The 57,671-nt window shown below is 45.1% G+C and carries 41 protein-coding genes; 24 read left to right on the top strand and 17 right to left on the bottom strand.

Annotated features, from left to right (window positions below):
* Positions 1–395 precede the first annotated feature (395 nt).
* The gene (gene crtR / locus QUA34_RS17820; protein ID WP_333388729.1) at positions 396–1,286 is read left to right on the top strand and encodes a beta-carotene hydroxylase; all 891 of its coding nucleotides are present in this window, start codon (positions 396–398) and stop codon (positions 1,284–1,286) included.
* Between the two features lie 160 nt (positions 1,287–1,446).
* Here crtR and aroH read toward each other — a convergent pair whose 3' ends face one another.
* Entirely contained in the window at positions 1,447–1,872 is a 426-nt protein-coding gene (aroH, locus tag QUA34_RS17815) for a chorismate mutase (RefSeq protein WP_333321715.1), read from the bottom strand.
* Positions 1,873–1,994: 122 nt separating this feature from the next.
* A complete protein-coding gene (gene sppA / locus QUA34_RS17810) occupies positions 1,995–2,813 on the bottom strand; it encodes a signal peptide peptidase SppA (protein WP_333321714.1) in 819 nt (272 codons plus the stop codon).
* 278 nt (positions 2,814–3,091) lie between these two features.
* Between sppA and QUA34_RS17805 the strand changes: the two genes are divergently transcribed.
* Positions 3,092–4,165, top strand: a complete 1,074-nt coding sequence (locus QUA34_RS17805) for a DMT family transporter (RefSeq protein ID WP_333388725.1) — start codon at positions 3,092–3,094, stop codon at positions 4,163–4,165.
* 30 nt (positions 4,166–4,195) lie between these two features.
* Here the strand turns inward: QUA34_RS17805 and QUA34_RS17800 are convergent, their stop codons facing one another.
* Positions 4,196–4,867, bottom strand: coding sequence for a phage tail protein (locus tag QUA34_RS17800; protein ID WP_333321712.1), 672 nt, complete (start codon positions 4,865–4,867; stop codon positions 4,196–4,198).
* Position 4,868: 1 nt separating this feature from the next.
* Entirely contained in the window at positions 4,869–5,975 is a 1,107-nt protein-coding gene (locus tag QUA34_RS17795; protein WP_333388722.1) for an AAA family ATPase, read from the bottom strand.
* Between the two features lie 47 nt (positions 5,976–6,022).
* On the opposite strand from QUA34_RS17795, the gene QUA34_RS17790 reads away from it, so the two are divergent.
* Positions 6,023–6,871: a M28 family peptidase gene (locus QUA34_RS17790; RefSeq protein ID WP_333388720.1), complete on the top strand. Its 849-nt coding sequence runs from the start codon at positions 6,023–6,025 to the stop codon at positions 6,869–6,871.
* A gap of 144 nt (positions 6,872–7,015) precedes the next feature.
* The gene (locus QUA34_RS17785; protein WP_333388717.1) at positions 7,016–10,741 is read left to right on the top strand and encodes a hydantoinase B/oxoprolinase family protein; all 3,726 of its coding nucleotides are present in this window, start codon (positions 7,016–7,018) and stop codon (positions 10,739–10,741) included.
* Here the strand turns inward: QUA34_RS17785 and QUA34_RS17780 are convergent.
* Entirely contained in the window at positions 10,732–11,202 is a 471-nt protein-coding gene (locus QUA34_RS17780) for an RNase H family protein (protein ID WP_333348055.1), read from the bottom strand. The two genes, QUA34_RS17785 and QUA34_RS17780, sit on opposite strands and share 10 nt — an antisense overlap.
* Positions 11,203–11,360: 158 nt before the next feature.
* Here QUA34_RS17780 and QUA34_RS17775 point away from each other — a divergent pair, with 158 nt between their 5' ends.
* Both QUA34_RS17775 and QUA34_RS17770 read left to right on the top strand, forming a co-directional pair.
* Positions 11,361–12,008, top strand: coding sequence for an RNA polymerase sigma factor (locus QUA34_RS17775; protein ID WP_006634336.1), 648 nt, complete (start codon positions 11,361–11,363; stop codon positions 12,006–12,008).
* A gap of 174 nt (positions 12,009–12,182) precedes the next feature.
* The gene (locus QUA34_RS17770; protein ID WP_333046751.1) at positions 12,183–12,503 is read left to right on the top strand and encodes a 2Fe-2S iron-sulfur cluster-binding protein; all 321 of its coding nucleotides are present in this window, start codon (positions 12,183–12,185) and stop codon (positions 12,501–12,503) included.
* A gap of 199 nt (positions 12,504–12,702) precedes the next feature.
* On the opposite strand, the gene treS is transcribed toward QUA34_RS17770, so the two are convergent.
* Positions 12,703–16,086 carry a maltose alpha-D-glucosyltransferase gene (treS, locus tag QUA34_RS17765; RefSeq protein ID WP_333388714.1) on the bottom strand — a complete coding sequence of 1,128 codons (3,384 nt, stop codon included), beginning with the start codon at positions 16,084–16,086 and terminating at the stop codon, positions 12,703–12,705.
* A 564-nt stretch (positions 16,087–16,650) separates the two neighbouring features.
* On the opposite strand from treS, the gene QUA34_RS17760 reads away from it, so the two are divergent.
* On the top strand, positions 16,651–16,881 hold the full coding sequence (locus QUA34_RS17760) for a photosystem II protein, Psb35-related (RefSeq protein WP_190735008.1): 231 nt from the start codon (positions 16,651–16,653) through the stop codon (positions 16,879–16,881).
* 192 nt (positions 16,882–17,073) lie between these two features.
* Here the strand turns inward: QUA34_RS17760 and QUA34_RS17755 are convergent, their stop codons facing one another.
* On the bottom strand, positions 17,074–19,995 hold the full coding sequence (locus tag QUA34_RS17755) for an AAA family ATPase (RefSeq protein WP_333388711.1): 2,922 nt from the start codon (positions 19,993–19,995) through the stop codon (positions 17,074–17,076).
* 275 nt (positions 19,996–20,270) lie between these two features.
* Between QUA34_RS17755 and QUA34_RS17750 the strand changes: the two genes are divergently transcribed.
* The 3 genes from QUA34_RS17750 (at position 20,271) to QUA34_RS17740 (ending at position 24,715) form a co-directional block, all read left to right on the top strand.
* Positions 20,271–21,686, top strand: coding sequence for an MBOAT family O-acyltransferase (locus QUA34_RS17750; RefSeq protein ID WP_333388708.1), 1,416 nt, complete (start codon positions 20,271–20,273; stop codon positions 21,684–21,686).
* Between the two features lie 5 nt (positions 21,687–21,691).
* Positions 21,692–22,663, top strand: a complete 972-nt coding sequence (locus QUA34_RS17745; RefSeq protein WP_333388706.1) for a DUF459 domain-containing protein — start codon at positions 21,692–21,694, stop codon at positions 22,661–22,663.
* 276 nt (positions 22,664–22,939) lie between these two features.
* Complete coding sequence (locus QUA34_RS17740; RefSeq protein ID WP_333388704.1) at positions 22,940–24,715, top strand: hypothetical protein; 1,776 nt, start codon at positions 22,940–22,942, stop codon at positions 24,713–24,715.
* Between the two features lie 93 nt (positions 24,716–24,808).
* Here QUA34_RS17740 and gloA read toward each other — a convergent pair whose 3' ends face one another.
* From gloA to QUA34_RS17720, 4 genes are all read right to left on the bottom strand, one after another.
* Positions 24,809–25,237 (bottom strand): lactoylglutathione lyase, encoded by a 429-nt coding sequence (gene gloA / locus QUA34_RS17735; protein ID WP_333388702.1) that lies wholly within the window; start codon positions 25,235–25,237, stop codon positions 24,809–24,811.
* 110 nt (positions 25,238–25,347) lie between these two features.
* Positions 25,348–25,860, bottom strand: a complete 513-nt coding sequence (locus QUA34_RS17730) for a cupredoxin domain-containing protein (protein WP_333216263.1) — start codon at positions 25,858–25,860, stop codon at positions 25,348–25,350.
* Between the two features lie 19 nt (positions 25,861–25,879).
* Positions 25,880–28,135 carry a heavy metal translocating P-type ATPase gene (locus QUA34_RS17725; protein WP_333388699.1) on the bottom strand — a complete coding sequence of 752 codons (2,256 nt, stop codon included), beginning with the start codon at positions 28,133–28,135 and terminating at the stop codon, positions 25,880–25,882.
* A 36-nt stretch (positions 28,136–28,171) separates the two neighbouring features.
* Positions 28,172–28,366, bottom strand: a complete 195-nt coding sequence (locus tag QUA34_RS17720; RefSeq protein WP_333072949.1) for a heavy-metal-associated domain-containing protein — start codon at positions 28,364–28,366, stop codon at positions 28,172–28,174.
* Positions 28,367–28,688: 322 nt separating this feature from the next.
* Between QUA34_RS17720 and QUA34_RS17715 the strand changes: the two genes are divergently transcribed.
* From QUA34_RS17715 to QUA34_RS17695, 5 genes are all read left to right on the top strand, one after another.
* A complete protein-coding gene (locus QUA34_RS17715) occupies positions 28,689–29,420 on the top strand; it encodes a DUF305 domain-containing protein (protein WP_333388696.1) in 732 nt (243 codons plus the stop codon).
* Between the two features lie 348 nt (positions 29,421–29,768).
* Positions 29,769–29,966 carry a hypothetical protein gene (locus QUA34_RS17710; protein WP_333080886.1) on the top strand — a complete coding sequence of 66 codons (198 nt, stop codon included), beginning with the start codon at positions 29,769–29,771 and terminating at the stop codon, positions 29,964–29,966.
* A 202-nt stretch (positions 29,967–30,168) separates the two neighbouring features.
* Positions 30,169–32,115 (top strand): efflux RND transporter periplasmic adaptor subunit, encoded by a 1,947-nt coding sequence (locus tag QUA34_RS17705; protein ID WP_333388693.1) that lies wholly within the window; start codon positions 30,169–30,171, stop codon positions 32,113–32,115.
* A 90-nt stretch (positions 32,116–32,205) separates the two neighbouring features.
* The gene (locus QUA34_RS17700; RefSeq protein WP_333388690.1) at positions 32,206–35,319 is read left to right on the top strand and encodes an efflux RND transporter permease subunit; all 3,114 of its coding nucleotides are present in this window, start codon (positions 32,206–32,208) and stop codon (positions 35,317–35,319) included.
* A gap of 39 nt (positions 35,320–35,358) precedes the next feature.
* Positions 35,359–35,838, top strand: coding sequence for a hypothetical protein (locus QUA34_RS17695; RefSeq protein ID WP_333321665.1), 480 nt, complete (start codon positions 35,359–35,361; stop codon positions 35,836–35,838).
* 113 nt (positions 35,839–35,951) lie between these two features.
* Here the strand turns inward: QUA34_RS17695 and QUA34_RS17690 are convergent, their stop codons facing one another.
* The 3 genes from QUA34_RS17690 to QUA34_RS17680 all read right to left on the bottom strand — a co-directional run bounded on the left by QUA34_RS17690 (position 35,952) and on the right by QUA34_RS17680 (position 39,166).
* Positions 35,952–36,896, bottom strand: a complete 945-nt coding sequence (locus QUA34_RS17690) for an FTR1 family protein (RefSeq protein ID WP_333321663.1) — start codon at positions 36,894–36,896, stop codon at positions 35,952–35,954.
* Between the two features lie 73 nt (positions 36,897–36,969).
* The gene (locus tag QUA34_RS17685; protein ID WP_333321660.1) at positions 36,970–38,001 is read right to left on the bottom strand and encodes a helix-hairpin-helix domain-containing protein; all 1,032 of its coding nucleotides are present in this window, start codon (positions 37,999–38,001) and stop codon (positions 36,970–36,972) included.
* Between the two features lie 160 nt (positions 38,002–38,161).
* The gene (locus QUA34_RS17680) at positions 38,162–39,166 is read right to left on the bottom strand and encodes a multicopper oxidase domain-containing protein (protein ID WP_333321658.1); all 1,005 of its coding nucleotides are present in this window, start codon (positions 39,164–39,166) and stop codon (positions 38,162–38,164) included.
* 301 nt (positions 39,167–39,467) lie between these two features.
* On the opposite strand from QUA34_RS17680, the gene rppA reads away from it, so the two are divergent.
* From rppA to rpmB, 5 genes are all read left to right on the top strand, one after another.
* On the top strand, positions 39,468–40,157 hold the full coding sequence (rppA, locus tag QUA34_RS17675) for a two-component system response regulator RppA (RefSeq protein WP_333321656.1): 690 nt from the start codon (positions 39,468–39,470) through the stop codon (positions 40,155–40,157).
* Between the two features lie 86 nt (positions 40,158–40,243).
* Positions 40,244–40,474, top strand: coding sequence for a hypothetical protein (locus QUA34_RS17670; protein WP_333234509.1), 231 nt, complete (start codon positions 40,244–40,246; stop codon positions 40,472–40,474).
* Between the two features lie 188 nt (positions 40,475–40,662).
* Positions 40,663–41,994: a two-component system sensor histidine kinase RppB gene (gene rppB, locus QUA34_RS17665; RefSeq protein ID WP_333321654.1), complete on the top strand. Its 1,332-nt coding sequence runs from the start codon at positions 40,663–40,665 to the stop codon at positions 41,992–41,994.
* A 253-nt stretch (positions 41,995–42,247) separates the two neighbouring features.
* Entirely contained in the window at positions 42,248–44,236 is a 1,989-nt protein-coding gene (gene htpG, locus QUA34_RS17660) for a molecular chaperone HtpG (protein WP_333388686.1), read from the top strand.
* Between the two features lie 155 nt (positions 44,237–44,391).
* Positions 44,392–44,628 carry a 50S ribosomal protein L28 gene (gene rpmB, locus QUA34_RS17655; protein WP_006634309.1) on the top strand — a complete coding sequence of 79 codons (237 nt, stop codon included), beginning with the start codon at positions 44,392–44,394 and terminating at the stop codon, positions 44,626–44,628.
* A gap of 84 nt (positions 44,629–44,712) precedes the next feature.
* On the opposite strand, the gene QUA34_RS17650 is transcribed toward rpmB, so the two are convergent.
* From QUA34_RS17650 to proS, 3 genes are all read right to left on the bottom strand, one after another.
* A complete protein-coding gene (locus QUA34_RS17650) occupies positions 44,713–46,773 on the bottom strand; it encodes an adenylate/guanylate cyclase domain-containing protein (RefSeq protein WP_333388684.1) in 2,061 nt (686 codons plus the stop codon).
* Between the two features lie 113 nt (positions 46,774–46,886).
* Positions 46,887–49,859 (bottom strand): adenylate/guanylate cyclase domain-containing protein, encoded by a 2,973-nt coding sequence (locus QUA34_RS17645; protein ID WP_333321649.1) that lies wholly within the window; start codon positions 49,857–49,859, stop codon positions 46,887–46,889.
* Between the two features lie 419 nt (positions 49,860–50,278).
* Positions 50,279–52,084: a proline--tRNA ligase gene (proS, locus tag QUA34_RS17640; protein ID WP_333321647.1), complete on the bottom strand. Its 1,806-nt coding sequence runs from the start codon at positions 52,082–52,084 to the stop codon at positions 50,279–50,281.
* Between proS and QUA34_RS17635 the strand changes: the two genes are divergently transcribed.
* From QUA34_RS17635 to QUA34_RS17620, 4 genes are all read left to right on the top strand, one after another.
* Positions 52,083–52,484: a hypothetical protein gene (locus QUA34_RS17635; protein WP_333321645.1), complete on the top strand. Its 402-nt coding sequence runs from the start codon at positions 52,083–52,085 to the stop codon at positions 52,482–52,484. The genes proS and QUA34_RS17635 overlap by 2 nt on opposite strands.
* Before the next feature lie 45 nt (positions 52,485–52,529).
* Positions 52,530–53,546: a hypothetical protein gene (locus QUA34_RS17630; protein ID WP_333388680.1), complete on the top strand. Its 1,017-nt coding sequence runs from the start codon at positions 52,530–52,532 to the stop codon at positions 53,544–53,546.
* An 84-nt stretch (positions 53,547–53,630) separates the two neighbouring features.
* Positions 53,631–53,825 carry a hypothetical protein gene (locus QUA34_RS17625; RefSeq protein WP_445242829.1) on the top strand — a complete coding sequence of 65 codons (195 nt, stop codon included), beginning with the start codon at positions 53,631–53,633 and terminating at the stop codon, positions 53,823–53,825.
* Positions 53,826–54,279: 454 nt separating this feature from the next.
* The gene (locus QUA34_RS17620) at positions 54,280–57,411 is read left to right on the top strand and encodes an MFS transporter (protein ID WP_333321641.1); all 3,132 of its coding nucleotides are present in this window, start codon (positions 54,280–54,282) and stop codon (positions 57,409–57,411) included.
* The last annotated feature ends 260 nt before the right edge of the window (positions 57,412–57,671 follow it).

The raw sequence follows: 57,671 nt of genomic DNA, 5'->3' as shown, positions 1-57,671 counted from the left end.
TAAATTTCGGCTAACGTTTCATCTTTGCACTACAAGCAATGACGCTAGTCTCAACTCTTAAAAATTTTGATAGTCGTCAAAAAAGTAGGTATTGAACAATATATAGAATATCTGACTTTTTACCGATCGGTAATCTTTTCTTGGGGAGCGCTCTTTTTTGCAAATTTTTCGCTCTCAGGCTTGACATAAATACAGACATACCCATTTATTTTATTTGGTCTGCTGAGCTCTTGTGGCTACTCTAGCACTGGTATCCTTGTACAACAGCAATACTTTTTTGCTTGTGCAGACGTTTGTGTCTGGCGATCGAACTCTGTTCTTTCATAAAACTTTACTATTGTCCGGCTTGTATCTTATACTACGCAAGTGTGAAATATTAAGGAGTCTTAACAAAGATGTCGGAGGCAGGACGGCCGCTGACAGTGCCGAAAGAGTTTCTGAGTCCTCCCGGTGACTTTAATCCGACACTGCTGCTGTTTTTGAGTGCAGTAGCGATTATCGTGATTTCTTACTTGGGTTTCTGGTATTGGGAATGGCCCCAATGGTGCTGTTTTTTATTGAACGTGTTGGCTTTGCACATGGCTGGAACTGTGATTCACGATGCGTCTCACAATGCGGCCCATCGCGATCGCACGATCAATGCTATTTTGGGACACGGTAGCGCGCTGATGTTGGGTTTTGCTTTTCCGGTGTTTACACGGGTACATATGCAGCATCACGCCCATGTCAATGACCCAGATAACGATCCAGACCATTATGTTTCTACGGGCGGGCCTTTGTGGTTGATTGCTGCGAGGTTTTTTTACCACGAGATTTTCTTTTTTAAGCGCAAACTGTGGCGGAAATACGAATTATTGGAATGGTTTCTCAGCCGTTTGTTTGTGATCGCGATCGTGTATATCTCGATTCAATACGGCCATTTAGATTACGTCCTGAATTTTTGGTTTTCTCCGGCTTTGGTGGTGGGGTTGGCCTTGGGGTTATTTTTTGATTATTTGCCGCACCGTCCGTTTCACGAGCGCGATCGCTGGAAAAATGCCAGAGTATATCCGAGTCCGATTCTGAATATCTTAATTTTGGGGCAGAATTATCATCTGATCCATCACTTGTGGCCTTCGATTCCTTGGTACAATTACAAGCCTGCTTATGAGGCTGTCAAGCCGCTGTTAGATGAAAAGGGTTCTCCTCAAACTTTGGGAATATTGGAAGGGAAAAAGGACTTTTGGAGTTTTATATATGACATTTTTTTAGGGATTAGGCTGCATCACAAGAAAGCGTCTGATTGACAAAAAACCCGGCTTCTCAAAGAAACCGGGTTTTTTTCTAATAAAAGCTTTTAAGCATATATCCCCAGGGCAGGTTTTGTCCTGTATCAAGTCCCGTCGTAAAAAATAAACCCACCTGTAATGGTGAGTTAACTTTTAAATCAAGCCCAAAGTGAATCTATTATTTTTCCCCAGCCACCGCCACCGCTAAATTCCTATCGGGACGCAAATTTTGAGCTCCCCGCAAATAAGGATGATAAATTTCAGTATGTGCCGGCCAATTGACGTGAATTAAAAACCGAATGCAGCGTTCCAAAGCACCTTCAACGTGCATTTGCTGTACGTCCAACAAAGGAACATTGCACCAGTGAGAACGTTCGCGGGCGATCGCGGCCGGAAACACAGCATCTAAATCGCGAGTAGCAGAAAACGTAGCACTAATAATTAAATCTGGATTTATATCATTTTTTGCTTCTAATTCATCTAACAATTCTCTCACCGCTTCTCGAATTGCTGCCACCGAATTCTCGCTAGCAGTTGTTGCCCCACGAATCCCCCGCACTTGCCACTCCACGCAAATTTCCTCCATATTTTTGTTATTAGTCATTAGTCAGTTGTCAGTTGCTAGTTGTCAGTTGCTAGTTGTCAGTTGCTAGTTACAATTACCCATTACTAATTACCAATTACCACTGTCAACTGACTACTGCCAACTGCCAACTGACTATTTAATCACGGGCGATACATCCACAGCGGCAAACCGCTAGTAGAAAGCTCGAATTCCAGCAAATTATTGTAAGCTGAAAGCCCGGATATATCCAGACTACTCCCCAAGACACGATTTAGGAAAGGTTTTTGTTTTTCTAGCGTGCAAGACTCGGTTTTTTCCGGGTCGAGGCCTGCGAGTTCGGCGGCAAGGCGGCGAGCGTCCTCTTCTGTTCCCAGTCGATCGACCAAACCCAATTCTAAGGCTTGCTGACCGGTAAAAACCCGACCATCGGCAAAACTTTTCACGTTTTCAACGGTCAATTTCCGGGCTTCAGCAACGGTTCCCACGAATTGCTGGTAGCTGGTGTCGATCAAGTCTTGCAGAATTTGCTGTTCAGGATCTGTCAATTCTCGATCGAATGCCAAGATATCTTTATACGGCCCCGATTTAATCACCTGAAAAGAAACGCCTACTTTTTCTAACAGCCGTTCTAGATTGTTGCCCCGGATAATCACACCAATGCTGCCAGTAATTGTACCGGGATTGGCAACGATATGCTCGGCTCCCATGCCGATGTAAACTCCGCCAGAAGCTGAAATATTGCCGAAACTGGCGACAATTTTGACTTTTTCGCGCAAACGCTTGAGTGCGCTGTAAATTTCCTGGGAATCGCCGACAGTGCCGCCGGGGCTGTCTATCCGCAGCAGCAAGGCGGGAAATTTGCGTTCTTCAACGGTTTTGAGAGCTTCTAGGACTCGTTTACGGGTTTCTCCGGCAATGGCGCCGGTGATTTCGATACGGGCGATTTGTTTGCGGTAGCGAGGCTTGAATGGCCAAATCATGGGCAGTGTACAGGCAATGTTACGGATTTTTGTAGCTAACTTCTTATAGTGTGCCTTATTCATCGGGGTAGATGTTGTGCCTGTGTTCGCAACAGGCTTTCCGGCCTGTTCCACAAGAAAATTCTCGATTGTGGAACAGGCCGGAAAGCCTGTTCATAATTGCCGAGATTTGTGCGATCGCACTTAACCCAACACCAATATATAATTGTAAAAATTGCTTAACAAATCTACATCATTTTCCTGAGAGCCACTTTCATCAATTATTTGGAGTCTCCGCCATGCAGCTAAAGCTTACCGATTCAAAACTGCCTTTTGCCCCGCTGTTGCTGATTGCACCGTTTTTCCTGTGGGGAACCGCGATGGTAGCCATGAAGGGCGTGATGCCGCACACAACGCCGCTGTTTGTGGCATTCGTGCGTTTAGTACCTGCGGGCGTGTTGGTGCTGCTGGCGGCGGCATTCATGGGCAAACCGCAGCCGCAGGGTTGGAAAGCTTGGCTGTGGATTTCGCTGTTTGCTTTGGTTGACGCTACTTTGTTTCAAGGCTTTTTAGCCGAAGGTTTGGCGAGAACCGGTGCGGGCTTGGGTTCGGTGATGATTGATTCTCAGCCGCTAGCTGTGGCGATTTTATGTTTGTGGCTATTTCAAGAAAAAATTGGTTTTTGGGGCTGGTTGGGATTAGTGATTGGCGTAGTCGGCATCAGTTTAATTGGGTTGCCGGATGGCTGGATTTTGGGGCTGTTTCATCCTGAAAACGCGCAGGTTTCTGCGGGTATCGAACAGTTGTTTCAGGGTGGAGAATGGTTGATGCTGTTGGCTGCTTTGTCGATGGCTGTGGGTACGGTTTTGGTGCGCTGGGTTTGCCGCTATGTTGACCCGGTGGTGGCGACTGGTTGGCACATGATTTTGGGCGGTTTGCCGCTGTTGGCAATTTCGGCGGCAACGGAGTCTGAGCAGTTTGTGAATATCGATTTTTCCGGCTGGATGGCGTTAGGTTATTCTACTGTGTTCGGAAGTGCGATCGCCTACGGTTTATTCTTTTATTTTGCTTCGAGTGGCAGTCTAACAAGTTTAAGTTCTCTTACCTTTCTTACGCCTGTATTTGCTTTGCTGTTCGGCAATTTGTTTTTGGGCGAAGTTCTCAATCCGCTGCAATCGATGGGGGTGGGGCTGACTTTGGTTAGTATTTATTTGATTAATCAGCGGGATACTTTGGGTGAGAAATTGCGAAAAGTGCGGCACGGTGAAGCGAGTGCTGAAGTTGAAGCAACAGGATTGTTAGAGTCTTCTGAGTTGAATTCTGTAGAATTGCCGGTGCAGGTGCGGGTAGGCGAAATGGAATCGGAAGTTTAGCAGGTGGAGTTTATGGAGAATTGGGAAACTTTACCACTCGTCTTCTAAAGGAATAACAATTTTTTTGCTTTCAATCTCTACTACAAAATTTGTCAAACTGGGATTGTGTTGGTAACAAGCCATCAAATCCTTATGCTTGCGATATTGTTTGGAAATGTCCCGATAATATTCAGGCTTTTTGGCGTCAATTGTAAAATCATGTTTCTTTACAAGCTCCTTATTTAACGTTTCTAAACACTTTTTGAATTTAGACTTTTTGTTGTCTTTATAATACAGTGGCAGCAACCAACACTCAATAGAGTGTACTGAGATAGCCCAAATGATTCGCTGTTGACATTGACTGTAGAAATCTTCGCCAATTTCTTGTTTGAACTTTTCAATAACTTTGCCAATCAACTCTTGAGGAGTAAATTCACCATTTTCGTCTTGCTGTGGGATACCATAATCTTGTGAAACATCCGTGTCTATTTGGATAATGATATAGTCATTAAATTGAAACGACTCTTTAAAATCTCTTAAACGGCAATAAGCAAAGACTTGACTCCAACTACCATAACCTTTAAATTTATTTTCATCATCTTTATCTCTTTCTGGTTGTAGTGGGTTAATCGTTAGATCGGGATTCTTGAAATATCCTGCTAAAATATTTTCAATCACAATCTGGTCAGTCAATCCCTCAGTAATTAATCCAAAACTAATCATATTAAAAATTCTTAGGAAGCCCTCCGATATAGCCTCTCAAAAAAGCCTCGGATAATTTTACAGGTTCCTGTCCTTCGAGAGGTTCAGGTTTGAGAATGCGTCTAGCTTTAGTATGCCCTAATTGGTTGCGGTAGATCACAAACAGCCGCTGTTCATCATCATCTAAATCCAAACCGTCCAAAACAGCCGGGTTGTGAGTTGTAAATATAACTTGTTTGTCGTGTTTTTTTGCGAGTTGTTCTAATTCTTGGATTAAGCGACGACATAATCTGGGGTTGAGGGAAGCGTCAATGTTATCAATTGCAAAAAATTTAGGTGTGATATCGCTAATGAACAAGGCAAAGTAAAAGAGTAAAAATAAAAAGCCTTCATTAGAGCTTTTTTGGTCTAAGTAAGTTAAATTTTTATCTAAATATCTATCTTTAATTTGGAGAGAGTTTTGAATATTTGATAAATTTGGAGGAGCTTCAAAATCTTGAAACCAATCTATCAGTTGCAGCTTTTTTTTAATTTCATTAAGCTGCTGCTGGTTATCTGAACTCAAAAATTTTAAAAGTTTAAACAAACCTTCTCCATTAATGCCTAATGGTTGAATTTGACCTTCTTTTTCAAAAGTTCGTAAGGCTTGGTTTTTCGGAGAGTAAATTATAAATTTTTTTAAAAAAAGTATTTGGTAAGCCTGATGTTTAAAAATTTTATTTTTTTCTATATGGGTGTCAGTATAATAACTGGCAAAATCGTAGACTGGAGTATAAGAACTATAATAATTGCTGTCATTAAGCCACTGAGAATAGGGAGAGTTATCATTTTGTAAACGAAACTTAAATTCTTGTCCATCATTCCATCTTAAGTCAATTTTGATATCTTTAACCAAATTTTCCATTTCAAAGGCCGATCGCATTAATTGAGGTTCTGTCACTCTGATGCCCCGAGAAGCTAAAAACTCGTTATCCAGCTTGTCATCAGCCGCCGCAGAAGCCAGGGCGATCGCCTCTAGGATATTACTCTTACCGCAACCATTTTCACCGATCAATACAGTTACTCGTCCTAATTCTAGCTTCAGCTTTTGAATGGACTTATAATTTTCGATTCTGACTTCTCCAATCATAATTTAATCCAATATAATCTTAGTGTACTCATTGTATCTCCGATCGCATGAATCTCAAAGAACGCTTGCACAGCCATCTGATTCAAATTGTACGCGATCGCAATCCATACCTCGCATCCGAAGGGCATTTTTATGCCCAGCAATACATCCGCGAACAGTTGGCACAGTGGGGAACTGTAGAAATTGACGATTTTGCGGTGCGCGGCCGAATTCATCACAATTTGATTTTGGATTTACCCCCCTCCGATCCGGCGGTTAAGAAGCGGTTGCCGCCGATCGTAATTGGTGCTCATTACGATACTGTACCCGGAACACCTGGGGCCGATGATAATGCTACTGGTGTTGCTGTTTTGCTGGAACTCGCAAGGGATCTCGCATCTGGGCCGCTCAAATATCCAGTGCAATTAGTCGCCTTCGATATGGAAGAATACGGTTATTTGGGAAGCAGTCATCATGCAGCTAAATACAAGCAACAGCAAAAGTCAATCCGGTTAATGATTTCTTTGGAAATGTTGGGTTATTGCAACCACAATCCTAATTCTCAAAGCTATCCCCATGGCTTGAAATATTTTTATCCAAATAGTGGCAATTTTATTGCTTTAATTGGCACTTTGCGGACGGTTCCCGATTTGATTAATTTGAGTGGCAAAATTCGCAAATCTGGTCAGCCCTGCGAGTGGCTGCCGGTGCCGAATCGAGGTTTAATTGTGCCGGATACTCGCCGCAGCGATCATGTTCCTTTTTGGGATAATGGTTATCCGGCTATTATGGTGACTGATACTGCTAATATGCGAAATCCGCATTATCATCGAGAAAGCGATAGGATTGAGACTTTGGATTTGGATTTTCTGGCTGGTGTTTGTCAGGGGTTGGTCAAGGGCATTCGACATCTATAATTAACACGAGCGAGCGCCTGTTAGTTTGATTGACCAGAAATTATGAATTTTATGACCAGAAATTATGAATTTTATGAATTGACTCGAACAGAAGTTTGTTGAATACTTGTAAATTAATCAAGCAAAAATTTCAAAAAAAGAGATATGAATCCTACTTCTCCCGATCGCACTCGCTGGCAATTCTGGATCGATCGCGGTGGCACTTTTACCGATATTGTCGCCAAGAACCCCGACGGTAAATTAGTCATTCACAAGCTGCTGTCGGAAAACCCAGAACGCTACACCGACGCCGCAGTTCAAGGAATTCGCGATATTTTGAGAATTCCCGCCGACGCAGCTATACCCGCCGCCGAAATTGAAGCGATAAAAATGGGGACGACGGTAGCCACAAATGCTTTACTGGAACGAAAGGGCGATCGCACAATTCTGTTAATTACTAAAGGTTTCGGCGATGCGCTGAGAATTGGCTATCAAAACCGCCCGAATATTTTCGCGCGTCACATTGTTTTGCCCCAGATGCTGTACGATCGAGTTATTGAAGTTGCCGAACGCTACAGCGCTCAAGGTGAGGAGTTAACTGCTGTCAATCCCGAGTTTATCCCGTCTTTGCAGCAAGCATACGATGAGGGAATTCGCAGTTGTGCGATCGTATTCATGCACGGCTACCGCTACTCGGAACACGAAAAACAAGTTGCTAAAATAGCGAAAGAAATTGGCTTTACTCAAATTTCAGTATCTCACGAAGTTAGCCCGCTGATGAAATTAGTTTCGCGGGGAGATACTGCGGTTGTTGATGCTTATTTATCTCCGATCTTACGGCGTTATGTCGAACAAGTAACCAGTCAGTTAATCGAGGCAGATTCCGGGAACGAGGGATTATTAATGCCCAATGCCCAATTCCCAATGCCCAATGCCCAATTCCCCAAATTAATGTTTATGCAATCGAATGGCGGCTTAGTGGACGCCGCACAATTTCAAGGAAAAAACAGTATTTTATCCGGGCCTGCTGGGGGAATTGTCGGTGCAGTTCAAACGAGCAAAAAGGCAGGTTTTGATAAAATTATTACCTTTGATATGGGCGGAACTTCGACAGATGTTGCCCATTTTAACGGCGAATACGAACGCGAATTTGAGACGGAAATTGCAGGGGTGAGATTGCGATCGCCCGTGATGGCAATTCACACTGTAGCAGCCGGCGGCGGTTCAATTGTCTTTTTTGACGGGGCTCGCTACCGCGTCGGACCGGAGTCTGCAGGGGCAAATCCAGGGCCCGCTTGCTATCGCAAAGGCGGCCCCTTGACGGTGACTGATTGCAATGTGATGTTGGGGAAAATTCAACCGGATTTTTTCCCGAAAGTATTTGGATTGAATGGAGATTTGCCGATCGCCCCTGACGTAGTAAAGCAAAAATTTGGGCAATTAGCCGCGGAAATTGGGGGCGAGAAGACGGCCGAAGAGGTGGCGGAGGGTTTTTTGGCGATCGCTGTGGAAAAGATGGCAAATGCTGTCAAAAAAATCTCGCTTCAGCGCGGTTACGATGTTTCGGAGTATACATTGTGCTGTTTCGGCGGTGCGGGCGGCCAACACGCTTGTGCGATCGCCGATGCTTTGGGGATGAAACGGGTATTTATTCACCCTTATGCGGGCGTGCTGTCGGCTTACGGTATGGGTTTGGCTGATGTGCGGGCTATTCGCGAAAGGGCGATCGAGCAACAATTAAATGCAGAATTATTAGCTGATTTGCATCATATTTTAACCGAATTGGAGGCTGAGGGAAAGAGGGAATTGAACCGCAGAGGCGCAGAGAACACAGAGAATCAGTCAGAGGTTTTAGTTGTTAGCAAGTTGCGCTTAAAATATCAGGGAAGTGACTCGGTTTTGGCGGTCAATTTTGCTGACAATATTGAGGCGATGCAGGCTGAATTTGAAGCAGCACACCGACAGCGTTACAGTTTTATTATGCCAGAAAAACCGCTGATTGTGGAAGCGGTTTCGGTGGAAGTTGTAGAAAGAATGGATGTGCCGGAAGCATCCACAATTTCCCCCTCTGGTGGGACGGGCATCTTGCCTGTGCAAGCAATTTCAACGGTGCAAATGTATGTTGCTGGCGGGTGGCGGGAAACGCCTGTTTATCAGAGAGACGATTTGCGATCGGGCGACTGCATAGAAGGCCCTGCTATGATTGTTGAAGCAACGGGAACTAATATCATAGAACCGGGCTGGGAAGGGGAAATCACCGAAAATAATGATTTAATTTTGAACCGCAGATGCACGCAGATGGACGCAGATAATATCCGCGTTCCTTCGGGTTTATCTGCTGTTAAATCCGATCCGGTTTTGCTGGAAATTTTTAATAATTTGTTTCGGGCGATCGCCGAACAAATGGGCGTCACATTGCAAAACACAAGTTCCTCAGTCAACATCAAGGAACGCCTCGACTTTTCCTGTGCAATTTTCGACAAAAACGGGCAATTAGTTGCCAACGCGCCGCACATTCCCGTACATCTGGGATCGATGAGCGAAAGCGTTGAAGCTTTAATTTTAGCACATGGCAATGCGATTCTACCCGGCGATGTTTATGTTTCTAACAATCCCTACAACGGCGGCACGCATTTACCAGACATCACCGTTATTACTCCAGTATTCGATCGTGATTCCTCCCTTCCTTTGTTTTATGTTGCCTCGCGGGGGCATCACGCCGATATCGGCGGCATTACTCCCGGTTCCATGCCTCCTAACAGTACAACAGTAACCGAAGAAGGCGTATTGCTTGACAATTTGCTGTTAGTAAGCAAGGGCAACTTTCGAGAAAAAGAATTACTAGAACTTCTGACAGCGGGGAATTTTCATGTTCGCAATTCCGCTCAAAATATAGCAGATTTACAAGCACAAATTGCTGCTAACAAGCGCGGCGCAGAAGAGCTGCTCAAGATGGTAGAACATTATGGATTAGAGACTGTGCAAGCTTATATGGGCTTCGTACAAGACAATGCGGAAGAGTCGGTACGCAGGGTAATTGATGTGTTGCAAGATGGCGAATTTACTTATCCGATGGATAGTGGCGGACAAATTAAGGTAGCGATTACGATTGACAAATCTGCCCGCAGTGCAAAAATAGATTTTACTGGCACTTCTGCTCAACAAACCAACAATTTTAATGCTCCTGCAGCCGTGTGCAAAGCCGCTGTTTTGTATGTTTTCCGCACGTTGGTAGATGACGATATTCCTCTAAATGCGGGTTGTTTGAAACCTCTCGAAATCATCAATCCCGAAGGCTGTATGCTGAATCCTCGCTATCCAGCGGCGGTAGTTGCCGGAAATGTGGAAACATCGCAGAATATTACCGATGCTTTGTATTGTGCTTTGGGAGTGATGGCGGCTTCTCAGGGAACTATGAATAATTTTACCTTTGGAAATCAGCGCTATCAATATTATGAAACTATTTGCGGCGGTTCGGGTGCTGGTGCAGATTTTGACGGTACTGATGCGGTGCAAACTCACATGACTAATTCGCGTTTAACCGATCCTGAAGTATTAGAATGGCGCTTCCCGGTGTTGTTAGAAAATTTTGAAATTCTGGCTAATAGTGGGGGGAATGGATCTCATCGCGGCGGTAATGGAGTTGTGCGGCGAGTGCGGTTTCGGGAGGCGATGACGGCGGGAATTTTATCGGGGAGGCGGGTGATTTCTCCTTGCGGTTTGAATGGGGGTGCAGCGGGGAAAGTTGGGCGGAATTATGTTGAAACGGTTGATGGAAAAGTTGAAGAATTGGGGAGTACGGCGACTGTGGAAATGCAGCCGGGGGATGTGTTTGTAATTGAAACTCCCGGAGGCGGAGGATATGGTTTTCCTAGCGGGGTTCACCGTTGATAGCCTTCATCTGCTGGTAAGTTTTGTTGATTGGCTGCTTGTCTGGAAATATAATTGCAGCGTTGATATTCTTGGTTGCCCGCACATTCCTTAATTCTAATAAACTCAACGTCGTGTTGGGAACATAATTGGAGTAATTCCTCCCACAAATCTACGTTAGCAGTAGGTTTCTGTTCGCTATTTTTCCAGTTATTAGCTTGCCAGCGCAGCGCCCAATTGTTGGCAATAGCATCTACAAGGTAGCCGTTGTTATTGTATAGCGTCACTTTACATCTTGTTTTGAGTGCTTTCAGACCTTCAATTGCAGCAAGAATATCCATACGATTATTTGTAGTTAACTGAAATCCGCCTGATAGTTCCTTGCGATGATTTTCATACAGCAAGATTGCCCCATATCCGCCAGCACTGCTCGCCGTAGTTATACCACGAGTATAGATGCTAACTTGTTTCAAGTTGTTCATGCTTGTGGACTTCTTCATGGAATACAAACATTTGGCGATATTATATAATTAATTAACTTAAATATCAACATAATTTTCCAGCACTTGCATCAAATGTATATCGTGTTGTAGAATCGGGCTGCACCCGCATTTATTCTCCAAGCTATTCCGGAACAATTGTGCAAACACCTAATTTTTCAGAACTCAACCATCCTGTGGTCAAATCCCTGTTCCATCACAGCGACCAGGAATTATTGACTCTGTTTCAAAACCATCCCGATCAGGGTCGCTTCTTCACGGCGATTTTTTGCCGCTACGCTCAAATTGTACACTCCCTGATTCGCCATTCCGTACGATCGCCCGTACAAGGCGATTACCTATTTGCCCACACTTGGCTGCACATCTATCACGAACTGCGAGGCCTCGATTTGCGCCGCGAAATCCAAGAGTCTGATGGCGGAAATCTCAGTCTCCAAAACTGGCTGATTAATGTCACCGCAGTCTGCATAAATCAAGCTGAATTGCCCCCTGTTGAGTCGATTCACTACTCTTTGCAATCGGCTCCGCCTCCCCTGTGGTGTTACGTCAAACAAGCCTTAGAATTGTTAGCGCCGCTGCCGCGTTTAGTGGTACTGATGGCTCAGACTTTCCGCTGGAGCGAAACTCGAATTGCCGCTTATTTGCAAGCAGAAGGCGAAGCTATTTCCCCCGCTCAGGTAAAGGCTTTGCTGCAAAAAGGATATCAAAGTTTAGAATCCAACTTGCCGGAGGATATTCGGGCTATTTATCTAGATGAAAATCTCGATTATCAAGAAGCACTTGTCTAGTATAGCGATCGAGGTTGTGGTTTCTCAAAAACCCGGTGTTTTGAAAATACTGGGTTTTTTAGGTATCATGTATAGTGGCATATCCTCCGTCGGCACCCTACATTTTGATTTTTTCTGTAAGTTGTAATCATCTATTTTAGTTGAATACAAGCAATCCAAATATAAGAGGTGGAAATGGCTGTTTATCAAGTTCGGTTGGTGAATGAGGCTCTCGCGCTCGATCGCACGATCGCAGTCCCAGACGACCAGTATATCTTAGATATGGCAGAAGATGCCGGCATCCGCTTGCCGAATGGATGCAAGCAAGGCGAGTGTTCTGCTTGCGTTGTCAAACTGCTGAGCGGTGAAATCGACCAAAGCGAACAAAAGTTTTTGAAGCCGTCAGAATTGCAAGCTGGCTACGCTGTTACTTGTGTGGCTTACCCGCTTTCTGACTGCACTTTGTTAACTCATCAAGAACAAGTTTTATATCAAGCCGCTCTTTATTTTAAGTAATAGGAAATCAGTTTTTTACCATTTTTTCTTCTCGCCTCGCTGGGCGCGGAATTTGTTTGTAGAAGAGCGAATTATATTCGCCGAAAATCGTTATCAAAGCAGATTGGGTCTCATGTAAGGTGCGCGACTCTCCAGCATCTCGCTGTTAATTGAGTAACTAAAAAGCCACGCACCCTAATGAGTATAGATAAACCCGCCCTTATATATTCAGCAATTCTACAATCCGCTTCAGCGGAATGTGCGCCCAATCCAAGCGGTAATTAAGTTCGTAGGCTAGCTCGCCAACCGCTTTTTCCAAAATGTAAGCATCCAGCAAAACTTGTAGTTCCGGTATAGATTTGGGCAAGAAATCTGCATCGGCTGCTGTTGCCAAATAGCTCTTAACAAAAGTGAGGCTGACCCAGCGGTGCCAAACGTTTGCCCACTGCTGCATCTCCGGGAGATTTTCCGGGCGAATCATCCCACTTTCTACTTCATTGCGGAGTGCCAAAGTAACAGCATAACTTATAGATTGCAGCATTCCTGCAACATCTCGCAGAGGCGACCTCTTCATCCGCCGCTCGCTTAACGGTCGATTCCGTTCTCCTCCGAAATCAATAATTACGAAGTCTTTGCCTGTATAAAGAACTTGCCCGAAATGAAAGTCCCCGTGACAGCGAATTCTATCGGCCGTGATTCTCAAGTTCAAAATAGACTTGAAACGTTCCATGAGCAAGTCTTCGCGGTTGAGGACCTTTTGAGCCGATTTTTGTATTTCTGGCGGCAGTTTGGACATCCGTTTTTTCAGCTCCAGCAAAGTTCTTCCGGCCACATTTCTCATGTATTGATAGATGGAACGCTGGTAAAAGGAGGTGAAGCTTTCTGGGGCAAAAGCGGGATTTTCTGTGTCAGCAGCTAAAGCGAGGTGAAGTTCGGCTGTCCGCTGACCTAAAAGTTCGGCTGATGCTAAGTAAGAGCCGATGAGTTCGCGAGCTAATGCCGGAATTTCTAGGGATAAATCGGCTACTAGCGAGTTTTGCTGCCGCTGGGTTTGTCCGGTCAAAGCGTTCGGCAAATAATTTTCGGGGGCAGTAGATAAATTCTCGCCGGAATGCTTTGCTTCTACTGTCATTACTTGCTCGAAATAGTCGCGCAGCGTGTCTAATGTATAAGACCAAGCATCTACGCTGTCGGGGATTAAATTTTGTAGTATTCCGACTGTAAGGACTTGTTTTGCTGGTGTGTGATATTCCAATGCTCCGGCAATTGGAGCGTAGTGTTGGATCGAATTGCGCTCTGTTAAAAAGCGCCCGATTTCTAATTCGGGGTTGATTCCTTCCTCGACTTTTCTCAATATTTTCAGGACGAAGCGGTCGCCGTAACCTGCGGATGTATTGCTTTGTTCTTTTTTGAACAGGTGAGGGTCGAGGTGCGATAAATCTTGTTCTGAGCTGAATGCACGGTCGGCAATTCCTACGAGTTGACCTGCAACACCTCTGTAACTGCGAGAATTGCCGATCGCCTCCAGCAGCGCGCTCAGAAAACCTTTGTCACCAGCAGCATCAAATAGTACCCCGACTTCCTTGTTGGTTTCTGGGAAGTGCAGGCGCGCGATCGCCCGATCGTCCACATCGCCTTTCATCTCTTCCCACCCTAAAGGCAAAACGTAAGTTTCCGGCATACCTTCAGTATAATTCAACTGCAAAAACAGAATGTAAACTTGAGATTGCTCCCCCGCACTATCTTTACATTCAATCGGTACAATCTCACTTATTTCTAATGATTGAATTGTCCTATCTGTACCGCTAAACCAGCGATTGCGCCGCAGGTATCCCGGCAAAATATTAAGCAGCATATCGCTTAACTGACTGGTAGAAAAAGCAGTTTTCCAATTGCCTATCACCGCCAAAGTAGGCAAGTTTGTGGGAACACCGTGCAGCGAAAAATCTTCGTGTTTAACAGTAAGAGTAAACCAGTAAAAAGTGTGAGGACTCAAGCACAAAAAGTAAGGATTCTCGCCAACGGGAGGAAACTCCGTGCGGCCGAAAATCTCCACCGGAACAGCACCTTTAAAGGCCGCAAGGTCTAATTCTGCGGTCTGGACGAAGCGCGACAAATTAGCCACTACGAGGATGTGTTCGTCTTGATAAGTGCGTACAAAAGCTAAAACTTTGCGGTTTTCCGGGTACAGAAACTCGCAAGTTCCACGGCCGAATGCTTGGAAGCGCTGCCTAATTGCAATCAGGCGTTTCATCCACCACCAAAGAGAACTCGGATTCGCCCGCTGCGCGTCCACGTTAACAGATTCGTAGTGATATTCAGGGTCAACAATTGGCGGTGCGTACAGCCGCTGCGGGTTAGCACGGCTGAAACCGGCATTGCGATCGCCGCTCCACTGCATCGGAGTTCTCACCCCGTTGCGATCGCCCAAATAGATATTGTCTCCCATGCCAATTTCATCGCCGTAGTAAAGCACCGGCGTACCCGGAAGAGACAGCAGCAAAGCATTCATCAACTCGATGCGGCGGCGGTTATTTCCCATCAAAGGAGCCAAGCGGCGGCGGATGCCCAAATTAATTCTCGCCTGAGTGTCTTGAGCGTACACCCGATACATATAATCTCGGTCTTCATCGCTCACCATTTCCAGCGTCAATTCATCGTGATTCCGCAAAAATAATGCCCACTGACAGTTATTGGGAATCTGCGGAGTTTGCTGGAGAATGTCGCTAATGGGGAAGCTATCTTCCATATACAAAGCCATAAATAAACGCGGCATCAGCGGAAAATGAAAGTTCATGTGACATTCATCGCCAGCAGCGTAATATTCAACCGCATCCTCCGGCCACTGATTCGCCTCAGCAAGCAGCATCCGGTTCGGGAATTTCTCATCTACGTGCTTCCGCAAGTGCTTGAGGAATACGTGAGTTTCTGGCAGGTTTTCGCAGTTAGTACCTTCGCGCTCGTACAGGTAAGGCACCGCATCCATTCGCAGTCCGTCTACTCCAAGTGCCAACCAGAAATCTACCACATCTAAGATAGCTTGGCGCACGGCCGGATTGTCGTAATTCAAATCGGGTTGGTGGGAATAAAAACGGTGCCAGTAATAAGCTTTTGCTACGGCATCCCAAGCCCAATTAGAGGTTTCAAAATCTTTGAAAATAATCCGAGCATCTTGATATTTTTCCGGGGTGTCGCTCCACACATAAAAATCTCTTTCGTTACTGCCTTTCGGGGCGCGGCGCGCTCGCTGAAACCAAGCGTGCTGGTCGGAAGTGTGGTTAACAATTAACTCAATAATGACTCGAATTCCCCGCTGGTGCGCTGCTTCTAAAAGGTCTTTAAAGTCCTCTAATGTGCCGTAAATCGGGTTGACGGTAGTATAGTGAGATGTATCGTAGCCGTCGTCTCGGAGCGGCGAGGGAAAAAATGGCAGTACCCAAATTGCTGTTACTCCCAAGTTTTGCAGGTAATCCAGTTTTTCAGTCAGTCCTCTAAAGTCGCCAATGCCGTCTGCATTGCTGTCGGCAAAAGCCCGAACAGGTACTTCGTAAATAATCGCATCTTTGAACCACAACGGGTCGTTATTTAAGATTGAGTTTGGCATGATTTGTAGCGATGATTGGTAATTGAGAATTTGTACTTAAAATTTGGTAATTGGGATTTGTTAGTTCCAATCCAAACTGATAAATCATAACTTATAATTTGACCGCGATCGTCATGCCAGCGGCAGACTTTTAATCGTAATTTATTAACGCAAAACTTATAACTTCTTAACTATAAAATCTCAACAATCTGTTTTGCTATTTCGGATACAGTTCACAATCCGGGTACTGTGCTAGCTAGCGATGCGCGGTAGTGCCCACCCTACCAAGGCGTGTCAACTTAAGCCTGAAACCCCTCTGTATCTCTCGCTGGTAGCCCAGTCTAGATGCCTCTAAATCCCCCTTGATAAGGGGGACTTTGAGAACACTCTTGTCCCCCCTTATTAAGGGGGGCTAGGGGGGATCGAGCCCTTGTTGACACTAAGCACACCCTACAGACTCAGGATTAGGTGCGGTATTTACTACCTGCCGGACGGTTGCCACGACAGTACACTACCTTGACGTTAATTGCTGAGTTTTGTTACATTTATTTACATAAAGCAACAAAACTTAAGGAAAAAGCAAAAATGACTATTGTAATCGCTCTTTTAATCGTCGGTTGGGTCGCGGCCTCAGTAATTGGCACTCAAGCATATTTCCTCGGGGAACAGTCAAAGCCCATCCACGAGCGCAATTGGAATGATGAATCTTTTGAACAACTGGCAAAATCAGTGACGGGAACAGAAGTTGATTACCGCGTTCGCGTTCCCGCCTACAGCCTCGATGCTTACGGCAGCCGCACCATCTCGAATTCTTGATATCAAGTAACAGGTTTCACCATTTTCAATAACAGGCAAGATGCCTGTTCCACAAGAAGACTTATTATTTGTGGAACAAGCATATTGCGTAACAGGTTGCACCATTTTTAATAACAAGCAGGATGCCTGCTCCCCAAGAACAATTGATTGTTTGTGGAACAGGCATCTTGCCTGTTCCTAGCTGTTCGGCAACTACAAACTCTTACCTGTCAGCGCTGGGCGAGAATCTTTTTTGCGAAATTGCAAAGTGTTATTTTCACAGTCGATCGCAATTGTATCTCCCTCCACAAACGCATTTTCCAGAATCTTGTTTGCCAGCGGGTTTTCCAGCTCCCGCTGGATGGCGCGTTTCAAGGGACGAGCGCCGTAAACCGGGTCGTAACCGACATCTGTGATATGGTTTTTCGCCGCATCCGACAGTTCCAAAGTAATTTTTTGCTCGGCCAACAACCGCTCGATCCGCTTCACTTGGATACTGACGATTTGCCGCAGTTCCACCTTGCTCAAAGTGTGGAACAAAATTATCTCGTCCACCCGATTGAGAAATTCGGGCCGGAAGTGCGATCGCAGGGCTGTCATCACCCGTTTTAACATCTGTTCGTACTCTTGGTCTGTCTCCCGTTCTTGAGTCAATAAATTTTCATTTTCACTCTTCTCGGCAGTATCGACTCGCTCTGCCGACACCTCAACAGTACCGTCGGCAGCCACTTTATAATCTGTCTTTTGACTTGACAAATCTTTCGTTTCCTGCTTCCGACTAGCAGGTTTTTTGACGGTTTTTTCCTTCTTAGTAAACACGTCTAAAATGTGGTCGCTGCCGATATTGCTAGTCATCACAATTACGGTATTTCTAAAGTCAACCACTCGACCTTGAGAATCGGTAATTCTGCCGTCATCCAACACTTGCAGCAAAATGTTAAATACGTCCGGGTGCGCTTTTTCCACTTCGTCAAACAGCACTACCGAATAAGGATGTCTCCGCACTGCTTCGGAAAGTTGTCCCCCTTCATCGTAACCGACATATCCGGGAGGAGCTCCTACCAACCGAGAAACGCTGTGCTTCTCCATGTATTCCGACATATCGATGCGGACGATCGCATCATCGCTGTCAAACAAAAACTCCGCCAACGCCCGCGCTAACTCAGTTTTCCCGACGCCTGTGGGGCCCATAAACAAGAAAGAGCCGATCGGCCTCCCGGGGTCTTTCATGCCCGCCCTAGCGCGTCGAATTGCCGCTGCCACGGCTGTTACAGCTTCCTCTTGACCGATGACTTTTTGGTGCAAGTGTTTTTCCAATTGCAGCAATTTTTGGCGTTCGGATTCTAACAACCGATTAACCGGAATGCCCGTCCATTTGGCGACAATTTCTGCAATATCGCCCTCAGTAACTTTTTCGCGCAGCAGGGAAGAACCTTGAGCTTGCTGTTTCAAAAGTTCCGCTTCTTTCGCTTCGCGATCGCGCACCGCAGTTTCCAACTTGCCGTACTTTAACTGTGCGGCTTTATTCAAATCGTAAGCCCTTTCTGCTTGTTCGATTTGCACTCGCAGTTGGTCTTCTTCTGCTTTCAATTTATTGATTGCATCCAACAACTGCTTTTCGCCCAACCACTGAGAGGACAATTTTTCCTGCTTGACTTTTAAGATATCAATCTCCGATGTGATGCGTTCGACGCGGAAGCCGAGCCCAGGGGCTAGAGCACCTTTTCCTTCGCCTTCGATCGACAATTTTTCCATTTCCAACTGCATCACGCGGCGGTCAATGCCTTCCAATTCCACAGGTTTAGAGGTAATCTCCATTTTCAAGTGGGCGGCCGCTTCATCTACGAGGTCGATCGCCTTGTCCGGCAAAAAGCGATCGGAAATATAGCGAAAAGACAGAGTTGCAGCAGCTACCAGGGCCGAATCAGTAATTTTTACCCCGTGGTGGCGTTCGTAACGGTCTTTCAATCCGCGCAAAATCGAAACAGTATCTTCAACGCTGGGTTCGCCGACAAATACTTGTTGAAATCTGCGTTCTAGTGCAGGATCTTTTTCAATATTCTTGCGGAATTCGTCGAGAGTTGTAGCGCCGATGCAGCGCAATTCGCCTCTCGCCAACATTGGTTTTAACAAATTTCCCGCATCCATTCCCGAACCGGAACTGCCACCGCCACCAGTCCCGACAACGGTGTGTAATTCGTCAATAAATAGGACAATTTGCCCGTCGGAATCGATAACTTCCCGCAGAACAGATCGCAATCGTTCTTCAAATTCGCCCCGGAATTTTGCCCCAGCAATTAAACTGCCCATGTCGAGGCTAAATAGCTGGCGATTTTTCAAAGATTCGGGTACGTCACCGTTGACAATTCGCTGGGCTAAACCTTCGGCGATCGCAGTTTTTCCGACTCCGGGATCGCCAATTAACACTGGATTGTTTTTTTGGCGGCGGGAAAGAACTTGTACCACGCGGCGGATTTCCTCGTCGCGGCCGATTACTGGGTCGAGTTTGCCGGCTTTGGCGGCTTCTGTCAAATCGCGGCCGTACTTGCTGAGGGCGTCGGAGTTAGCTTCGCCATCTTGATCTTGGGCTTTAGCGTTGCTGCGGCTGCCTTTCCCGGTTTCGGAATTTTTTTCTTGGGCTTTAGCAGTGGCGCGGAAAGATTTGATGGCTTCTTCGAGTTTTGGTCGATCGAGTGTACCGGCTGGGGGTTTGCGATCGTAACCGGGGCGGCCCGGCGGCCCATCGCCTTTTGTCAGCAACCTGCGACCGACTCGTTCGTCTTCTACTAAGCCAATTAATAAATGTTCAACGGCGATAAAATTATCTTGCCAAGTCGCCCTGGTGGCCTCGGCAACATCTAACATCACTTCTAAGCCGCGACCGAGGTATAGTTGGTCAGCGTTGGCAACTCTGGGCTGTCGTTTGGCAAAAGCATCTAACTGCTGGGCCAAGCGAGGGGCATCGACTCCAGCTTTGCTGAGAATGCTGTTGGCCTGGCCTTGCTGTTCGAGAAGGGCGATGGCTAAATGTTCAACCTCTAGCTGCTGATTGGCAAAGCGGCGGGCTACATCCTGGGATTTGACAATGGCTTCCCAGGCTTGATCTGTAAATTTGCTAGGGTCTGTTGGCTGCACGTTGGTTCCTCGCAATCAAGGGGATTCCTGTTGTTATCCGTTAATACATCGTCTCACAACCATCATAATCTTTAAACAGGATTATGAATTTATGAGTGCGGTTAACTAAGGCGGAAGTTGTGGCCTAATTGACCTGTTGCAAAAGCTTACACTCCGCAATCCACCCCGAAATTTGGTGCGTTCAGACCGACTCTGGCGATACCCTTGGGGATAGGTTCGCTAGCCGTACTTATAAAAATATTGCCAGAAACAAGATTTTTTATCGGCTGAGACTTATGCTATTTCCCACTTACCAATTTCTAGTTTTTTTCCTAATTATTTTTAGCCTGATCGTCTCTGTGAAACCCCAAGTCGATTTGTATAAAATTGTCTTGTTAGTTGCGAGTTTATTATTTTATTCGTTTTGGAGTTTTGACTGTCTCTTGCTCCTCATTTTCTCTACAGTCTACAATTATATCATTCTCCGGGTTCTCTGCAAGAGTAAGTATAAAAAATTTGCTTTAATCTCCGGTCTAATTTTCAACATTGGCTATCTAGGCATCTTTAAATATTGCAACTTCTTTGTAACTTCCTTATTTGAGGTACTGAATCAGCTACAAATTCCAGCCAACTTTCCAGTTTTGCAAATAATTGCCCCCGTCGGCGTGTCTTTCTATACTTTTAGAATGATTTCTCATTTAATCGACTGCTACCAGCAAAAAATCCCTTGTCCGAAATTTGTAGACTATGCCGCCTACATTACCTATTTTCCGCAAATTGCCTCCGGGCCAATCTCGCGAGCTCGCGAATTTTACTTGCAGCTAAATTCACAGGAAAAATACGACTATAAAATTGAAGAAGTTATAGTTTTGATTTTGTCTGGACTATTCAAAAAATATACTTTAGCCAGCTTTTTGTTTAACTTCACTGACTTGCCCTTCAAAGTCCCCCAGCAGTACAGCAGCATCGATTTAATCCTCGCGGCAATTTCCTATTCCTGTTTGATTTACGTAGATTTCAGCGGCTACTCGGATTTAGCCAACGGCATCTCCTGTTTGCTGGGTTTTAAACCCATTGCTAACTTTAATATGCCATACCGATCGCTCAGTCTGCAAGAATTTTGGAAAAGGTGGCACATCAGTCTTTCCGAGTGGCTGAGGGATTACGTTTACTTTCCCTTTGGCGGCAACAAATACGGCAAGTTGAGAAAGTACCTAAATCTATTTTTAACAATGGCGATCGGCGGATTGTGGCACGGCGCCGGTTTAAACTTTATTTTCTGGGGAGCAATTCACGGTTTAGGATTAATTGTCAACCATTTATGTAAAGATATCCCCCAAGCTATCCACTTTAAATTAGACTATGCCTTTCCCCGATTTGCTAAATTTTGCAGTTGGTTGTTAACATTTAGTTTTGTTACTTGTAGTTGGGTATTTTTCGGCACTCCCAACTGGGAAACTGCGGTGAGTTTTTTTGAAGGAATTGTCAATCCTGCTGTAGCAACTTTTCAATTTAACTTTTGGCAATTGTATTTAGTAATTGCAGTCATTGGCGCGATCAACTTGTGGGGCGATCGCATCTCCCAACGATTGCAAACCCTATTGTCATTAAAAAACATTTTCTTTCGGGTTGTCTTAGTTTCGCTGCTCGTGTATACTATCTTGATGTTGGGGCCAAGTACCGTTCCGCCTTTTATTTACTTTAATTTTTAAGAAATATGAAAGACCGGGAATTTTTGCTAATTGTTACTTCTGTCATTCTCACTTTAATATTTTCCAATTTATCATTATTTCTGAAAAGCTTCGCTTCCACTCCTTTCGCCAGTCCAGAAATTAAACAAGCCGCGCGCCAGATTGAAATAGACGGTTTCCGAAAATCCGAACAAGATTTTTGGAGCAAAATTAAAGATATTAACTTCGATACCATCCCCAAAGAATCAGAACTTCCTCCTGTCAAAACCGAAACAAAAACTGCCGTTCAACCCCCAAAGCCTGCTACTGCTAAAAAACCAACTCCAGCTAAACCCAAACTGACCATACCTTATCGCAAATTTTTATTTATTGGAGATTCCGTAATGTTCGACTTAGGAATTCAACTCCAGTACACTCTTAAGAAAAAATACAATATCGCCGATACCAAAATAGACTATAAGGTCTCGACTGGATTAAATCGGATAGATTATTATGATTGGTATGCCAGAACTAGCCAAATTTTTAATAATTACCAGCCGGATGTAGTGATAGTTTTGTTCGGAGCAAATGACCGTCAAAATATTATTGATTCTCAAGGAAAAGGCCGCGCTGTCCTGACCAAGGAATGGCAAAAAGCTTATCAAGAAAGAGTTGAAAGATATGCCAACTTACTGGATTCGTCATCCGTCAGAAAAGTGTATTGGGTCGGTCAATCGATCCCTAACAAATCTTCGTATCTAAAAGCTTTTCCCATCATGAACGATATTTATAAAAATGCCAGCAAATCTTCATCCAAAATCGAATTTATTTCTACTTGGGAGACATTTGCACAAGCAGGAAAATTTGTTCCAGTAGTTGCTAATAAATCGGGTAAGCGAGGCTATGTTAAAAATAATGACGGCTTGCACTTTACCTCCCACGGAGCTCAAATTATCAGCGACTTAATCGTTGATCAAATGGTAAGCGACAAAATATTAAAAGCCCCAACCAAAAAATAACTATATTAGGTTGGGTTTCGTGCCCCAACCTATACTTTGGACATTTGACCAATTATTGCTAAATAATATATTTAGTTCGGGGTTCATATTGGCTTTTATTAACTAGCTTTATAGGGAAAATCTAGGCTTGAGTTATAATAAATTTCCTCGTGAAACCGGGTTTCAAATTGCCTATGCGTCCAGGACGAATATTGACAAAAAGCAGCAGTAGATGTAAAATTGAACTGAGCATCAAACAACAGCGTCAAGATATAGTAATTGTCATCGCGACAAATTATGACGAGCAATGTGTGGAAACTCGATCGCACTAACATCCCTGAGTCAAGGGGGTGCAGCGGCACAGCACTAATCTTCCTTCTCACTAAATATACTCAACCTTGGCAAAGAATAAACCTAGTTGAAAAATTCCTGCAACAGTGCGGCATCGAGCCTTTTGCTGAAGTTTTGGGCGTACCCAACAGCGGAATATTCAGAGAAAATATACCGCAAGCCGTCAGAAAACCGCATCCGAATTTGCTGTTTCGGGCTTTGGCAATTCAGGCATTGGGGAAGGTGCGAGAGGGGCTGATATCAAGTGAGAGAGAAGCTAGAGCAAGTGATTTTAGCAAAAATCTGCTGGCGGCGTTAGAACAGGAAGCGCTAGGGGGAGCAACTCCTTTAATTCGGTGGTCTGCGGCTGTTAGTATTAAGTCAATTTGGTTGGATGAAGCAGGGCAAGGGCAAGGCAAGGAAGGTGCTGTCAATGCCACAATCAATGCAGAGGAAATTGAGCGACGGGTGGTAGAAGAGCAAATTCAACTATTAGCAAGCAACAAATTTGCTTTAGGTGACAGCAGCAGACATGACAGCCACAAGGAATATGAGAATTGTCTCGATTTTTGGGTGTACGGCCCTAGCTGGCTGCTGCCCAGTCTGCCAATGGATTGCGAAGAATATCTGTTTTGGATCGATCGAGTATTTGCTGCGATCGCACTTACGGGTCCCTACAAATTGAATGCCGAAAACGATGCAGCGGTAACAAACTTTTTGGAAGTTGCAGAAAATAATTTTAATGACTGGGAATTCTCTAAAATACTTGCCAAAATTTTTGAGTTCCTGCACCACCCGGAAGCGAAAGTCAAAAATCTAGCTACAATTATTTTAGAACCTTACAAAGATAAGCTAGACCGAAAATCGGCGCAGATTATGACAGCGCTTGTATATAAATTTAATGTAAAATATCAGCCATTAGAATGTCTGACTCTTCCCCAAATAGAAGAGTACAAAGCGTCACTGTATTTCGGTCAAATGGAAATTGACGACTTGTATTGTGAGGCTTTGGCGCTGTGTGGCGATCGGGATGTCGAACTCGCAAGTTTATTGTCAGCTAAACAAAGGGAATCCCAAAATACTCTAGAGGAGCATATCAACAATCTCAGCAAGTTAGTTAAGTCAATCATAAATTGCCAGAGCTTGTTAGATGCTAATAGAGAACTTTTGTATTTGACTGTAGATCGACTGGAAAAATGGGATTACACTCTAGACAATAAACTGGCGGCGCACCGTAAAAAAATCCAAAACCTGAGCTTGGATAAAAGTACATCCGAGCAGTGCATAAACCTCGACAATGAACTCAATTATATCAGAGATGCTTTGCAGTATACTGTGTATGAAATCACCTCAAATATTAATAGCCAAATTAGAGAGTTAGAACTTTCTGCGTCCAAAAATAGCAAGACTGCAACAGATATGTTTAAGTGGACGTGGCTATTATTCAGGGTGGGGTTTTCAGTAGGGCTGTTTTTGTATTTATCGGATTTAGTGATTAACTGGATATTCGGGGTCAGCTACACAAGCGAATTTCTAGTTTATTGGACTATTTTATTTAGTGTAATAGTAGTATTTTTGTTAGTATTATCTGTATTTTTTTCGGGGATCGCTGCTTTAGACAAGCGCCGAGAATCTAAATTAATTCCTAAATTTGATAGCTTAAGCCAAATAGGCAGCAGTTTTTCTATATTGTGGCAAAAAATTTATTTGCAACAGTTTGTCCCGTCGGTGCGATCGAATTAAAAGTTTCAGTTGACAGTTGACAGTTGACAGTTGTCCAAAGGAAAACGGAAGAGGGAAGATAGTTTTCCCTTCCCCTTCCCCCTCTTAAGAAAGTTAGGATGCGGTTGTTGCTGCTACTTTCTGGGTGTTGCTACCTTGATTTTCCAGTTGAATTAATTCAACTTTATATCCATCTGGATCTTGCACAAAAGCGATGACAGTTGAACCGTGCTTCATCGGGCCGGGTTCCCGAATAACTTTACCGCTGCGGGCTTTAATTTCTTCGCAAGTACCGTAAATGTCGTCAACGCCGATCGCAATATGACCGTAAGCATCACCCAAATTGTACTCTGTGACGCCCCAGTTGTATGTTAATTCCAAAACTGTAGTGTCTGATTCCTCGCCGTAGCCAACAAAAGCCAGAGTAAATTTACCGTCTGGATAGTCCTTTTTTCGCAGCAATTTCATACCCAGAACCTCGGTGTAAAATTTGAGAGACTCTTCCAGGTTGCCGACTCGGAGCATCGTGTGTAGTAGTTGCATTTAGCTCACTCCAAATTTTTTAAGCTTTCATCTATTTTAGCGATTTCTTGCTGAAAAAACTCGCGCCTCAACCGTCGCCATTGCCGCAGGTTGATAACTGTCTATTTGATTTAGCTTTGTACTTCCACCACACCCCTAAACATATTCATGCCGCAAGTAAATAGGTATCGTCCAGGTTTTTGAGGGGTGAATTCAACGGCAGTTACCTGATTTAGAGGTAATTCTCGCACAATGTGGAAATCTGGTAACAACACTTTTTCAAGACAACTATTGGGGTCGCGCCTCAAGAAATTGAGCCGGACTAATTGACCTGCTTTCACAACTACAGTGGCCGGCTCATAACCCCCGTCTACAGTAATAGTCAACTCTTGTATCCCCTGAATATATTCAGCTTTCTGCCCTTTAGCTTTACTGAACAAAAACCACCACAATTCCAAACCTATTAATGTCAAACCACCTATTGTTACGCCAACTTTTAAACCTAGTGGCTGTTCAATGCTGCGGAATTGAGTCGTTGAAGTAGAATGCTGGACGGACATTTCGGAAGCTTGAACTCCCGATGCCATTCCCATCACAAGTCCTAAACTCGCGAGACTTCCCCAAATTTGACGATGGTGTAACATTTTTCTCATTCCTCCAAATTTATGCACTAGATTTGGCTTGAAAATTCCGCAAGCGCAAAGCATTAGTAAGTACAGAGACTGAACTGAAAGCCATTGCTGCACCGGCGATAATTGGATTGAGCAGCCAGCCAAAAATTGGGTACAAAATTCCCGCCGCGATCGGTATTCCAGCGATGTTGTAAATAAACGCAAAAAACAGATTTTCGCGGATGTTCCGCATGGTGGCGCGGGAAAGTTTAATTGCTGTAACTATACCTTGCAAATCTCCTGAAATTAAGGTAATGTCGCTGGCGGCGATCGCCACATCTGTGCCGGTGCCGATCGCAATTCCCACGTCTGCTAAGGCCAAAGCCGGTGCGTCGTTAATCCCGTCTCCCACCATCGCGACAATTTTTCCTTGCCCTTGCAGGGCTTGGATTTGAGCTGCTTTTTGGTCTGGTCTAACTTCGGCAAAAACACGAGTAATGCCCACGGATTGGGCGATCGACTCTGCAGTCGCGCGATTATCTCCAGTCAGCATCGCCACCTCCAAACCAAGTTTTTGAAGTGCTTTCACGGCCTGCGCTGACGACGGTTTGAGAGCATCCGCAATGCCCAGAATAGCCTCTATTTTGCCTTCTACAGCCATCCAAACAACCGTTTTGCTCGCAGTTTCCAAAGCTCTCGCGCGCAGTTCCAGATATTCAGTATCGCAGCCTAGTTCCTGCATCCACCTCAGCGTTCCCAGGGCGATCGACTTTCCACCTACAACTCCGCGCACGCCACTCCCCGCGATCGCCTCAAAATCCTTAACATCCGTCAAATTCACCTCTTGAGATTGAGCATATCTAACAACAGCTTCCCCCAAAGGATGCTCCGAATTCCGCTCTACAGACGCCGCCAATTGCAGCAACTTTAATTCATTGCTGTTCGCCGTTCCTTTAATTGTCACAAAATCAGTTACAGTCGGCTTACCTTCTGTGAGAGTTCCAGTTTTATCTAACACGATAATTTGGATTTTGTGAGCCAATTCTAAACTCTCGGCTCCTTTAATTAAAATCCCGTTTTCTGCACCTTTCCCAGTTCCCACCATCACAGCAGTCGGAGTCGCCAAACCCAAAGCGCAGGGACAGGCAATAATCAGCACTTCCACCATCGTCACTGTGGCGAGAGTGAAGTTTCCCGTCGCGTTAAACCAGATAATGAAAGTAGCTAAAGCGACGGCAATTACTATGGGAACAAACCAACCAGTAACTTGGTCTGCTAACTTTTGAATCGGTGCTTTTGAACCCTGTGCGTCCTGCACCATCTTGACAATTTGAGCTAAAAATGTATCTTTTCCAACTCTTGTCGCCCGAAACTTGAAGCTGCCAGTTTTGTTAATTGTGGCTCCGATAACTTCGTCGCCAAGCTGCTTTTTGACAGGCAAACTTTCTCCCGTAACCATTGCTTCGTCTACCGTCGAAGCACCCTCAATTACCTCTCCATCTACGGGGATTTGCTCGCCCGGCCGCACCTGCACGATGTCGCCAATCTCCACTTGGGCGATCGGCACTTCCAACTCTTCCCCGTTGCGAATTATCCGAGCAGTTTTTGCTTGCAAACCCATGAGTTTGCGAATGGCTTCGGAAGTCTCTCCCTTCGCCCGATTTTCTAGGGTTTTTCCCAACAAAATTAAGGCGATAACGCTGGCTGCAACTTCGTAGTAAACGCCAGAATTTAAACCTTTGGCTGTGAATAAACCTGGGAAAAATGTCACAAATACAGAATAAAAGTAAGCAGCACTGGTACCCAAGGCAATCAAGGTATCCATTGTCGCCACCCGCCGTTTTAGGGATTTCCAAGCTCCCACATAAAACGATTTCCCGCACCAGAATTGTACGGGGGATGTCAGGGCTAATTGCAGCCAATAATTGTGCAGCCACGCGGGAATAAATGGCAGGTGCAAGCCGGTCATGGCTGGAATAGCGCCCACAACTAGCAGGATGCTGATGATACCTGCTGTCCAGAGTTTCCGCTGCAAGGTTTGAGATTCCGATTTGCGATCGGCTTGTTCGGAATCATCCTCTACAGCCGCCATTTCTTGAAGCGGCAAAGCTTGGTATCCCGCATCATCAACAGCAGATTGAATTGTTTCTAAGTTGGTTTGCTTGGAGTCGTATTGGATGGTTGCTTGTTCCATCCCAAAATTGACACGACACTCAATTACGCCGGGAACAGATTGAATTGCTTGTTCGATAGATGAAGCACAAGAAGCACAACTCATGCCCCGCAATTTAAGAGTGAGATTGTCCATAGATGCCATCCTCAATGAGACATTTACCCTTTGTCTTTAAATAGTTGGATAGCCTGCAGATGCGATCGCTTTCCTCACTTCACTTTCGGACTTAGCGGTTTGAATCGTGACCAATTTTGTCTTGAGATCCGCCTCAACGGTTGAGGCTGAGTCAATGGCTTGGACTGCTTTTGTGATTGTAGTCGCACAAGCAGAACAAGCCATCTTAGGCACTTTTAGCTGTAAAGTCATAATTTGAACCTCAGCAGAAACTACTCTGCTCAATCAATGAATTAACTCCATTGTAAAGTCTCCAGTCCGCAGGAGAGTCAAGGGGAATTGCAAAATAAATCAGGAATTATCAAAAAAGTGGTTTGACACCCTACCCATAGGGGTAAGGCGCGGACTGTGTACCCTACATAATTAGGTTCAAGTGAGTTCTGTAAATCTTAACTTTGAGTGCGATCGACGGCACAGAAATAATTCTTTACAAGTTTGCCAGAAAAATTTCATCCTAATTTCATTTATATATGAAAAACTGAAAATAAATGGCAGTTTTAAGGATATAAGCTCTATGAAACCAATTTCATTGAAAACAGGCTTTGCAGCGCTGATGTTGACCGCCACAGCCGCTTTTACCAGTGGAGTGCTTGCAGCTTGTTCAAAAGCCCCTTCCAGCGAAACTCAAGCCCCAAATGTTACGGCTGCAACTGAAGCAAACAACAAGCAAGACGTGGTACAAGGCGGTGGCATGGGTGGCATGAATCATGGCATGAATCATGGCATGAATCACGATATGTCAATGGATTTAGGCCCTGCTGATGCCGACTACGATTTGCGATTTATTGATGGCATGACAGTACACCATCAAGGTGCTGTAAACATGGCTCAAGATGTGCTTAAACAATCCAAACGCCCAGAAATGAAGAAACTTGCCACTGATATAATTGCTGCTCAAAAACGCGAAATAAATCAAATGAAAGAGTGGCGAAAAACTTGGTATCCCAAAGCCAGCAGTACGCCGATGGCTTATCACGGTCCCATGGGTCACATGATGGCAATGACTCCCGAACAAATGCAAAGCATGATGATGAGCATGGATTTAGGGGCCGCTGACGACCAATTTGACTTGCGATTTATCAATGCGATGATTCCTCACCACGAAGGAGCTTTAGTGATGGCTGAAGATGCTTTGAAGAAGTCAAAACGCCCGGAAATGAAGAAATTGTCTCAAGAAATTCTGACTTCGCAAAAGCAAGAAATTGAGCAAATGAAACAGTGGCGACAAGCTTGGTACAAACAGTAATTTAGCTACCCTAAACAAAAGGTGACACAAATCCCCAAAATGAGTGACATTAATCACAGTAGCTCAAGAGTTCTGAAAATACTTGCTTCACAAAAGCAAGTAATTGAGCAAAGGAAAAAGTGGCGACAAACGTGGTAGACAAAGTAATGTAGCTCGACTGTGGCTGTCAGCATTTGTCTGACTCCACCTCAGTTTCCTGAGAGTACCTACACATACTGTAGATAATTGAACCGTCCTACCTCTAAAGTAGTAGAAAATTACGTAAGAATACTGTAGACACTGGATTGACTCTACCTCTAAAGTAGTAGATAGGTCAGCAAAAAGCTATATAGATAGAGAGGGTAGTGTATGATATTGAATAGCTTGGAATTAAACACGACTTATAAATCAAATACAGCCGTAGATGATCTAGTCAGCGCATTGACAAACGAAATTGAAGCGCGAGCAGAGATTAAAAAACCGGAAAAAAATATACAGCCCAATCGCTTGTCATTAGGCGAAACTTATCTTCGTATTTTAGAATCTGGTGGGCATCTGGGCTGCTGATGCGAAATTTCATCCTAATTTCATTTGACCATGAAATACTAGGTTGAGTAGAGCATTTCTAGCTCTTGGTCATTGCTTAGCGGTCGCTTCTTGGAAAATGCTAATAAGTAACTTTACTTAATGGGTATCACTTACTTACCTTGGCAAAATACCAACTGCTAAACCTGTGGCACTCAACCTGATTTCAAGGACAATGCCAAAGATGATATTTCATAAATATGCTCAATCTCCGGCAATTATTAGCAGCTTTTCGGGAAGTTTGTTCAGCCTAATTTTGCTAAGTTCTCCTGCCGCTGTTTTTGCCCACGCTGGCCACGGAAATGAATTTCACCATAGCGGCGAAACAACTGAAACTCCTGCTGCTATTTCTGTCGATGCCGAAACAGCAAAACGATTAGGAATTAAAGTCTCCCCTGCCGCTCGCCAGCGACTAGATATCGGCATCAAAACCACAGGACAAATTGAAACTTTACCCAACGAAAAAGTAGAAGTTACGGCTCCTGTTGCTGGGAAAGTAGTAGAGTTGCTGGTTAAGCCTGGGGACAAAGTATCAAAAGGTCAAGCCCTTGCGGTTGTATCGAGTTCAGAATTAGGACAATTGCGGGTTGAATCTCTCTCCAAACGTGCCGAAGCTGAGGCAGATTTGCAGCAAGCGGAAGGCGATCTCAAATTAGCACGAGAAAATTACGATCGCCAAAGTCAAATATCCGCAGCAGAAATCGCCCAAGCCCAAACCCAGTTGACAGCGGTAACTAAGCAGTACCAGCAAGAACAAGAATTAGTAAATAATCGTTCCGTGGTGCAAGCCGCTCAAGAAAACTATCAGCGTCAAGTTGAAATAGCGCAAGCAGAAATAGCGCGGGCAGAAACAGAATTAACTGTTGCTAAAGAACAGTTCGATCGCGACAAAGAATTAGTGGCATCTGGGGCGATCGCGCGGCGCACAATGCTGGAATCGCAAGCCCACTTCGCAGAAGCAAAAGCCGCTGTTGCTAAGGCAAAAAGCCGTCCTGAAGTTATCAAAGCCCAAACCGAAATTAAACAAGCCGAAGTAGACCTGCCAATGCGGGAATTGCGGGAATCTCAAGGCAGAGTAGCAGAAGCAAAAGCTCAACTTACCAGAGCTCAGAGCCGCCGGGAAGTCCTAGAAGCCGAGAACCAACTCAAACGCGGCAAAACTGCCGTCGAAGTCGCTCAGTCGCGCATTCGCTTGGCTGACGCAGCCTATCAAGCGCGACTGCAACAATTAGGAACTGTTGCCAACGATCGAGGACTCGTTACCGTAGTTGCTCCGATTTCGGGCACGGTAGCCGATCGCGAAATTACCCCAGGCGAGTCAGTAAACGCTGAAAAACCGTTGATGAGCCTCTTAAATGACAGCCGCGTTTTTGCCACAGCCAATATTTACGAAAAAGACCTGAATCAAGTAAAAAAGGGTCAGGAAGTCAGGGTAAAAGTCGCTAATTTACCCGATCGCACTTTCAAGGGAAAAATCGCCTTAATTGGGTCATCCGTGTCAGGAGAAACGCGGGTTGTACCCGTGAAAGCAGAACTAGATAATATTAACGGTGAATTAAAGCCAGGACTGTTTGCGGAGTTGGAGATTTTAACAGACAAAACTGCCACAAATATTTTAGCAATTCCGAGTGCGGCGGTAGTGGATGTTAGCGGGAAAAAAACCGTTTACGTCCAAAATGGCAATGCTTATCAAGCGGTTGAAATTGAACTCGGTCAAACGGCCGGAGATTTAGTTGAAGTTAAGAGGGGTTTATTCGAGGGAGATTTGATAGTAACGCAGCGAGCACCTCAACTTTACGCACAATCTTTGCGGGGGGACAGCAAGCCCTCAAAAGACGAGGCAAAGAAAGACGCAACTCCAAAAGCAACAGAGGTTAATTTTAATAATTTACCCGTGTCTTTATGGTGGGCGGGAATAGGGGGAGGAGTTGCGATCGCATCTCTGACTTTCACAGCCGGCGTGTTGTGGGGAAATCGGCGCAAATTGCCAGCAATAGCAGCGGATTCTGGAAACCATGCTGCAAATAATGGTTTTTCCGCCTCTACATCGACCTGGGACGAGGAATTGCTGTTAAACAATAACAACCATCACGTTAAAACTCAAGAGACAGAAGTCAAGAGTTTAAAGTAACAGCACGACACGAAAGTCACGGATACACGGAGAGCTGTTTTTATCAATGCCCAATGCCCAATTCCCAATGCCCAATTCCCAAATTATTAAATGTTCAGCACTATTCTTAGATGGGTAATTAACCGTCGCTGGCTAGTCGTTGTCGCCACGATTATTGTTAGTCTGTGGACATTTTCTATCATCCCCAAAATGTCCCTTGATGTCTTCCCTCCTTTTGCACCGCCGCAAGTCGAAATTCAGACAGAAGCACCGGGGCTCGCGCCGGAAGAAATCGAGTCTTTGGTAACACTACCAATTGAAAGTGCAATTAATGGAACTCCTGGGGTGACAGCAGTGCGATCGTCTTCGGCTGTGGGCCTTTCTGCGGTTAAGGTAATCTTTGATTGGGGAACTGAAATTTATCAAGCGCGGCAGTTGATCACAGAACGGTTGCAGCAAGCGCAAAGCAAACTCCCGGCTGGGGTAGAAACACCACAAATTTCTCCCACAACTTCTCCTGTGGGCACTGTTATTACCTATGCTTTTACCTCGGAAACTACTCCTTTGATGGAAGTGCGCCGTCTAGTTGATTGGCAAGTCACAAATCGGCTTTTGGCAGTGACTGGCGTTGCTCAAGTAGTAGCTTACGGCGGCGAAGAAAGGCAGTATCAAGTATTAGTAGAACCTGCCAAGTTGAAAGCTTTTAATGTGTCTTTGCAGCAAGTTGCTGAAGCGGCGGCGGCTGCGAATGTTAACGCGCCGGGGGGGTATTTAATTACGCCGGATCGAGAAACTTTAATCCGGGGGGTGGGGCGGATTGAGTCTCTGGAAGATTTGCAGCAATCGGCGATCGACTCTCGCCACGGAACACCCGTCAGAATTAGTGATGTGGCTGATGTCAAGATTGGGGCTGCTATCAAGCGGGGCGATGGCAGTTTTAACGGCAAAAAAGCTGTGATTGTGATGGTAAACAGACAGCCAGTTGCTGATACTCCGACGGTAACGAAAGCGGTTGAGGCAGCAATGGCTGAGGTGCAGCAAGCTCTGCCCAAAGATATTAAAGTTACTGTGACTTTTCGACAGGAAGAATATATTAATTCCTCGGTGGAGAATGTGCGATCGGCTTTAGTTGAAGGTAGCATTATCGTCACCCTGATTCTCATCCCGTTTTTGATGAATTGGCGCACTCTGGCGGTTGTTTTGCTGGATTTCTTCCTAACTTGGCTGTTGGCGTTGCTGGCGATGTATTGGCTGGGGCTGGGGCTGAATACGATGACTTTGGGGGGTTTGTCGGTGGCGATCGGCACTGCGATCGACGATGCGATCGTCTATGCCGAAAATACCTACCGCAATTTGAGAGAAAATGCGTCTTCTCTTCATCGTCGCCCGGTGATGGATGTGATTTTTGATGGCAGTCAGGAGGTGCGCGATTCGTTAATTGGAGCCACTGTTATTGGCATTGTGGTGTTTTCGCCAATTTTTACTTTGCCCGGTGTAGAAGGTCGAATTTTTACGCCTATGGGGATTACTTATTTGGTAGTTGTGGTGATTTCTAGTCTGGAATCGCTGTTAATATCTCCGGCCCTTTGCGCTATTTTGTTGCCTACCAAACGCATGAGTGGTAAAGAACCTTGGTTGCCGAGATTTTGCAAGCATATTTATCATTATTGTATCAGAATTTCAATGCGTTATTCGGCGATTATTTTAGCTTTTGCGGCTGCTAGTATAGTGGCTGCATTAATTATTTTGCCATCTTTTGGGCGGGTGTTTTTGCCGGAGTTTCAGGAGCAAACTTTGGTGAATACTATTATGCTTTATCCGGGGGTGTCTTTGGAGACAACAGATAGCGCGGCTTTTGCTATTGAAGATGCACTGAAGGATGATACCAGGTTTCAATACGTGCAAGTGCGATCGGGCAGAGCTCCGGGTGATGCTGATGCTGCAGGAGTTAATTTAGCTCACATTGATATCGGTTTAAGCGAGGAGGGCATGAAAAACAGGCCGAAAACTTTGGAGTCGCTGCGGCAGGAGTTTGGTAAATTGCCGGGAGTTGCACCAAATATCGGCGGTTTTATTTCTCACCGGATGGATGAGGTTTTATCTGGTGTCAGGAGTCAGATTGCTGTCAAAATCTTTGGCCCGGATTTGGATCAGCTTCGCAGCATCGGTGCCAAAGTTGAAGAGCAAATGAAAACAGTGGAAGGCATTGTGGATTTGCAACTAGAACCGCAGGTGCCAGTGCCACAAATTCAAATTAAGTTTAACCGTCAAGCTGCGGGTAGATACGGTTTAAAAATCGGAGAGATTTCTGAAATAATTGAGACAGCTTTAAACGGCAAGGTTGTTTCTCAAGTTTTGGAGGTGCAGCAAACTTTTGACTTAGTTGTTTGGTTGCAGCCGGAAGCCCGAAATAACTTAGAAACTATTCAGAATTTGCTGGTTGATACTCCAAGCGGTAACAAGATTCCCCTCGCCCAAGTTGCGACTGTTAAATACGGTACGGGCCCCAATACGATTAACCGCGAGAATGTTTCTCGCCTGATTGTAGCGGCGGCTAATGCTAAAGGTAGGGATTTGCGATCGGTTGTGAATGAAATTCAAGCTAAAGTCAAACGAGAGGTGCAGTTGCCTTTTGGCTATTTTATCCAGTACGGTGGTCAATTTGAAGCCGAGCAAAGAGCTTCGCAAAATATTATGATATTTAGTGCGATCGCCTTTTTGGTAATTACAGTATTGATGTACTTGTCCGTCAAGTCAATTCCTTCAACTGCTATGATTATGATTAATTTGCCGATCGGCTTAGTGGGAGGAGTAATTGCGGTAGCTTTGACTGGTAGCATCATCTCTGTAGCTTCCCTGGTTGGCTTTGTCACATTATTTGGCGTTGCTACCCGTAACGGCTTGTTATTAGTAGACAACTACAACACTAAATTGGCTGAAGGACTGCCTTTTAAGGAAGCAATTATTAAAGGCTCGATGGAACGGCTCAACGCCATCCTGATGACCGCTTTAACTTCAGCTTTGGGTTTAGCACCTTTAGTATTTGAAGGTGGGGCGGGCAAGGAAATTTTGCAACCGCTGTCAGTCGTAGTTTTAGGAGGGTTATTTACTTCTACTGCCTTGACTCTGTTAGTTTTACCAGCTTTGTATGCTCAATTTGGGCATTTTTTACGACCTCAACAACCTCAGCGAGTTATTGAAGACGGCAAGGTAGTTAATGTGTGATATTTTCTAATTATTGTCAGTCAGCAAGGAGTCAAACAAATGAAATCGCTTAAGTCAAATTTAATTGTTCTAGGTAGTGTCGGATTGATGTTTTTGGGAGCTTGCAGTAAAGGCGACCAAGCAAGCGATCCAAATACCACTCCAGCCTCCCCTCCTGTCGCCTCTCAACCTGCGTCTTCGCCTCCCGCCACTGCTCCTGCAACAGCAACTCAAGGGGGGCAAGTTGTAAAGTCGGGAGCTTACTATTTAGAGTTTGTACCGGAAAAAGAAGCTACCGGAACTCATTTAGATTTATTTTTGCAAAAAGGGGAGAAAAAAGAACCAGTTCCTAACGCCAAAGTGACGGCTCAAGTGCAGTTGCCGAATGGAAAGCAGCAAACCCTAGCTCTCAAGTATGATGCTGAGGGCAAACATTACGCTGTGGTGTTTCCCGGCAAAGATGCAGGAAGTTATCCCGTGAAAGTGACTGCGGATATTAACGGAGAAAAAGTTGACGGTCGTTTTACCTTCAATCAATAGATAGCTAATAACTAATGCGCTCTAAGTTAGGGGCGCATTAGTTATTAGCAACAAACAACTGCCTTCTGCATTTCCACTAACAAGCCGATCGCGTTTCGCTCGCACTTTATTTCCTATTTCGTTACCTGAGTTTTTTTGAATGGGAAGAAAACTCTACCTGCCAGACTTTGGAAGTAGATGCCACCGACAGTACCTAAAAATATCAAATAGGCGATCGCCTGCACGACATAGAGCTTATCCGTGTAGCCAAACAGCGCACTCAACAACAAACCGGGAAACTTTTCTTCGGGAAGCAATTTCGAGGTATTCCACACCATCGGCCCGAGAATGCAGGAGTGGATTTTAGTAAATCTTTCGTAATAGAAACACATCCCTGCTGACTCGCGATTTGCTTGCGATAAAATATTCACCGCGCTGTCAAATAATCCCAAAGTAGATACCACTAAACCCGCTACAATGAAGAGCAATAAAATGCCCATATATTTGAAAAACAGGCGGATATTAATTTTGACTCCCCATTTAAACAGCAGGACACCAAGTCCGGCTGCTGAAAGTATTCCTCCCAAAGCGCCGAGGGCTGGAATAATGCCTTGTTGAAACTTGGCGACGACAAACAAAACAGTTTCAAACCCTTCGCGCAAAACGGCAATAAAAACTAAACTAAATACGCCCCAACCGGCATGAGAGTTGTGCGTTAAGGCGGCACTCACAGCGCCTTCGACTTCGGCTTTCATAAATCGCGCTTGCTTGGTCATCCAAATCAGCATCCAACTCAGCATTGCGATCGCCACAAGCCCAAAGATTGCCTCTAGCAGCGACTCCATAATCGGTGCAAAAGGCTGATTGGATGCGGACAAAATTTGAATAGTCCAGCCGAAAAGTACACCTATCAAAGCGCTGGCAATCAGTCCAACGCCAACACCGCCGAAAACCCAAGGACTTAAATAACTTTGTCCCGACTTTTTGAGACAAGCGAGAACGATTCCGACAACTAAGGCGGCTTCGACTCCTTCGCGGAGAGTAATTACAAATGTGGGCAATGCTTCGCCAAAATTCATTTTTTTAGTTGAGGTAATATCGGGAGGTAATTGGTAATCTTTTTACCAATTACCGTGGTTTCAGTTAACTTTTTTAAGAGGCGGGTTTGAGAACTTTTTGGCTGTCGCTTTCGATGGTTTTAACTAGCTGGTTGACTTGTTCGGTGGTTTTGACGGGGGCGGGGGGTGCGATCGCCGTTGGCCAATTTGTCTTCAGTTCTGTCATGTTAGCCACAATTGCTTTGTCAATTTCCGGGCTGGTTTTAGCCACTTGCTCGGCTATATCTTTGTACAGCATTTCCGCGTACATGACAAAACCCCGCGAATCTTGATATTCAATAATTGCGGAAATTTTGCCGTTAGCAACTGCGGCTCCGTATTCGGAATTAGCTGTATCTAGCAAGCCGTTAATCACTTGCAGCACGAATTTCGGATCTTTGCGCTGCGTTTCGGGAAGGGCGGCAATTGCTCCGTCAACTGCTTGCATTGATGTGTCAAATTCCGCCTTCACTTGAGCCGGATCTTTTGCACCCGCTTTAACTAAATCCTGCAATTTAATTAAAGTAGTCTTAAATTCAGGAATTTTACGATCGTTTAGCTGATCTTCCACATCGGCATAAATTTCTTCGACTGGATGCCCGATGTGTGGTTCTGCCTGGTCGGGTTTGCCTTGATCCAATAGTTCTTGGGCTACGAAAAGATGCCCTTTCATCAAGCCAAGTTTAGTCATGTAGTCTACATCTTTGGGTTCGCCTGTCAGCACCACATTTTCAATAGTTACCAAGTCTTTTATTTGGTCGAATTGGGCTTGAGTAATGACATTTTTGGAGACTAATTCTTCGACTTTGCCGTAAGGACGGCTGGCTTGAATTTTGTTAGAAAGTGCCGGTACTCCTAACTTGGCTTCGAGTTTATCTAACTCTGAAAGAATGGCAGTATTGATGTTGATGCCGCCTTTGCCGCCGTGGTTCATGCTGTGACCGCTTGTGGATGCGGGACTGGCTGTAGCAACGGGTGAGGCGCTGCTGTCGGTGTTGCTGGCCGTGGGGGTGGAAGCGCAACCAGCCAGAGCAACGAGGATGGCTGTAGCCGTGGCGGTCGGTAATAAGCGAAAGGATTGTAACATGGCAGTTGCTAATTTTTACGTTATGTGCTTTTCGACTCACAAGTTATTAAGAATAATTCTCAATTATTTGTGAGCTATTCATTCTACCTATTTGCGATCGAGCTTGTCAAATAATTTCATACTTTATTTGAATCGCCCCACTCTGGTAGCAGAATTTGGTTTAAGTGATGACTTCAAATACCCCCATGCAGCCAGCTTCGGCGATCGCATCTTGATGGGGATGAAACATAAATTTTCCAGCATAGCCGTAAGTAAATTCTAAAATATGTCTTTCAGCTACTCCCATTGTGATGACATCGGTTCTTTCACTGGGAGTCAAAGTCATTCCCGTGCGATATACGTCAAAAAAGTTGGCGTGCAGGTGAAAACTTACTGCCGCTTCATACTCAATCATGTTGAGAACGTAGAGCCGGATTAGCTGATTTTGGTAAATAGGTATCGGGTTGTTCATGTAATAATTGGGCAACCCGTTAAAAGCGTAAAGCTCGTTTTTTTTGTCGTCGTTTACGTCGTATCCTCCCATGATTAACAAGATTTCATCGGCGGGAGGGCGGGGTTTTGGCGGATCGATGATGAACATTCCATAGAGTCCTTTACCTATATGGCGAGTTACGGGTTCAATATGACAGTGATATAGATGCACTCCGTAGGGATTGGCATCGAATTCATAAATAAATACCGAACCGTGTTTCACTGGTTTAACGCCATCCATTTCGCTGGTATGAACGCCGTGAAAGTGCAGCGAATGAGAATCTCCGGCTTTGTTATAAAAAATGACGCGGATTCGATCGCCCTCAGTTGCCCTCAATGTCGGCCCCGGCACGCGATTGTTGACGTTCCAGGTGTTGAAAGTGACGGCGCTGTTAAGTTGGACGATCGAAGTATTAGCTTCCAGGCGAAATTCCCGAACTGTGCGCCCGTTTTCGTGCGTCACCGTGCCGTAATCAAAATCCCGCGCAATTTGCATCGGGTTGATATTGCTGACGGTGAGTGCATCTGCGGGCAGGGGCGGTATTCTCGCGACTGATGTCGGTTTGCGAGTCAAATGTTGAAGTGCGATCGCGCCGCCCGCTACCCCAGCCCCAGCTATTCCTAGCTGTAGCAGTTGGCGGCGACTCCAGCGTCCCGGCTTTTTCATGGCGGGACGATCGGATAAATCTGTCATACTTATTGAAAAATATTCTCAAAATTTTGATTGCGTTTGAGTATAAGACATTTCCAGCTTGTTGTCAATTATTGTCAACTGTGATCTTTTTCTGCGAAGTCAATCAATTTTAGATTGTAGATTTTAGATTTATTCCCGTCAGTCAGCCTGTGCGTTGGAATCAATCCGGGGGCTTGCGATCCAATTAGTTTCGGTCATAAAATTTCATGCTGATTTCATCTCAGTATGTGAGGTTAGATGTTGGGGTAGATGCTGCCGAGCGCTAACAATGTATAAGGATTTACCGCTATAAATTAGAGTTATGAGAGTTTTGCTAGTTGAAGATGAGCCCGATTTAGGGAAAGCGATCGAGCGAACCTTAAAGCAGGAAAAATATATAGTTGATTGGGCTTTGGATGGCAGTGAAGCTTGGGAATATTTAGACAGTCACTGGATGCAATATAACCTGGCTATTTTTGACTGGTTGCTACCAGGATTGTCAGGATTGGAACTGCTGCGGAGATTGCGTGCTAAAAATAGCGCTCTGCCAGTTTTGATGCTAACAGCAAAAGACCGAATGGAAGATAAAGTTGCGGGACTAGACGCCGGGGCTGACGATTATTTAGTTAAACCGTTTGGCATGGCGGAACTATTAGCAAGATTGCGGGCTTTGCAAAGGCGATCGCCCCAAATTCAACCGCAACAGCTACAGGTAGGAAATCTGGTTTTGGACTGCGGAAATCGAACTGTGTGCCATCTCGATCGAAGTGGCAACAACCAGATAATTGATCTAACAAAGAAAGAGTTTCAACTTCTAGAATACTTTATGAAACATCCCAACCAAATTATCACCACTGACCAAATTCGGAATCAGCTATGGGAGGCGAGTGCAGATACCTTTAGCAATGTGGTAGCAGCTCAAGTGCGCTTGCTGCGGCGAAAACTTGAGTCTGTTGGCGGCACGAATTTAATTGAAACTGTACACGGCGTCGGATACCGCATGAGAAATTAAAGCTGTAGGGGCAACAGCGGGCGGATTATATCTCGTTTCCAGTATCTGGCTATAATATAGAAAACTCGATAGTCAAAATGACTGCTATGAAAGATTTAATCCAACAAGAGCTAGAAAAGCTCGATCTAGAACAACTCAAACAAGTATTTGAATTTATTGCCTTCCTAAAATTCCGTGCCCGATTAGCTACTATTCCAGCAATCGATGAAACTAACTTAGCTGCACTCTACGGCGAATTTGCCGAAGAAGACCGACAACTTGCGGAACTCGGAATAAGCGAATATGCAGAACTCCTAAAACATGAGGATTTGGCATGACAGCCAAATATAAAAAATGTATTATTACCTGGAAATGTTTATTTTTATAAGACTTAGACACGGGTGTCATAAACCTGATTATTTAAGAGCTTATTCTCTCTTTTCTCCTCCTCTGCGTTCTCTGTGGTAGGAAAAAAAATATCATCTTCAACTAATTACCAATTACAATTACTAGCAAGATATGAAAGGTGAATCAAAATAAACTATTTAATCGAACTCGCTGGCAATTAGCCATTTCCTATGCGGCTGTAATGGGTTTGATTTTAAGCTTGTTGGGATTTGGGGTATACAAGGCGATCGCCCACGCTCACTGGGTAGCCATAGACCGGGAATTAGAATCGGTAGCCGGGACGCTACACGACAGCCTAGAACTCAAATTGCAGCAGCCCGGACGCTTGGAGCCAATAGTAAACGAACTTTTGCCCAACCTCCGCCTAATGGGAGTTAAAGGCATTACAGAACAGTTGCCAAGCCGCCATATTTTAAGCGCTATCAACCAAGGCTATTACTATATTCGTTTATTTGATGATTCGGGCAAATTAATTGCTACCGCAGGCGCTTATCCCGAAGAATTACCACCAGCATTTAACTCCCAATACTGGCAAACAATAACTGATACCAAAGGCAATGTTTACCACCAAATTTCTGTAGCGCTACACACCCAAACACAGCAAGATTGGGGATATTTTCAAGTTGGGCGGAGCCTGCAAGACTTCAATGATTATCTCAGTACAGTGAAATGGGTTTTGAAATTAGGATTGCCTACAGCATTGATTTTGATAGGCTTTGCTAGTTGGTTGTTGGCAGGATTGGCCATGAAACCGATTTATTCTTCCTACCGACAAATCCAACAGTTTACAGCGGATGCTGCTCACGAATTGCGGACGCCTTTAGCGGCTTCGCAGGCGACAGTAGAATCGGCGCTGTTGACGCCTCAATTGGATGAAAAAGAAGCGCGGGAAATTTTGCGAACTGTAGAGCGCCAAAACCGACGACTGACTCAGTTAGTGGCTGATTTGCTGCTACTGGCTCGCATGGATAATCAAGTGATACGCGATCGCCCTCAATTGTGTTGTTTGAATGACCTTGTTAGCGATTTAGTAGAGGAATTGGCAGCTTTGGCGATCGCCTCAAAGGTAGCCCTAACATCCGAAATGCGCGTACAGCAGCAATTAAATGTTGTCGGCAATTCCGACCAACTTTATCGCTTAGTTGCTAATTTAATTGTTAATGCCATTCAATACACTCCGGCGGGCGGGAAAGTAACAGTTATTTTAGATTGCAATCACATCGAGGCGATCGTTCAGGTTCAAGATACCGGTATTGGGATCGCCGCGGCAGATTTAGAGCGAATATTCGATCGATTTTACCGAGTCAATAGCGATCGATCGCGCCATACCGGCGGTTCGGGACTGGGATTGGCGATCGCCCAAACCATTGCCCGGGCACATCGTGGCAGCCTCAGCGCCAGCAGCGAATTGGGGCAGGGCGCTACTTTCCTGCTGCGGTTGCCTTTGTGAGCTACTATGTGAGGGAAACTGACATCTTGCACCATCCTCAAGAACAGGCTTTCCGGCCTGTTCCACAAAGAGTGATTCTTGTTGTGGGGTGGGCATCCTGCCCGCCCGTCAAAGGCTGATTGAGAATTGTGCAAGATGTGGGGAAAACCGAATCATCTTTTTGTGGTAATCCCTTTTGCAGAAGAGAGCACGATCACCGAAAATCATTAAATAGCTATTTCTCAGCAATTAGCAGTCATCAGAGAGAAAAATTATGACAGTTTTAGAACAGGGAACAATCTCCATCCATACCGAGAATATTTTCCCGATTATCAAGAAGTCGCTATATACTGACCACGAAGTCTTCTTGCGGGAACTAATTTCTAACGGAGTGGATGCCATTGCCAAACTCAAAATGGTTTCTCGTTCCGGCGAATACGGCGGCGACATGGGCGAACCGCAAATCACCATAGCGGTCGACAAAGAAAACAAAACCCTCTCAATTTCCGATAACGGCATCGGCATGACCGCCGATGAGGTAAAAAAATACATCAACCAAGTCGCTTTCTCCAGCGCAGAAGAATTTATTCAAAAATACCAAGGCAACGGCGACGACGCAATCATCGGTCACTTTGGTCTAGGTTTCTACTCTTCTTTCATGGTGGCGAAGAAAGTAGAGATTGATACTCTTTCTTACCAAGAAGGCTCCCAAGCAGTACACTGGTCTTGCGACGGGTCTCCCGCTTTTGAACTATCAGAATCTTCCCGCACGGAACGCGGCACTACTATTACTCTTACTCTCCAAGACGAAGAACAAGAATATTTAGAACCCAGTCGCATTAAGCAGTTAATCAAAACTTACTGCGATTTCATGCCAGTTCCCATCAAATTTGAGGGAGAGGAACTCAACAAGCACAAAGCAATTTGGCGGGAATCAGCCAGTAACTTGCAAAAAGAAGATTACTTAGAACTTTACCGCCACCTTTACCCGTACCAAGACGAGCCGCTGCTGTGGGTACACCTGAATACAGATTATCCTTTTATTGTCAACGGGATTCTTTATTTTCCAAAACTGCGGCCGGATGTCGATGTTACCCAAGGCAATATTAAGCTATTCTGCAACCAGGTTTTTGTCAGCGACCACTGCGAAGAAATTATCCCGAAATTCTTGATGCCGCTGCGGGGCGTTATTGACAGTACCGACATTCCGCTGAACGTTTCTCGCAGTTCTTTGCAAAGCAATCGCACTGTGCGGAGAATCGCTGATTATATTGCGAAAAAAGTGGGCGATCGCCTCAAAGAAGTCTACCGCGACGACCGTAACGAATACATCCGCTGCTGGCAAGATATCGGCACTTTTGTCAAGTTCGGAACTCTCAACGATGACAAGTTCAAAAAGCAAGTCGAAGATATTTTAATCTACCGCAGCACCTACGAACCAACAGCCGAGAAGCCAGAAACTGTAACGCCCGAAGTTCAGGTGCAAAGTGAGGAAGGAGATTTGTGGCAGGATGTGACTCCGAAGTCGGAAACTTCTACTTCGACGCAACCTTACACGACGCTGAAAGAGTATTTGGAACGCAATCAAAAACGCCATGAAAATCGCGTGTTTTATTGTACCGATCCTGCCTCTCAAGCAACTTACGTGGCAATGCACAAAAGCCAAGGTTTAGAAGTGCTGTTTATGGATTCTTTCATCGACACGCACTTTATCAGTTTCTTGGAACGAGAACACTCAGATGTCAAATTCTCGCGGGTTGATTCCGACATCGACGACACGCTAATTGACAAAGAAAAAGAAGCGGAAATTGTCGATCCGGCGACGAATAAAACTCGCAGCGAACAAGTTAAAGAAATGTTCCAAAAAGCTCTCAATAAGCCGAAAGTGAACATTCGCACAGAAGCTTTGAAGTCTGACTCTGCGGAGGGGACGCCACCTGCGATCGTACTTTTGCCGGAAGATGTGCGCCGGATGCGGGACATGACGGCGCTTTTGCGGCAGCAAGCGGCCGAATTCCCCGAAGACCACGTTTTGCTGGTGAATACGTCTCACCCGCTGATTCAAAATCTGGCGAGTTTGAGTCAGGGTGCGATTATTCAAGGCGGCGGGGAGTCTCCGTCAAGTCAGTTGGCGAGTATGATTTGTCACCACGTTTACGACTTGGCTTTGATGGCCCAGAAGGGTTTCGATGCTGAAGGGATGAAGGATTTTGTCGAGCGATCGAATCAAGTCTTGACAAAGTTGACTGAACGTGCAATGTAATTAACCCCCCCAACCCCCCCTTGCTAAGGGGGGGAGTAAGAGTTTATTTCTATTGGTAAAGGGATAAGTCAAGCCTTCTTCCTTCTTCCTTCTTCCTTCTTCCTTCGGGTATAATAAAAGGCTGCACGCAAAAAAACGGTAATCTGGAGGGCAATATGTCACGGAAATGTCAGCTAACGGGAAAGAAGGCGAATAACGGTTTTGCAGTTTCTCACTCGCACCACCGCACTCACAAATTGCAAGACGCCAATTTGCAGTGGAAGCGGGTTTGGTGGCCACAGGAGAAGCGCTGGGTAAGATTGCACCTTTCTACAAAAGCAATTAAAACCTTGCAACACAAGGGTTTGGAAATCATGGCGAAGGAAGCTGGAATTAACCTGTACAAGCTTTAAAAAACTTGGCTAAATTAAAATGAGGGCGATCGCACATTTGAGAGTGCGATCGCCCTTATTTTTAGAGAAAAACCTTTACTAAAGCTATTTTCGGCATTGTAGTAAATAAGTAGTCATCTGACCTTTGCCTTTAACTTCGATCGCGCCGCGGTTTTCAAAGGAATACTTTTCTCGCAACTGCTGATAAGTTGTCTCTGTTACGTGAATGCACCCCGGCAAGCCGTGAGATTCCATGCGGGAAGCAGTGTTAACGGTGTCTCCCCATAAATCGTAAATAAATTTTTTAATTCCAATAACTCCGGCAACAACCGGGCCACTGTTAATGCCGATTCTGATGCTGAAATCTTGATTGTGGAGATTGCTGAAGTCAGTAATTGCCTGCTGCATATCGAGGGCCATTTCTGCGATCGCCTCTGCATGAGCCCTGCGAGGAATGGGCAGACCTCCAACTACCATGTAAGCGTCGCCAATCGTCTTAATTTTTTCCAATCCGTGCTTTTCTGCTAGGTTGTCAAATGTCGAAAAGATGTCATTCAGCAAGGCAACTAATTGCGTTGGAGAAACTCGCGAACTGAGTTGAGTAAAGCCTACTATGTCCGCAAATAAGACAGTAACATCAGCAAAAGTGTCGGCGATCGTACTGTCTCCCCGCTTCAACCGATTTGCTATTTCTTCAGGCAAAATATTTAACAGCAAGCGTTCTGATTGTTCCTGTTGAACTCGCAGTGCACTTAAAGTCTCATTCAGAGCATTAGTTCGTTCTTTCACTCTAAACTCTAACTCGTCATTCAGCTTTACAAGCTGCATTTCAGCCCGCCTGCGGTCTGTGATATCCGTACCGATTGCCAGCATTCCCGCGAACTTTCCTGCCGCGTCAAACAGCGGTTTATTTGCCCACGATACCCAAACGCGATCGCCGTTGCGCCGGATACTCTCATTTTCATTGCGCGTATATTGTTCTGGGTTTTCCAAAATATCTCTCAACTTGGCTGCCAAGTCATTTCCTCTTGTATCTCTCTGGGGAATGATTGTTCCCACGGCGTTTTTGCCAATTATCTCTTTTTCATCGTAACCAAAAAATTTCTGTGCAAATTCGTTAAAAAAAGTAATATTTCCTGCCCTATCTATTTTTAAAATAATGCTGTTAGCATTTTCCACTAATTCCCGATACTTAATTTCGCTTTGGCGCAGCGAATTTTCGGCTGAGGCGCGTTCGGCTACTGTCGCCGCCAACAGCAGCGATGTAACTACAATTACGCTCATAAAAGCCTGCAAAAATAAGATTGCCTGATTGATATTTTCCGCTTTGGCAATAAAGGGGCCACCTCCCTGAGAACCTCCCCAAATGGCGATACTGGATACAATGAAAGATGCTAAAACCGCCCCTACCTGACCGAATTGAATGGTTGCCCAAATTACCAAGGGAAATGGCAAGTATTCGAGGGGATAACCGGACAGATTACTTTCACTTTTTGAGTTGTATACTAGCCAACTGACTGTTACTAATAACACCAAGCATATGGCGGCACTGATTCGATTTACAATTGTTTGAGAACCTGTATTTTGTGAAGGAGTTGGCGCTGGTTTTGGGCTGTATATAATCAACAGCAGGGGAGTAAAAATTAAAACTCCTAATGTATCTCCGAGATACCAATTCCATCGAATGTGCCAATATTCGCTCCACTCAACTAAACCAGTTACACAGAGCCGAAGCGTGCCGAGAGTGCAGTTAATTTGAGTGGCAACTACAGCCCCGCAGAAAACTAAATTGACTACATCTATGAGCCGCTCTAGTGACGGGCGAAACTTTAGTTTCTGCAACAAACTAAATGCGATCAAAGCTTGCAGACAAGCACTTAAGGCAGATACTAATCCACTTATTAAGGATACTTTTTGGTTAATAGTATCGAAAAAGAAAACCCCTAAAGCTATTCCCGGCCACACCTGCCGCCCGAACAATAAAAGTGCAGCTTGTGCAATTCCTGCGGGTGGCCAGACGCACGTACCTAATGTATTTACGCCTGGGATTGAAACAGCTATTTTTGCTCCCACAGCGTAAGCAAAAGCAATGGCAGATACTCGTGCTAAGTATTGCCAATTTCTAGATTGAGGAAATCGCAGAAACTGAATTTTTTGGGGAATCATACTGAGGGTTAGATTTTTAACTAACTATAGCAACCGCGCCCGAAGATTAGGTAATTCTTAATTTTGAAACATGACTTCTTATATTGCTTCTTCCTTCTTCATTTTTTTTTATGCTATAACTTGATGCCTGTAAGAAAGTAAGTGTTCATCTCGCCTTTGCCTTTAACTTCGATCGCGCCGCGACTTTCAAATACATACTTGTCCTGCAATATATCATAAATTGCAGAGGTGACTTGAATGCACCCCGGCAAGCCGTGGGATTCCATGCGGGAAGCGGTGTTAACTGTGTCTCCCCACAAATCGTAAATAAATTTTTTAATACCGATTACTCCAGCGACAACTGGGCCGGTGTTAATGCCAATTCTGATGTTGAAATCTTGATTGTGGATATTACTGAAGTTAGTAATTGCCTGCTGCATATCGATCGCCATTTGGGCGATCGCCTCTGCATGATCGCTGCGGGGCATCGGCAATCCTCCTACAACCATGTAAGCGTCGCCAATGGTCTTAATTTTTTCCAATCCGTGCTTTTCTGCTAGGCGATCGAATGTGGAAAAAATGTCGTTAAGCAAAGAAACTAATTCTGGCGGAGAAATTTGGGAACTAATTTGGGTAAAACCGACTATATCTGCAAATAATACTGTTACTTCGGCAAAAGTATCGGCGATGATGCTTTGGTCTTGTTTTAATCTGTCGGCAATGGGTTGTGGTAAAACGTTTAACAGGAGACGATCGGATTTTTCTTGTTCTAAGCGCAAAGCTGCTTCAGCTTGTTTGCGAGTTGTGATATCTTGAACAGTACCTTCGTAATAAAGCAAATTTCCGTAGGAATCGCGCACGGTATAAGTATTTTCCGAAATCCAAATTATGCTGCCATCTCGGCGGTAAATTTGAGATTCAAAATCCGATACTTTGCCTTGTTCTTCTATTAAGCCGACAATTTCTGCCCGGCGTTCGGAGTCAACATAAAGCTGTTGGCTAATATCAGTTAATGTGCCGACCAATTCCTCGCGTGAACTGTAACCGTAAATGCGAAGCAAAGCAGGATTGGCGCTGAGATATTGCCCATCTGGGGTAGTTTGAAAAATGCCGACGATCGCATTTTCAAAGATGCTGCGGTATTTTTCTTCAGCTTGCCGCAGCGCTTCTTCAGCCCGCTGGCGTTCTCGCGCTTCCATTGCGAAAGTTACAGAGTCTGCTAGAGAAACAGCGAAACTTTGTTCTTCAATCGTCCAAAAGCGGGGCATTCCTACGTGTTCTAAACAGAGAACTCCTGCTGTTTCTCCGCCTATTTGAATCGGCGTATCTAGCATAGAAGTGATGCCCAAGGGAATTAGGTAAGATTCCGCAAATTCTTTAGTTCTAAAATCGTTTTGCGCGTCAAAGGAAGCAATTGCGCGTTCTTCTCGCAGTATTTGAAAATAGACAGGATAGTCTGCTGCTGCTAATTTCAAACCGTGTGAGTGTTGGTTGAGAGTGCGATCGAACAAATCTAGGCACTCCATCTTGGATTTAGTGCGATCGTACAGCCAGACGCTCGATCGGGCAACTTCCAGAGTACGGCTAGCAGTTTCAGTTATTTCTTGAAGCGCTTTTGTTAAGTCGCCTTGATTCAGCGCTTTATTTTTGGCTAAATCAATTAATGCCGATTTCTGTTTTTGTAGCTGAACTTCGCTTTGTTTCAGGGCATTTGTCCGCTCTTCAACTCGGATTTCCAGCTTTTCATTAAGCTTTTGCAACGCTATTTCAGCTTTTCGGCGATCGGTGATATCTGTCCCGATGCAGAGGATGCCCAAAAGTTTGCCCGCTGAATCAACCAGCGGTTTATTTGCCCAAGATACCCAAACGCGATCGCCACTGCGCCGGATATTTTCATTCTCATAGCTGGTAAAGCGATCGGGATTTTGTAAAAGTTGACTATAAACCAACTCTAAGTTATTCCCTTCCATGTCCGTCTGTGGAATAATGGTTCCCAAGGCATTTTTTCCCAAAATTTCTTCCTCCTTGTAACCAAAGAATTTTTCGGCAAATTCGTTAAAAAAAATAATATTGCCATCAGCATCCATTTTCAAAATAATACTGTTAGCATTTTCTACCAATTCTCGATACTTAATTTCGCTCTCCCGCAGAGAATACTCTGCTGATGTGCGTTCAGCTACTGTCGCTGCCAATAAGAGCGAGGTAATCGTAATTACACCCATAAAAGCTTGCAAAAATAAGATAGCCTGATTAATATTGTCAGCTTTGGCTGTGAAGGGCCCCCCTCCATGAGAACTGCCAAAAATTGCGATGATTGAGACAATAAACGATGCTAGGACAGCGGCTCGCTGACCGAATTGAAGCGCCGCCCACATTATCAAAGGAAACGGCAAATATTCCAGGGGATAACGAGAAATAGAAGCTTCTTGTTTCGACTCAAAGACCAGCCAGCTCACCCCAATTAATAATATTAACCATACTCCTCGCTCAATTAAATAATTTTTCTTTGTTTCTGTTTGTATTTTTAAACGATCTCCTGCCAATTGAGGACGAATAAATATTAAAATTAAGGGAGTTATAATTAAAACTCCCATTGTGTCTCCCAACCACCAATTCCATCGAGCAGACCAATATTCACTCCACTCTATTTTTCCAGCTAAATATAGAGAAAACACCCCAATAGTGCAACTGATTTGAGTAGCAATTAGACCGCCAAACAAGATTAAATTAATTACATCTTTCAAGCGCTCGATAGAGGGACGAAACCGGAACCAGCTCAGGACAGTTACTGCAAAAACAGCTTGCAGAATCGCCCCGGCGTTTCCTCCCAGCCAAACCACGAATATTTGTTCATTTGGGTTAACCAAATTGAGCAAAAATGTGCCCAAAACTATGGCAGGCCAGACTTTACTCCCAAACAATAAAAGTCCAGCTTGTGCAATTCCTGCGGGTGGCCACACCGAGGCAGCAAAAGGATTGACACCTTGAATTGAAATTGCTAGCCTCGCTCCCACGGCGTAAGCAACAGCAACGACAGTTACTTGGGCCAAGTACCGCCCAATTCGGGATTGAGGGAATCGCAGAAACTGATTTAGGTTCAGATTCATACCGAGTTTTAAGTTTTAGATAATTTCACATCTCAAGGAAGTTCGGCAACGGATTCTGTAACGGATGTCATGGATGTCATGGATGTCAGGAAGAGGGAAGTTCGGCAACGGATTCTGTAACAGATGTAACGGATGTAACGGATGTCATGGATGTCATGGATGTCATGGATGTCAGGAAGAGGGAAGAGCATCTCATATTATTTGTAAAAACACTTCTTCTGGCTCCTTCTTTCTTCCTCTTTCCTCCTCTTTCCTCCTCTTTCCTGCTGCATCCTGTCTCCTGCCTCCCAACTCCAATTTCTAGCTGGCTGCTTTCATTGAGATGCTCCCAAGAGGGGAGCTAATGTAGGGTGTACACCGCGCACATTGCGAGCCTAAATGTAGGTGCGCCTAGCGCGCACCTTACGGGTTAAAAAGTCTTAGTTGATGGCGGCTTCAATCCACTGTTTTAAAGTAGAATTTACTTCATCAAGAAGAATTTCATGTGATTTGTGAGTGGCTCTTTCCACGACTTCAACTTTGCCTGCTTTCAGCGAACGGCCCGGAACAATGCGATAGGGAATGCCGATTAAATCAGCATCTTTGAATTTGACTCCGGCTCGTTCATCGCGGTCATCTAGTAACGTTTCAATGCCCGATTGGTTGAGTTCTGCGTAGAGTTTTTCGGCGACTTCTACTTGTTGGGCGTCGGAAATATTAGGGATGCTAATGATGGCGTGATACGGGGCGATCGCCACTGGCCAAATTATCCCGTCTTTGTCGTAGGATTGTTCTACGGCCGATTGAGCTAGCCGCGACACGCCGACGCCGTAGCAGCCCATAACAAAGGGCATTTCTTCGCCTTGTTCGCTGGTGTAGGTAGCGCCCATTGCTTGGGAGTATTTGGTTCCTAATTGGAAGATGTGGCCGACTTCGATGCCTCTGGCGCTTTGCAAGGTTTGTTCGGGGTTGTGCACGGCCCGATCGCCCTTTTTGGCTGTTCTGACACCCACAACCGTTGCTGGTAGAGGAAATTCTTTGTTCCAATTAGCACCGACAACGTGGTATCCTGATTCGTTTGAACCGGTGACAAAGTTTGTCAGGTCAACTGCAGTGCGATCGACTAAACGCAAAAACTTAGAGTTTACCTGCTTGCTTCCAGCGATATAATCATCACCAACATCGGGAGCCATATAACCGAGAGGTAAAGATTTAGCTGCCCATTTCCGCTGAGCTTCCGCATCGGGAACAGTCAAAAATAAAACAGTTTTAGCTTGATAATTGCCCGCTAACTTCGTCAACTCATTCAGCAACTTTACCTGATTCACATCTTGGTCGCCGCGAATGCTTACCAATACCAAAACAGTCATGCCATTGTCGTAAACAGCTTGGTAAAGCACATTTTTGACAACTTGCGTCGGAGAACATTTCAAAAAATTGCAAAGTTTATCAATTGTTTCAGTTCCCGGCGTTTCCCGCTTTTCAAAAGTTGCAAATGGCGACGGTTCAGCATCAGCAGGCATCGATACAGCCTTTTCCACATTAGCTGCATACTGACCATCTTCAGTATAAAGAACTTCATCTTCTCCCGCTTCAGCCAACACCATAAACTCTTGAGAACCAGAGCCACCAATTGCTCCAGAATCAGCATCTACTGCTCGGAATTGCAAGCCCGATCGGCGCAGCATATTGCTATAAGCTTGAGCCATATCCTGATAAGTTTTTTTCAGACTTTCTTCGTTAGTGTGGAAAGAATAGCCATCTTTCATAATGAATTCGCGACCGCGCATCAACCCGAAACGCGGGCGAATTTCATCGCGGAACTTAGTTTGGATTTGATAAAGATGTAAAGGCAATTGCCGATAGGAACGAATCATATCTTTAGCAATTGTAGTAATCACTTCTTCGTGAGTTGGGCCCAGTCCCAATTCTCGCTGCTGCCTATCTGTCATGGCAAACATAATACCTTCAGCTTGAGTGTAGGTGTCCCAGCGACCGGATTCCCGCCACAAATCGGCCGGTTGCAATTGCGGGAGGAGACATTCTTGAGCGCCGGTAGCGTCCATTTCTTCGCGGACAATTTGAGATACTTTTTTGAGAACTCGCCACATTAAAGGTAGATAAGCGTAAATTCCGCTACCGATGCGCCGGATGTATCCGGCACGGAGTAATAATTTGTGACTGGGAATTTCTGCTTCTGCCGGGTCTTCGCGCAGGGTAACAAAAAGCATTTGAGAGAGTCGCATGGCTGATTTCCTTAAAATACCGGATGATTGTAATCTCAGATTAACTTCTGATATTATCAGAGGTGAGGCGGATTTGATTAAATATATGAATAAAATTTGGCAAAACTACGAAAAAGGTATGGCAGTATTTGATAATTGTCACTCTCCTACGGTGCAATCTCAGTGGCTTGCCTTAAAAGATGAAATAGGAGAATTTGTTCGAGAACCTAATTTAAGCGAAATTTGGGATATTGTTCATGCTGCTGGTCGATTGCTTTACAAAATAATCGGAATTCCTTTACATTTGCTTGCCTATCCTACTGTTCGCAAACACAGTCAACGTTTCGAGGATTACGGCTGTATTCGCAGCCTTCGCAACTGTGAGGGTAAATGCTGCAAACAGTTGACAGTTGACAGTTGACAGTTGATGGCGAGGTTTTTAAACAGTTGATAGCTAAAAATTATCATGACTAGATTCATCCACGACCAATTTGCTAAACAGTATTTGAAAGAACTATTAACCCCTCTCGGTAATGTAGAAACCAGCCGGGATGTCGCTGGAGAAGTGAGGCAGGTTGACGTTTTATTTTCCCCGAAAGCCGAACCGGAAGTCGAAGCAACAGCCCTCGGCATTTTGGGTCAAATCGCAGCAAAACCCGCTGTATTTGAACCCTTCCGCAGCCCAGTCCAAATCGGAGAAATTCGCAGTTGTCTGGGCAAACTCTTCGATATCCACGGCGAATTTGAACGGGCCGCAGCTAGAGAAAATACCCGGATTGCAGAGGCAGACTTGCCCCAACTCTGGATACTGTCGCCGACTGTTTCCGATACGATGCTAGCTGGATTTCGAGCCATTCCCGAACCGGAAAATTGGGTAAATGGAGTTTATTTTCTGGGCCCATCTCTGAAAGCAGCGATTATTGCCATTCACCAACTGCCCCGCACTCCAGAAACGCTGTGGCTGAGAGTTTTGGGGAAGGGAAACGTGCAGAAGCAAGCGGTTGCCGAATTGAGAGAATTACCCTCAGATAATGTGTTTCGGTTGAATGCGTTAGAATTGTTGTACAACTTGCGAACGATATTAGAAGTACGTCAAGACATAGATCGAGAAGATCGGGAGTTAATTATGGAACTGTCACCCCTCTACTTGCAACGGCTGGAAGATGCAACGCAGCGAGGTATCCAGCAAGGTGTCCAGCAAGGTATTCAGCAAGGTATGCAGCAAGGTATCCAGCAAGGTATCCAGGAAGGTATTCAGCAAGGTATTCAGCAAGGTATCCAGGAAGGTATTCAGCGCGCTCAACGCCTGATAGTAGAGAATCTGCTACAAGTAAAATTTGGCGAGATTGATGAAGAATTAGCTCAAATAATCGAGCCTTTGATTCAGCTAGAACCCCTCGATCGCACGCGACTGATTATGCAGCTCGAACGCTCTGAATTACTAGCTCGTTTCGATGAGTCGAAAAACCAACCGGAATCCTAACTCAGCAGCGCGCTCTACGATATGTAGGGGGCGCTAAATATCACTTTACTATTTATTATATATCGAGAAAATCGGGAGTTAATTATGGAACTGTCACAACTCTATTTACAACGGCTTGAAGAAGCAACTCAGCAAGGTATTCAGCAAGCTATCGAGCAAGGTATTCAGCAAGGTATTCAGCAAAGTAAACGCCCGATAGTCGAGAGTCTGTTACAAGTGTATTTTGGCAATATAGATGAAGAATTATCCCAACTAATCGAGCCTTTAATTCAACTATAACCCATCGAGAGCGCGAATGATTATGCAGCTCGATCGATCGCAATTACTCGCTCGTTTTGAGCCGGAAAATCAAACGGAATCCTAACTCGCTAGCGCACTCTACGATATGTAGAGTACACCACATCGCACTTTACTACTATTTAGAACTGGTGGCGATCGCCCCCCGCCTCAAACTTGCCACTTTTATGCGAACTCTGCTGCTATTAGTCCCAGAAAGACTGATTTCTGACTTTAGACGGATTTATTTTTTAGCTTCCACAGCCATAATAAGCAATAAGGATGAGATAACTAGAGAACTGATTTACTACTCATCCCAATTTCACAAATAAGGCTTTCCGTAAGATAAAGCCGAACCAAAACAAACCATCATCTAAAGATTACAAAATCCCCTATAAAAAAGTTGGGGATAATTTTCGCCATGCCGAGTTAGGCATAAAAAATTAGGAGGTAAATTATGTTTGAAAGCGAGTTATTAATGTCGCTGTACAGTCCCAAATTCAATATTGCCCAAATGCCAGTAGAAATGGATGTGCCATTTGACCACCCCGATATCGGAGGGCTGATGTTTTTAAGCCCGCAGTTTTTCGTGGCATTAATCGCCGGAGTCATTATGGCTTTCGGCTTCCAATTCCTGTTAACAAATTTCTCGATCGCTGCCAAAATCTCAAATTGGGACGAGGCTTTACCCGACGATGACGATGATGATGAGTCGGAAAGTTTAGGCAGTAAAGTTCGGAAAATCGAAGGTCTAGTCGGGGGTTGGATTTTAGTCACCGTTAACCTGGCTTTATTTTTGGCTTGTTTTCTGGCGGTCAAACTAACTTCAATTGCCTCGGTAGACGGAGCGGCAATTATTGGTGTAGTCATTTGGTCGGCGTACTTCTTAACGCTGGTGTGGCTCGGTTCTAGCGCCGTCGGTTCCATGATCGGTTCCTTGATAAAAACTGCTTTTTCCGGCGTTCAAGGCGTCATGGGTACTGCTGGTGCAGCGATCGGCGGCAAGATGGCCAGCGACCAAATGGTCAATACTGTAGAGGCATCTGTTGCCGCTGTACGCCGCGAGTTGAGTTCGGCTGTAGACCCGGAGAGCATTCGCGAAACACTGCAAGATTATGTGGGTTCTTTGCAGTTACCGAAACTAGATGTTAAGGAAATTCGCGGTCAATTTGAAAAGTTGCTGGGCGATGCAGATATCAAATCTCTTGCGGGAAGCGACGTTCTGAAGAATGTTAACCGCCAGACTTTTGTGGATTTAGTTAAGAGTCGCACAGACTTTTCTCAAGAGGAAATAACTCAAGTTGCTGACCAACTCGAAGGCGTTTGGAAGCAAACTTTCGGCAAGCAGCAAGAGCAGAAAGACCCGAATTTAGAGTTGGTTGATTTTCTCAAGTTTGCGGCTCCCGATTTGCTGAAGTCTGACGAACTCAACGCCAAGCTGTCTCAAATTCTGGAAAGTAGGGAAAACAAATCGAAATCCAGCAGCGGCATGAAGCGAGCGATGCAGTTGGGTGTCGAATCTCTTGTGGGCACTGTTTTGTCGCGGACGGATTTGTCTGATTTGGATGTTGAAAAAATCTCTGGTCAGTTGCAGCAACTGACAGCCAAAGGGACGGAACAAGCTAAATCTTTGGCTTCTAAGGTGGGCGACAAAGTGCCTGCGCTGCCTTTCAATACAGCTAAGGCTGATGTGGAAAACTACTTGATGAATGCCCAACCTTGGCATCTCAACCGGGAGACAATCAAGCAGGAATTTAGGGATGTGATTTACGACCCGGAAGCTTCTCCGGGGGCCGTTTTGCGCCAGTTAGAGCTGTTTAATCCCGATTATTTTGTAGGGATTCTCAGCCGCCGTGAGGGGTTTGCTCCTGAACAGGTGACGGAAATTGCCGAACAGCTTGAAGGTGTCCGACAAGAAGTGTTGGAAATTGTGCAAGCTGCTGCAGGTGAAGAACAGTCTCAAGATTTGCGGAGCCGGATTGAGAATTATTTGCGATCGACCGGCAAGGAAGAATTGAATCCTGAAGGTATCGAGCGGGATTTCCAAGCGCTTTTGGAAGATCGGGATGCTGGTTTTGAGGCTTTGCGCGATCGCCTTTCGCAGTTTAACCGCGATACTTTGGTGCAGTTGCTCGGTCAGCGGGAAGATTTCAGTCCAGAGGAAGCCGATCAGTTAATTGGGCGGCTCGAAAGTTCGCGCGATCGCGTGATTTCTAGAGCTCAAGAATTGCAAGAGCAAGCGCAATCGAAAGCCCAAGAATTGCGACAAAAGGTAGAAGACTATCTCCGCAATACTAATAAGGAAGAGCTCAATCCTGAAGCTATCGAGCGCGAGTTTCAAACGCTGTTAAACGACCCGGAAGCCGGATTTAAAGCGCTGAGAGAACGCTTGTCTCAATTCGACCGCGATACGCTGGTGCAGTTGCTGTCACAGCGCCAAGACCTCAGCGAAGAACAGATCAATCAGACTATCGACCGGATCGAATCTGTGCGCGATAACATTATCCACGCGCCGCAAATGGTGGCAGATAGAGCTAAGCAACAGTACGAGGAAGTTACTGCAAAAATTGGCGAGTACCTGCGGAATACAAACCTGGAAGAACTCGATCCAGAAGGCATCAATCGAGATTTAACTCAATTGTTTGAAAATCCGAAAGAGGGTGCTTTGGCACTTCGGGATAGACTTTCTCAGGTCGATCGCGAAACTTTGGTCAAGTTGCTGTCCCAGCGGGAAGATTTGAGCGAAGAACAGATCAATCGGACGATCGATCGCGTGCAAGATTCGATTCGCAGCATCGTGAAATCGCCCCGCCGCTTGGCATCTCGCGCTCAAAAAACAGTCCGGGATTTCCAAGGCAGTTTGGAAAATTACTTGCGGAATACGGACAAGGAAGAACTCAATCCTGAAAGCATCAAACGCGATTTGCAGTTGCTGTTTAGTGAGCCGGGAATGGGGATGCAAAGTTTGGGCGATCGCCTGAAGCACTTCGATCGATCGACTCTGGTAGCATTGCTGTCGCAGCGGGAAGACATCTCGTCCGAGGAAGCTAACAGAATTGCCGACCAAATTGAATCTGTCCGCAACCAAATTGTCGAACAAGTTCAAATGGTTCAGGACAAGTTCCAGTCAGCAATGGATGGTATTTTCGGGAAAATCCGGGATTACCTCAATTCGCTCGATCGACCAGAACTCAACTACGAAGGCATCAAGCGGGACTTGCGTAAAGTGTTTGATGACCCGCAGGCAGGATTTGACGCGATTAAAGAGCGTTTAGGTGAGTTCGATCGCGGTACTTTAGTTGCCCTGCTGAGTTCTCGTTCCGATATTTCCGAGACAGACGCTCACCGAATTGTTGACCAAATGGAAGGAGCCCGGGACAGCGTTTTATTGCGTTCAGAACGCCTGCAAAATGAAGCCAAAAAACGCATTAAACAGCTCAAAAACAAGACCAAGCAGCAAGCAGAAGATGCGCGCGAAGCCGCAGCAACTGCTGCTTGGTGGCTGTTCGGTACGGCTCTGACTTCTGTGGTTGTTTCGGCTTTGGCGGGAGCAATAGCAGTCAACGGGATTTCGGGTTTGTTTAGCTAGATTTTCCACCAATTGGAAATAAAGTTCTCCTGATTCTAGGCTGGCTATTTGCCAGCCTATTTTCTTTGGAATAATATCAGAGTCCTTCAGGATTCTATAGTTGGCGGAAATACTCTCGATAAATCGAGCGCCAAGTCGTGAAAATAAGGCAGATTAACAGACTCGTTGGGCAGAAAAATCAGGTAGAAGTTCACGGGGGTAGCAAAAACCCAAAAAATCTGATAAGGTGAGGCACATGGAGAAGACAGTGCCGGAATTAA

The sequence above is a fragment of the Microcoleus sp. POL10_C6 genome (assembly GCF_036701585.1).
Classification (GTDB): Bacteria; Cyanobacteriota; Cyanobacteriia; order Cyanobacteriales; family Microcoleaceae; genus Microcoleus.
Note: the sequence above shows the minus strand (reverse complement) of the source record. Positions and strands in the feature narration are given on the sequence as shown.

Bases quoted from the DNA above. Each gene is read 5' to 3' on its own strand.
- QUA34_RS17695 (WP_333321665.1), top strand. From the start codon at position 35,359: ATGAAATCGCTTAAGTCAAATTTAATTGTTCTAGGTAGTGTCGGATTG.
- QUA34_RS17700 (WP_333388690.1), top strand. From the start codon at position 32,206: ATGTTCAGCACTATTCTTAGATGGGTAATTAACCGTCGCTGGCTAGTC.
- QUA34_RS17770 (WP_333046751.1), top strand. From the start codon at position 12,183: ATGGCTGTTTATCAAGTTCGGTTGGTGAATGAGGCTCTCGCGCTCGAT.
- QUA34_RS17635 (WP_333321645.1), top strand. From the start codon at position 52,083: ATGGCTGATTTCCTTAAAATACCGGATGATTGTAATCTCAGATTAACT.
- QUA34_RS17620 (WP_333321641.1), top strand. From the start codon at position 54,280: ATGTTTGAAAGCGAGTTATTAATGTCGCTGTACAGTCCCAAATTCAAT.
- htpG (WP_333388686.1), top strand. From the start codon at position 42,248: ATGACAGTTTTAGAACAGGGAACAATCTCCATCCATACCGAGAATATT.
- QUA34_RS17760 (WP_190735008.1), top strand. From the start codon at position 16,651: ATGACTATTGTAATCGCTCTTTTAATCGTCGGTTGGGTCGCGGCCTCA.
- QUA34_RS17740 (WP_333388704.1), top strand. From the start codon at position 22,940: ATGACGAGCAATGTGTGGAAACTCGATCGCACTAACATCCCTGAGTCA.
- rpmB (WP_006634309.1), top strand. From the start codon at position 44,392: ATGTCACGGAAATGTCAGCTAACGGGAAAGAAGGCGAATAACGGTTTT.
- QUA34_RS17750 (WP_333388708.1), top strand. From the start codon at position 20,271: ATGCTATTTCCCACTTACCAATTTCTAGTTTTTTTCCTAATTATTTTT.
- QUA34_RS17630 (WP_333388680.1), top strand. From the start codon at position 52,530: ATGACTAGATTCATCCACGACCAATTTGCTAAACAGTATTTGAAAGAA.
- crtR (WP_333388729.1), top strand. From the start codon at position 396: ATGTCGGAGGCAGGACGGCCGCTGACAGTGCCGAAAGAGTTTCTGAGT.
- QUA34_RS17670 (WP_333234509.1), top strand. From the start codon at position 40,244: ATGAAAGATTTAATCCAACAAGAGCTAGAAAAGCTCGATCTAGAACAA.
- QUA34_RS17680 (WP_333321658.1), bottom strand. From the start codon at position 39,166: ATGACAGATTTATCCGATCGTCCCGCCATGAAAAAGCCGGGACGCTGG.
- QUA34_RS17720 (WP_333072949.1), bottom strand. From the start codon at position 28,366: ATGACTTTACAGCTAAAAGTGCCTAAGATGGCTTGTTCTGCTTGTGCG.
- aroH (WP_333321715.1), bottom strand. From the start codon at position 1,872: ATGACTAATAACAAAAATATGGAGGAAATTTGCGTGGAGTGGCAAGTG.
- QUA34_RS17780 (WP_333348055.1), bottom strand. From the start codon at position 11,202: ATGAACAACTTGAAACAAGTTAGCATCTATACTCGTGGTATAACTACG.
- QUA34_RS17795 (WP_333388722.1), bottom strand. From the start codon at position 5,975: ATGATTGGAGAAGTCAGAATCGAAAATTATAAGTCCATTCAAAAGCTG.
- QUA34_RS17790 (WP_333388720.1), top strand. From the start codon at position 6,023: ATGAATCTCAAAGAACGCTTGCACAGCCATCTGATTCAAATTGTACGC.
- QUA34_RS17685 (WP_333321660.1), bottom strand. From the start codon at position 38,001: ATGTTACAATCCTTTCGCTTATTACCGACCGCCACGGCTACAGCCATC.
- QUA34_RS17690 (WP_333321663.1), bottom strand. From the start codon at position 36,896: ATGAATTTTGGCGAAGCATTGCCCACATTTGTAATTACTCTCCGCGAA.
- QUA34_RS17650 (WP_333388684.1), bottom strand. From the start codon at position 46,773: ATGATTCCCCAAAAAATTCAGTTTCTGCGATTTCCTCAATCTAGAAAT.
- treS (WP_333388714.1), bottom strand. From the start codon at position 16,086: ATGCCAAACTCAATCTTAAATAACGACCCGTTGTGGTTCAAAGATGCG.
- QUA34_RS17625 (WP_445242829.1), top strand. From the start codon at position 53,631: ATGGAACTGTCACAACTCTATTTACAACGGCTTGAAGAAGCAACTCAG.
- sppA (WP_333321714.1), bottom strand. From the start codon at position 2,813: ATGATTTGGCCATTCAAGCCTCGCTACCGCAAACAAATCGCCCGTATC.
- QUA34_RS17645 (WP_333321649.1), bottom strand. From the start codon at position 49,859: ATGAATCTGAACCTAAATCAGTTTCTGCGATTCCCTCAATCCCGAATT.
- QUA34_RS17705 (WP_333388693.1), top strand. From the start codon at position 30,169: ATGATATTTCATAAATATGCTCAATCTCCGGCAATTATTAGCAGCTTT.
- QUA34_RS17745 (WP_333388706.1), top strand. From the start codon at position 21,692: ATGAAAGACCGGGAATTTTTGCTAATTGTTACTTCTGTCATTCTCACT.
- gloA (WP_333388702.1), bottom strand. From the start codon at position 25,237: ATGCAACTACTACACACGATGCTCCGAGTCGGCAACCTGGAAGAGTCT.
- QUA34_RS17715 (WP_333388696.1), top strand. From the start codon at position 28,689: ATGAAACCAATTTCATTGAAAACAGGCTTTGCAGCGCTGATGTTGACC.
- QUA34_RS17725 (WP_333388699.1), bottom strand. From the start codon at position 28,135: ATGGACAATCTCACTCTTAAATTGCGGGGCATGAGTTGTGCTTCTTGT.
- QUA34_RS17730 (WP_333216263.1), bottom strand. From the start codon at position 25,860: ATGTTACACCATCGTCAAATTTGGGGAAGTCTCGCGAGTTTAGGACTT.
- QUA34_RS17800 (WP_333321712.1), bottom strand. From the start codon at position 4,867: ATGATTAGTTTTGGATTAATTACTGAGGGATTGACTGACCAGATTGTG.
- QUA34_RS17710 (WP_333080886.1), top strand. From the start codon at position 29,769: ATGATATTGAATAGCTTGGAATTAAACACGACTTATAAATCAAATACA.
- QUA34_RS17805 (WP_333388725.1), top strand. From the start codon at position 3,092: ATGCAGCTAAAGCTTACCGATTCAAAACTGCCTTTTGCCCCGCTGTTG.
- rppA (WP_333321656.1), top strand. From the start codon at position 39,468: ATGAGAGTTTTGCTAGTTGAAGATGAGCCCGATTTAGGGAAAGCGATC.
- proS (WP_333321647.1), bottom strand. From the start codon at position 52,084: ATGCGACTCTCTCAAATGCTTTTTGTTACCCTGCGCGAAGACCCGGCA.
- QUA34_RS17785 (WP_333388717.1), top strand. From the start codon at position 7,016: ATGAATCCTACTTCTCCCGATCGCACTCGCTGGCAATTCTGGATCGAT.